The following is a 57671-nucleotide window of genomic DNA, read 5'->3' on the forward strand; positions in this document are numbered from 1 at the left end:
TTTCCTCGTCGCCGCGCACTGGGTGGGGGCTGAAAACGCGCGGCGCCGAGTGAAGCCATATGCAGCTACAAGACCAAATCTGACGGCAGATGCAGGCGTGAATAAGGCAGGCACAAGGCCATTCGGCGACGTTTGGTTTGGGCTTATTTAACGCCTTGCGGCGCGAGCGGACTTGCGGCGCGACTAGCGCGGCTTACCGGGGAACAGCGGTATCGCGAGTGTCAGATGGTTGCGCGTACCATCGTGGCAATAGCTGAGGTTCTCGCTGAGTGAGCGGATCAGGAACCATCCAAATCCGCCCTCCGGCAAGTTCTCGGTCGAGACGTCCAGATTGGCCGGCGCACCCGAAGGAGGTGTGCCGCTGGGCATCGGCAGGCCGAAATCGGTGAACTCAACCGTCAGGCGGTCGGGTCCGAACCTCAGTTTGAGGAGGATTTCGCCACCCGCGCGGTCCTGATAGGCATGCTCAACAATATTGTTCAGCACCTCCGCGACCACCAGTTCCCAGTTGCAGTCGGGTGGTGGCGCGATTTCTTCGCCCTGAAGCAGGCTGTTGATGTCAAGCAGGGTGGTCTGGACATCATCCGGGGTACTGTCCATCTGGCAGGAAATCAGAAAGGCGCCGTCTTCCAGCCGCTCCGCTTGCATGAACTGTCGCTCCGGTCCGGGGTCAGATACTTGCGGCGTCTTCGACGGATTGGTGGATAGCAAAGATCGAATCCATCCGGGTCATGCGAAACACCTTGTCGACGGCGGGGCGCAGGCCGGCCAACTCCAGTTTCCCACCCTTTGACAACAGCTTCATCCCGGCGACGATTGCGCCAAGACCGCTGGAATCGATGAATTCCACCTGCTGCAGGTCCAGCACGTATCGCGGTTTGTCTGTACCCAGAACCTCGCGCATGCGATCCTTGAACTGGATAGCGACGGCGGCGTCGATCCGGTTGGCGTCGACGGTGATGATGTCGACACCGTCCTGAAGATACGTGGTCAGTTGCATGCCGTCCTCTTTGTCTCTTGTCCGCTCAAGACTAGACGGCAATCCTTACCATTCTGTATGCAGATCAAGACAAAGGGAGACTTGCATATGCAGACTGTCGTGATCACCGGGGCAGCCCGGACACCGATGGGCGGATTTCAGGGCGTGTTTGCCGAACAGCCGGCCAGCGCGCTGGGCGGGGCGGCCATCCGGGCGGCGCTGGCGCAGGCGGGCCAACCCGCGGTGGATGAACTCCTGATGGGCTGCGTTCTGGCCGCGGGACAGGGGCAGGCCCCCGCGCGACAGGCCGGATTCGCCGCCGGTCTGGGCGAAGAGGTGCCCGCCACCACCCTCAACAAAATGTGCGGATCAGGCATGAAGGCGGCGATGCTGGCCTGGGACCGGCTGGCGCTGGGGCAGGCTGCAGCCATCGTGGCGGGCGGCATGGAATCGATGACCCAGGCCCCCTACCTGCTGCCCAAGATGCGCGGCGGCGCGCGAATCGGCCACGGGCAGGTGATCGACCACATGTTCCTCGACGGGCTGGAAGATGCCTATGACAAGGGTCGCCTGATGGGCACCTTTGCCGAAGATTGCGCCGAGGCGTTCCAGTTCACCCGTGAGGCGCAGGACCAATACGCGCTGGCCTCGCTGTCGAATGCGCTGGATGCTGAACGATCGGGGGCTTTCGACGACGAAATCACGCCCGTCACCCTGCACATGCGCCACGGCGAAGAGGTCATCACCCGGGACGAGCAGCCGGGCAAGGCGCGCCCCGAAAAAATCCCGATGCTGAAACCGGCCTTCCGCAAGGATGGCACGGTGACCCCGGCCAATTCCTCGTCGATCTCGGACGGCGCGGCGGCGCTTGTGCTGTCGACTCTGGATGCGGCAATTGCCGTCGGGGCCACGCCGCGCGCCAAGGTGCTCGGCCATGCCAGCCATGCGCAGGCCCCCTCGCTGTTCCCGACAGCCCCGGTGCCCGCCGCCCGCAAACTGCTGCAGCGGATCGGCTGGAAGACCGGCGATGTCGACCTCTGGGAGGTGAATGAGGCCTTCGCCGTGGTCCCCATGGCCTTCATGAAGGAAATGGGGCTGCCGCGCGACATCGTGAACGTGAACGGCGGCGCCTGCGCGCTGGGCCACCCCATCGGGGCGTCGGGCGCGCGGATCATCGTCACGCTGCTGAACGCCTTGGAAAAGCGCGGGCTCAAGCGTGGCGTGGCGGCGATCTGCATCGGCGGCGGCGAAGGAACGGCCATCGCCATTGAGCGGATCTGATCTTCGCCATTCTTCTGTCCTGAAATATCCCGGGGGTCCGGGGGCAGCGCCCCCGGTCCCGTCCTCGCAAAAAGGCGCACCATGTCTGTTGACTACTCCACACTCACAAAGACCATTGCCGCCCTGACCGCAGGCGAAACCGACGCTGTGGCGCTTATGGCGACAGTGACCTGTGAGGTGCATCACGCCGATGACCGCTTTGACTGGACCGGGTTCTACCGGGTCGTCGCGCCCGAACTGCTCAAGATCGGCCCGTATCAGGGCGGCCACGGCTGCCTTGTGATCCCGTTCTCGCGCGGCGTCTGCGGCGCGTGCGCCCGGACAGGTGAGGCGCAACTGGTCGCGGATGTGGATGCTTTTCCGGGCCATATCGCCTGCGCCACCTCGACCCGGTCCGAAATCGTGCTGCCGGTGCGCGATGGGGCGGGCAAGTTGATCGCGGTCTTCGACATCGACAGTAATCAGCCCAATGCCTTTACCCAAGAGGACGCCACCGCCCTACAAGGTATTCTGGACGAGGCATTTCGCGACGCCACCTGACCGCGTGAAAAAATGCTTTGAAATTTCACACCCCCGTGTCACCGTGAAATTCGAACGCAATTTTTCACGACTCGGTCCATGTCGCACCCGCAACCCTTGCCAAAGACTCTCGGCGCTGATCTGCGCGCGCTTCGGCGGACGCGCGGCCTGACGCTGCAGCACCTGGCGGATCGGCTGGGCCGCTCCGTCGGTTGGCTCAGCCAGGTTGAACGCGACCTGTCCGAACCCTCCATCACTGACTTGCGCCACATGGCAGAGGCTCTGGAGGTTTCCGTCTCCATGCTCGCCCGGCACGAAACCACCGCCGGGCCAGAGGCGGGGCGGATCGTCCGCAAAGGCACCCGCCGTCCCATCGGCTCGCATATCACCGGGCTGGTCGAGGAACTGCTCTCGCCCGATCTGACCGACGACTTCGAAATGGTGCATTCCACCTTTGAGCCGCAGTCCGAGATCGGCGAAACCGTCACCCGCCCGACGCAGGAGGTGGGCTATGTCGTCTCTGGCCGCCTAGACCTGACCATCGGCGAGGACCGCTTTACCATCCATCCCGGCGACAGTTTCCGCATCCGCGGAGAGCCGTTCCGCTGGGCCAACCCCTATGACGAACCGGCTGTCGCGATCTGGGTGATCGCGCCGCCGGTCTATTGAGGGAGTTTGCCATGACCAAGGGTCACTGCCTCTGCGGTGCGATCACCTTTCGGACCGAAGCGCTCCCGCAAGGGGCCAGCGTCTGCCACTGCGGCCAGTGCCGCCGCCAGGCGGGGCATCTCTGGGCCTCTGCCTATGTGCCCAAGGACGCGCTGACCATCACCGGCCCGGTGCGCTGGTACGACAGCAGCCCAGAGGCTCAGCGCGGTTTCTGCCCGACCTGCGGCAGTTTCCTGTTCTGGCAGGCCCATGCCGAGGACACGATCAGCTTTGCCCTTGGCGCGCTCGACACGCCCACCGGGATCACGCTCGAAAAGCACATCTTCACCGCCGACAAGGGCGACTATTACGACATCGCGGACACCATTCCGCAGAAACGCTGAGATAGGGGAGGCGACCATGTCCGATTTTCCAACACAGGCCCGCGTGGTCATCATCGGCGGCGGCGCGGTTGGCACGTCTTCGCTGTACCATCTGGCCAAGAAGGGCTGGACCGATTGCGTCCTGCTGGAAAAGAACGAACTCACCGCCGGGTCCACCTGGCACGCGGCGGGCAACGTCCCGACCTTTTCGACCTCTTGGTCGATCATGAACATGCAACGCTACTCGACCGAGCTTTATGCTCGTCTGGGTGAAGAGGTCGACTATCCGATGAACTACCACCAGTCCGGCTCGATCCGGCTGGCCCATACCAAGGAGCGGATGCAGGAATTTCAGCGCGCCTGTTCCATGGGCAAATATCAGGGCATCGAGATGGAGATCTGGACCCCGGAACAGGCCAAGGAACGCTATCCCTTCCTTGAAATCCACGACCTCGAAGGTGTTCTGTATGACCCCACCGACGGCGACATCGACCCGGCGCAGCTGACGCAGGCTCTGGCCAAGGGCGCGCGGGACATGGGAGCCAAGATCATCCGCTTTTGTCCCGCCACTGGTGTCACGCAAAACGACGATGGCACATGGATCGTGCACACCGAAAAGGGCGACATTGCCTGTGACTACGTGGTCAACGCTGCCGGCTACTACGCGCAACGCGTCGGCGAATGGTTCAAACCCTACGGCGGGCGCACCGTGCCGATGATGGTCATGTCTCACCAGTACTTGCTGACAGAGGAAATCCCAGAGATCGAGGCGTGGTCAAAGGAAAACGGAACCAAGCTGCCGCTGCTGCGTGACGTGGACGTGTCCTATTACCTGCGTCAGGAAAAACACGGCTATAACCTTGGCCCGTATGAGCCGAACTGCCGCGGCCATTGGATGACGCAGGATGACCCGATGCCTGACGACTTCTCGTTCCAGCTCTGGAACGACGATCTTGATCGGATCGAGGATATCGTCGCCGACGCGATGGAACGTGTTCCGCTGATGGCAACCTCTGGCGTGGGGCGCGTCATCAACGGCCCCATTCCCTACGCCCCCGACGGCCTGCCTCTGCTGGGTCCCATGCCGGGCGTCAGGAATGCGTTCGAGGCCTGCGTCTTTACCTTCGGCATCGCGCAGGGTGGTGGCGCGGGCAAGGTGCTGGCCGAATGGATCGTCGACGGGCAGACCGAATGGGACATGTGGGCCGTCGATCCCCGCCGCTACACCGATTACACAGATCAGGATTACTGCAATCAGAAGGGGATGGAGGTTTACGGCAACGAATACGCCATGCATTTCCCCCACCACGAATGGCCCGCCGCGCGGGACAAGAAACTGTCGCCGGTGCATGACCGCATCCGCAACGTCGGCGGCGTCATGGGCGTTTACAACGGCTGGGAGCGGGCAAACTGGTACGCGAAACCGGGCGACGATACATCGCTGGAGGCGACCCACACCTGGGGCCGCTCCGGCCCGTGGAAGGCGCGGGTGCGCGAGGAATGTGAGGCCGTGCGCGACGCCGCCGGTATCCTCGACCTGCCGGGCTTTTCCCGCTATCGCCTGCGGGGCGCGGGTGCTGCGGAATTCCTGCGCGGCCTCTGCACCGGCGGCATCCCCAAGGTGGGGCGCATCGGCCTGCTGTACTTTGCCGATACCCGCGGCCGCATCGTCACCGAAATGTCCGCCATGCGGCTGGATGAAGAGGATTTCTTCCTGATCACGGCGGCCACCGCCCAGTGGCATGATTTCGAATGGCTGCAACACCATGTCCCGGCGGACGCGCAGTTCACCCTTGTCGACATGACGCTGGATTTCTCCTGCCAGATTCTCACCGGGCCAAAATCCCGCAACATCCTTGCCGCCGTCACCGACGCCGACCTCAGCCTGCCCTGGCTGACTCATCAGTCCGCGCAGATCGCGGGCCATTGGGTGCAACTGGTCCGCGTCTCCTTTGCCGGGGAACTGGGCTGGGAGGTGCACTCCAAGATCGGCGAAACCGCCGACGTCTATGACGCCCTGATGGCCGCCGGTCAGCCGCATGGCCTGAAACCCTTTGGCATGTACGCGCTGAACAGCCTGCGCATCGAAAAAGGATACCGCGCGTGGAAGGGCGACCTCTCGACCGACTACACCCTGTTCGAGGGCGGTCTTGACCGTTTCGTCAAGCTCGACAAGCCGCAGGATTTCCCCGGCAAGGCGGCGCTGCTGTCCGAAAAACAGCAGGGCGCGAAGAAACGTTTTGTCACGCTGGTGGTCGACGCCGGTGAGGCCGACGCCCCCTACATGTCGACCCTGTCGCATGGCGGCGAAGTCGTGGGTGAAACCACATCCGGGGACTGGGGTTATCGCGTGAACGCCTCCATCGCGCTGGGCATGGTGCGCGCCGATCTGGCGGTGCCGGGCACGGAACTCGAAATCGACATTTACGGCCAGAAATGCCGTGCCGTGGTTCAAGAGGATCAGCCCCTCTGGGATCCGCAAAACGAAAGACTGCGGGCATGACCGTCGAGGCCTACCTGATCTATCTCGCGGCGCTGGCGGCCTTTTTTGCCACGCCGCCCGACACCAGCCAGTTGCTGATCATGTCCAACAGCCTGCAACACGGCCTGCGGCGCAGCCTGTGGACCGTGGCCGGAGACCTGAGCGCGAACGTCATGCAGATGACCGCCGCCGGGTTTGGTCTGGTCGCGGTGATCGCAGCCTCGGCCGGCTTTCTGGGCTGGGTAAAATGGGCCGGGGTGGCCTATTTGCTGTGGATCGGCATCAGCATGATCCTGCGTGCGCCTATGGCAGACCGACCCGCATCGGACCGGCCCACTGCGGCCCCGCTTGCACGCCGCCGGGTGCTGTTTCGGCAGGGGTTTCTCACCTCTACGGCCAATCCCTATGCGGTGGTGTTCTTCGGTGCGCTCTTTCCGCAATTCATCGACCCTGCAGAGGCCGTTCTGCCGCAGCTGATATTGCTGGGGGGAACCTATCTGCTGGTCGATGGGATAATCCTGATCCTCTGGGGCTTTGCCGCGGCCCGCGTCTTGTCAGGGTCGCTGCGTCTGTCGGGGCGGATGTTATCCCGCGTGTCCGGCGGGCTGATGATCGGCGCCGCTATCCTTTTGGGAAGTCGTGATTTGGCAAGGGAGGCCAACCTATGACGAAGATCACTCTACTCGACGGCGGCATGGGGCAGGAACTGATCCGCCGCCACGGTCAGCCCGCCTCGCCACTCTGGTCGACGCAGGTCATGATAGACCGTCCCGGCCTCGTAGCCGAGGTGCATCGCGACTACGCGGACGCGGGCGCCACGGTGGCAACCACCAACACCTACGCCATCCACCGCGACCGGCTGAAAGGCGGCGCCAGCAACCACTACGCCTCGGACGGGGTGGAACTGGCGAACATGGAAGATCAGCTGGAGGCGCTGCATATTGCTGCGCTGGACGAGGCAGAGGCCGTGCGCGGCCGCTGCCGCATCGCGGGCTCAATCGGACCGCTGGGGGCCAGCTACCGCGCGGACCTGCACCCCGAAGAGACCATCGCCGTCCCGCTCTACGCTGAAATCGCGGATATCCTCGCCCCCCGCGTGGATCTGCTGATCTTCGAAACCATCGCCTCGCTTGACGCTGCCCGGTCCTGCCTCATCGCGGGCCGCACCACCGACAAACCGGTCTGGCTGGCCTTCACCGTCGACGACGAAGACGGCAGCCTGCTGCGTTCTGGGGAGCCGCTGGCAGAGGCCGCGCGGATCGCGGCAGAGGCCGATGCCGTCCTCGCCAACTGTTCGGCACCCGAGGCCATGCCCGCCGCAATGGAGGCTCTCGCAAAGGCCGGCGTGCCATATGGCGCCTACGCCAATGCTTTTGCTCTCCTGACAAAGGCCTTCCTCCAGGGTGGCACCACGGCGGACGACCTCAAGGCGCGTGAGGATATGACCCCCGCCACCTATGCCGACCACGCGATGAAGTGGGTCGACATGGGGGCCACCATCATTGGCGGCTGCTGCGAGACAAATCCTGCCCACATCGCCGAAATCGCCCGCCGCCTGCGCGCTGCGGGGCATGAGATCACCTGACGCTTCTTCTCTGTGAAAATACCCAATCGCGCGCCCGCAAGGCGCTCTGACGCTGCTACCGGAGATACCGCCATGTCCCTTCCCACCAAAGCCCGCGCTGTCATCATCGGCGGCGGCGTCATCGGCTGTTCGCTTGCCTATCACCTGACGAAACTCGGCTGGACCGATGTTGTCCTGCTGGAGCGTAAACAGCTCACGTCCGGCACCACGTGGCACGCTGCGGGCCTGATCGCCCAGTTGCGCGCCACCGCGAACATGACGCGTCTGGCCAAGTACAGTCAGGAACTCTACGGCAACCTGGAGGCGGAAACCGGCGTCGCCACGGGGTTCAAGCGGGTCGGCTCGATCACCGTGGCGCTGACCGCCGAACGGCATGAGGAAATCCGCAGGCAGGCCGCCATGGCGCGCGCCTTTGGCGTCGAGATCGATGAAATCGACGTGGCCGAGATCAAATCCAAATACGCCCATCTCAACACCGATGGCGTCTTGGGTGGCGTCTACCTGCCCAAGGACGGGCAGGGCGACCCGGCCAATATCGCGCTGGCTATGGCCAAGGGCGCGCGTCAGGGCGGCGCTACCGTGGCCGAACGCACCAAGGCCACCGGCGTCACCACCGTCGGCGAGCGGATCACCCAGGTACACTGGCAGGTGGAGAACGGCACCTCTGGCACCATCGACGCTGATCACGTGGTCAACTGCGCGGGCATGTGGGGCCGAGAGGTGGGCCGGATGCTGGGCACCGATGTCCCCCTGCAGGCCTGCGAACACTTCTACATCGTCTCTGAGCCCATCGCCGGTCTGACCCAACTGCCGGTCCTGCGCGTGCCGGACGAATGCGCCTACTACAAGGAAGACGCCGGCAAGATGATGCTGGGCGCGTTTGAGCCGGGCGCAAAACCCTGGGCGCTGGACGGCATCCCCAAGGACTTCGAATTCGACCAACTGCCCGAGGATTTCGATCACTTCGAGCCGATCCTCGAAAACGCGGTCAACCGGATGCCGATGCTGGGCGAGGCGGGCATTCACACCTTCTTCAACGGGCCGGAATCCTTTACCCCCGACAACGCCTATTACATGGGCCTGTGTCCGGGGCGCGAAAACGTCTGGGTGGCGGCGGGCTTCAACTCCATCGGCATTCAGTCGGCGGGCGGCGCGGGCATGGCGTTGGCGCAATGGATGAACGACGGCGAGAAACCCTTTGATCTGGGCGATGTGGATATCGCCCGCGCGCAGGGCTTCCAGACCAACACCAGCTACCTCGCCGCGCGCGTCTCGGAAACGTTGGGCCTGCTGTATGCCGACCACTTCCCCTACCGGCAAAAGGACACCGCCCGCGGCCTGCGCCGCTCCCCATTCCATGACCGCTTGGCGGATCGTGGCGCGGTCTTTGGCGAATTGGCAGGCTGGGAACGTGCCAACTGGTTCGCGCGCGACGGTCAGGAACGCGAATACCGCTTTAGCTGGGGCCGCCAGAACTGGTTCGACAACTCGGCCGAGGAACACCGCGCCATCCGCGAAAACGTCGGCATGTACGACATGTCCTCCTTCGGCAAACTGCGGGTCGAAGGCCGCGATGCCGAGGCCTTTCTGAACCACGTCTGCGGCGCCGACATGAGCGTACCCGTGGGTAAGATCGTTTATTCACAGTTCCTTAACGGTCGCGGCGGCATCGAGGCGGACGTCACCGTCACCCGCCTGTCGGACACCGCCTATCTGGTTGTCACCCCCGCCGCCACGCGCCGCGCCGATGAGACATGGCTGCGCCGCCATCTGGGGGACCGCAACGTGGTCATCACCGATATCACGGCAGGCGAGGGCGTGCTGGCCGTGATGGGGCCGCGCGCGCGCGAGGTGCTGCAAGCCGTCTCGCCCAATGATTTCACCAACGACACCAACCCCTTCGGCACCGCGCAGGAGATCGAGATCGGCATGGGGCGTGCCCGCGTGCACCGCGTCACATATGTCGGTGAACTGGGCTGGGAGGTCTATGTCAGCGCCGACATGGGCCAACATGTCTTTGACAGGCTTCACGAGGCGGGACAGGACTTCGGCCTGAAGCTCTGCGGCATGCACGTCATGGACAGCTGCCGCGCCGAAAAAGCCTTTCGCCACTTTGGCCATGATATCACCTGCGAAGATCATGTGTTGGAGGCGGGGCTGGGTTTTGCCGTCAAGACTGCCAAGCCCGACTTCATAGGCCGCGACGCGGTGCTGGCGAAAAAGGAAACAGGACTGGAAAAACGCCTGCTACAGTTCCAGCTGCAAGACCCAGAACCGCTGGTCTATCACAATGAACCGATCCTGCGGGATGGTCAGATCGTGGGCTACCTGTCCTCGGGTGCCTACGGCCACACGCTGGGCGGGGCCATCGGCCTTGGCTACGTCCCCTGCAAAGGCGAAAGCGCGCAGGACGTCCTTGCCTCCAGCTATGAAATCGACGTCGCCGGCAGCCGCGTCCCAGCTACGGCCTCGCTGAAACCGCTTTATGACCCGAAATCGGAGCGCGTGAAGGTGTGAACAATGCGACGCGGCCAATTCCCTGCGGTATCGTCTGAGTCGACGACCCGTCACAGACCCAAAGGGAAAGGCCATCGCCATGATCACCACCAAGACCCTCATCGCCGGGGCGCTCGGGGCGGCCCTGCTTGCTGCCCCTGTCCGCGCGGATATCTGGTGGGAAACCGACATGGGCACCCTCTACTGGGAATCCACCGTCGACACCTACAGCGTGTTTCAGTTCTTTATCGCCTCCTCTTCGGATATCGACCCCACGTTCAAGATATTCGTCGACGGAACCAGCCAGTTGCACACGCTTGACGAATTGTCGGGCAAGACCTTTGGCGGCATCTGGTACGATTACGAAGACGGTGATTGCGGCCTCGCCGCGCGTGACCCCAACGGCCAGACCGCGCGCAACTGGGGGCTGGTCACGATCACCTTTGGTGCGGGCGGAGACAATTTTTCTGCTGTGTTGAAGGATTGCGCCACCCATGACGTGGCCCACAGGCTGACCGGCACACCGGGATTGTAGCGCTCCGGTTCGCGGCGGGTTGCGGTGGGGCGTGGCCTCTGGCACCAGAGGAAAATGTCCGAATACAATCCCCCCACCGGCGAAATCCCCGTCCTGTATGAGGATAGCGATCTGTTGCTTGTCGACAAACCCGCCGGGCTGCTGTCCGTGCCGGGCAAGACCGAAGACTTGCAGGATTGCCTGCTGCACCGTCTGGAAAAGGCCTTTCCCACGGCGCGACTGGTGCACCGGCTGGATCGTGACACATCGGGCGTGATGGTCTTTGCGCTGACGCCGCACGCGCAGCGGCACCTCAACCTTCAATTCGAAACCCGCAAGACGAAAAAGACCTATCTGGCCCGTCTGCAAGGCCGGTTACAGCCCTCGACCGGAGAGGTGGACCTGCCGCTGATCGTCGACTGGCCCAACCGGCCCCGACAGATGGTCTGCCATGAAACCGGGAAACCCTCCCTGACCCTTTGGAAGGTCCTGAAAGCCTCGGATGAGGAAACCCGGGTGCGGCTTTTCCCGCACACTGGGCGCAGCCACCAGTTGCGGGTGCATACGCTGGCGCTGGGTCATCCGATCCTTGGCGACACGCTTTATGCGCCGGAAACGGCGGATAAATACCCGCGCATGATGCTGCACGCCGAGGAACTGCGGGTGAACCATCCTGAAAGCGGTAAAGGCATGAAATTCCGCGCCCCGCCGCCGTTCTGAACGTGGTGAGAGGTCGACTGCGGCCCAAGTATTCCACGCGCAAGACATCAATAAGCCAACGTCTTTCTGTGCGTGGTGAAACCTAGGGACGTTGAACGGGCACGAGACCAGTTATGGCAGCAGCATCCCCCGGATCATGAAGAAGAACATCGCGGCAAGGATCGCGGCAATGGGAACCGTGATGATCCATGCGGCAGCGATGCGCAGCAGCAGGTTGCGTTTCACCAGTTCGATGCGATGCACGCGACCCAAACCGCGTCTTTCCCGTTTGCCCAGCACGCGATCCGCCGAAGCCTGGGCCTTCATGTCGCGCAGCATCTCCCCCTTGGTCGCCACGTCCGCAGCTTCGAACTCTACCAGAAACTGCTCGACAGATGCCGGGTCGGTGTCAGCGTGGTGATCGCGAATATCGTCGAGGATGCGCGCATAGCTTGATTTGATGTATTCGCGTAGAAATCCGACACCGAAGACCCCTCCGACAGCAATGTGGGTCGAACTGACGGGCAGACCGAGTTGCGACGCAATAATCACGGTAATCGCTGCCGCCATGGCGATGCAAAATGCCCGCATCTTGTCGAGTTCAGTGATCTCGGTGCCTACGGTTCTGATGAGTTTTGGCCCGTATAGCGCCAGCCCCAAGGATATTCCGATGGCACCCACGGCCATAACCCAAATGGGAATCCCGGCCTTGGTGGAAATCTCACCGCCGGTTATGGCCTCGTTTATCCCGGCAAGCGGGCCAACAGCATTCGCGACATCATTTGCCCCGTGGGCAAAACTGAGGAGCGACGCTGCAAAGATCAGCGGGACGGTGAAAAGCTCATTGACGCTCGCCTTTTGGTTTTCCAATTGGCCCGTTAGACGTTTGATGTAAGGCCGCATGATCACGTAGACGACAAGGGCCATTGCGACCCCGATCAAAAGCGCCGCGGGAAAAGAGACCGAGACGATTTTTTTGACGCCCTTCAGCATCAGATATGTTGCAAAGGCCCAAGCCATGATGGCGACCAAGATCGGCACGACTTGGTTGGCGGCCCCCAGCACATCACGCTTGTAGGTGATCGTGCGCTTGATGATGTAGAGGAACCCGGCAGCGATCAGCCCGCCCATCATCGGAGAGATCACCCAGCTTGCCGCGATCCGGCCCACCACGGACCAATCCGCGATGCCCCAGCCCGCTGCCGCGATACCCGCCCCGAGAACGCCGCCGACGATCGAATGGGTGGTAGACACTGGTGCCCCGATGACAGTCGCGAAATTCAGCCAGACCGCCGCCGCCAGCAAGGCCGCGATCATGAGCCAGATGAAAGTATCCCGGTCGGCCACAAGATCAGGATCGATAATCCCGCTCTTGATCGTGCCCACAACGTCCCCGCCTGCGACAAGCGCGCCACCGGCTTCGAAAAAGACCGCGATAACGATGGCTCCGGTCAGGGTAATGGCCTGCGATCCAACTGCTGGCCCGACATTGTTCGCCACGTCGTTCGCGCCGATGTTCATCGCCATGTACCCACCGATCATCGCGGCAGCGACCATGAGGATGCCGTCGATTCCGCCTTCGGTCCGGACGATGGTAAAAAGCATGATCCCGACAATGAAGATCAGCGCCGTCCCAAAGCGGAATAACTCATCACGATTTCGCTGAACTGCGTGTTCGATGTTTTCGGTTCGCACCACGGCAAGGCCCCCTAAATTGCTGCGTGAACGGAATTGCAATCATCACAGGTCGCGCAAATGCCGATATGACCCACATCAAGGACGGTTTTTCGCGTTTCGATATGTTCCCAGATTGCAACAGGCAGAAAAGAGGGCGGCCCGTGAGAGGTGAAATGCTTCAGACCAAACCAGCCAAATACGGCCTGCCCTTGCCGGCGCTTGCGCAATTTGCGGGTTTGACGGCGTGAAGCGCTATCTGCTTCCGGTCGCAATCGGTGCGCTTCTGCTGGCCTTCTGGTTCAGCCCGGACGCACAGGAAATTGCGGCAGGTGTCGCGATATTCCTGTTCGGCATGCTGATGCTTGAGGACGGGTTCAAGCTGCTCGGCGGGGGCACTTTGGAAAGGCTGCTGGAGCGGGCAACCCAATCGACGCCCCGAGCGCTCTCGTTCGGGATCGTCTCGACCACTCTGTTACAATCCAGTTCACTGGTCTCGATCGTCACCATATCGTTTCTAAGCGCCGGTCTGATCTCTTTGATCGGCGGTGTCGGGATCATTTTCGGAGCGAATATCGGGACGACAACAGGTGCCTGGCTGGTTGCAGGGCTTGGGCTCAAGGTCAATATTGCGGCCTACGCCATGCCGATGATCGCCATCAGTATTGTCCTCGTGTTCCAGAAATCCAAGCCGGTACGGGGCTTTGGCTATGCTCTGGCCGGATTGGGCTTTCTGTTTCTCGGCATCCACCACATGAAAGAAGGGTTCGACGCTTTCAAGGACCAGATCGACCTGACGCGATTTGCGTTGTCCGGTCTTCTGGGCCTGTTCGTCTATTCCCTGATCGGCACCGCAGCGACTGTCGTCATGCAGTCCAGCCACGCCACCATGGTTCTGATCCTCACGGCGCTTGCAGCCGGTCAGATCAGCTATGAGAACGCGCTTGCGCTGGCGATCGGGGCGAATATCGGCACGACGATCACCGCGATCATCGGTTCGCTTGGGGCAAACTTTCAGGGCAAGCGTCTGGCGCTGGCACATCTCATCTTCAACATGGCCACGGCAGTTGTTGCGCTGGTCCTCATTGTGCCGCTGCGCGAAGTGGTAGACTGGATCAGCGATCTGGTGGGAATCGCGCCGTCTGATTTTGCGATGAAACTGGCTGTGTTCCATACCATCTTCAACGTGTTGGGCGTTGCGCTAATGCTGCCGTTCCTGACCCGGCTTATCACCTTCCTCGAACACCGCATCGTCGAACCCGTCCCGGATGTCAGCCGCCCCCGCTACCTGAACGAAGCCGTCGATGAATTCCCGCAGACTCTGGAAGTCGCCCTTCGAAAAGAGGTGTTGCATCTCTATGAAAATGCGGCGGAACTGATCCTGCACGGGTTGAACCTGCATCGTGACCAGGTTTTTGGCACTGACGATATTGCAGAGTTGGTCCGGCAAAGCCGAACACCGCTCGAACTGGACCTTAAAGAGGGCTATGAGCGTCGTGTGAAAACGCTGTACTCGGGCATCGTGGAATTCAGTGCGCGTGCCGGTGACAAGCGGATCGCCCCCGACATTGCAGACCGCATTTATGATCTGCGCGACGTCGCAAGCAATATCGTGCAGGCGGTGAAATCGATCAAACACATCCGCAAGAATGTCCTGCGCTACACGGTTCGCCCCTATGGCGTGACAACCGATCTTTACGACGAATTGCGCACAGAGATTGCGCGGATCGCGGCGGAGATCCGCAAGCTCGGTCTTGCCGAACCGGAAGATCGCAGCGCGCTCTGGCTTGACCAAGAACGCGCCCGGATCGAAGAGGATGCCCGCTCCACCTCACAACGCGTCGACGCCCTCATTCGCAAACGAGAGCTGACGCCCGAGGCTGCCACGTCGTTCATGAACGACTCTGGTTACGCCTATGACGGCATGCGCGATCTGATCGAGGCCGCCCGCAGCTATTACATCGAGCGTGACAGCGCCATGGCTGAAGTAGAGCGCATTTTGACGCTCGACGACGAAGAGCTGGACGAGGCAATGGCCGGCCGTGACGGCGGACCGCACCGGCACGCGTCCGAGACGACAGTCACGGATCTGTCATGAAGTACGGTCATGATTTGTCCAATGGACAGGATTTGGAGTGCCGAAGATGGGACTGAAAAAGCTTGCCGCAAAGGTGGTGGACTACAATGAGCGCCTCGACAGCGGCATGGCGAGTGAGATCAAACCACTACATGTGAAGAAGGTTTTGCAAAAGCTGCGCTCAAAGTCGACCGAACTGGAAGGCGAGATCGCTTCGGCCAAAACCGCCGAAAAGAAGGCCCGCCTGGAGGGGAAGCTCCAAATCGCTCGCGCCCATATCACTCGCGCGGAATGGCTCTTGCAGGAACTGGGCTGAGGTGCCGCTGGTTTCCTGAATACCTGTCTTGTTCGGCTTCTGCTGACGTGTTTCGAAGTCGACTGGCGACAACAGGGGCTATGGTGTGCTCGTATTTGAGCTTCGCAGATCACCCGGTTTTTTGCCCAGTCGCGCCATCTGCGCCACTGGCAGCCAGTAAAGACCAGTCATGTCACCGTTCAGTTTTCGGACGGTGTGTCGCGCTGTAGGGACGGTCCGGTTTGCCTTTGTTCTCGGCGCACCTGCTTGCGCAGGTCAGAAGTCTCCCCATATTTTCTGGACTTCCCCAAGGTGATGTCCGGGAGACGATGATGGGTTATGTGAAAACAGCGATGCTTATGGCGGCGATGACCGCGCTCTTCATGGGCGTGGGCTATCTGATCGGCGGATCGGGTGGCGCGGTGATTGCGCTTGTCGTCGCGGCGGGCATGAACGTTTTCACATGGTGGAACTCGGACCGCATGGTCCTGCGGATGCACAACGCCCAGCCGGTGATCCCCGGTGACCGGATGGGGCTGCACGCGCTGACCGCCGATCTTGCGCGGAACGCGGGCCTGCCCGCGCCAGCGGTCTACCTGATCGACACGCCACAGCCCAATGCCTTTGCAACCGGGCGTAACCCCGCGAACGCTGCCGTTGCCGTGACCTCGGGCCTGATACGCAGTCTAAGCCGTGAGGAACTGGCCGGGGTGATCGCCCACGAACTGGCGCATATCCGCAACCATGACACCGCGATCATGACGGTGACGGCAACCTTTGCCGGTGCCATCTCGATGCTGGCGAACTTTGCGCTGTTCTTCGGCGGCTCGCGAGAGCGGATGGGGATGGTTGGCACACTGGCGATGATGTTCCTTGCCCCTATGGCGGCGGCATTGGTGCAGATGGCGATCAGCCGGACGCGGGAGTATGCCGCCGACAAGGCCGGGGCCGAGATTTGCGGTCAGCCGCTGTGGCTGGCCTCGGCCTTGGAAAAGATCGCTATGGGCGCGGCCCGGATCGACAACGACGCCGCCGAGCGCAACCCGGCGACGGCGCATATGTTCATCATCAACCCGCTGCACGCGCATAAGCGCGATCAGCTTTTTGCGACCCACCCCGCGACAGAGAACCGTGTGGCCGCGCTGCGCGCGATGGCTGGGCGCGGCGGACAGACCGCGCGTCCTGTCGCTCAGCCGATCTCGTCCAGCCGCATTCCCAAGACCCGGAAAAGCAGACGGGCAGGGCCCTGGACCTGACCGGTCTTGCCGAACTCAGGAGGCGGCGCAGAGGGCATCCGACATGCTCAGGTGCGGCGCTGGAACAGGATCACCAACAAGGCCAGCAGCGATGACCCCAGCATCAAGAGCAGCGAGACGGCGTTCAGCAGCGGCGTTGAACCTTCTTTCAGCCTGTCGAACATGGCGATGGTCAGCGGCGCGTCCGAGCCCACCAGCATCAGCGTAGTGTTGAAATTCTCGAAGCTCATGAGGAAGGCCACCACCACCGCGCCGATCATCGCAGGCGCGAGGAAGGGCAGGGTGATCGTGCGCACCGCCGTCAACCGGCCCGCGCCGAGGTTCAGCGCCGCCTCTTCCAGCGTGCGGTCAAACTTTTGCAGCCGGGCCGAGATCACCAATGTCGCGATCGTCGTAATGAAACTGAACTGCCCGAGGATCACTAGCAGCAGACCGGGGCGCAGGGCCTGAATGTCCATCTGCGCGACATCCCAGATGCCGTTCGCCAGCGTTGACGAGAACACCAGGATCGAGATGCCCAGCACGATGCCGGGGATCACCAGCGGCAAGAGCATCAGAACGTAGAGCAGCCCCTTGCCGCGAAACTCATACCGGTTGAACAGAAAGGCGTTTGTGGTGCCGACGCCGACCGACAGCACCGCGACACAGGCGGCGACAAAGGCAGAGGTGCCGACCGCGCGAAGGATGCCGCGTTCGTGGAACACGCCGATCTGCGGGCGTTCATCGCCAAAGAACCAGTTCCATGTGAACCCCTCCCACGGCAGCGAGGGGAATTGGCTGTCGTTGAAGGCAAAGATCGCGACCACGGTCAGCGGCAGGGCGAGGTACAGGAAGAACAACGCCACGTAGCCGCCATAGACAAGGCGAAAGGCGCGCGATGAGGGAATGGTCGGGATCATCCCATTGTCTCCTTCAGCGTCCGGCCGGTCAGCCGCAGCATCCCCCAGACGATCACCGAGGACAGCACCAGCAGCATAAAGCCAAAGGCGGCCCCCAGCTCCCAGTTGGAGCGCACGATGAACTGGTTGTAGATCATCTCGGTGAACCACAGGCTGTCTTTACCCCCCAGCATGGTCGGCGTCAGGTAGTTCCCGAGCGACAGCATAAAGACCACGATGCAGCCCGAAACGATGCCGGGCATGGCGTGGGGGATGATGATCTCTCGCAGGACGGACAGACCGCTGCCGCCAAGGTCATAACCCGCTTCGATTACGCTGTCGTCCAGGCTTTCCAGCGTGGTCACCAGCGGCACCACCATGAACAGCATCGAGGTATAGACAAGGCCGACCATCATGGTGGCGTCGGTATAGAGCAGCTCTACCGGCTGATCCGCCAGACCCACCCATTGCAGCAGGTTCGACATGATGCCGGTCTCGCGCAGCAGGATCATCCAGCCAAAGGTGCGCACCAGTTCCGAGACGTAGAAGGGGATGAGACACAGCATGAACAGCACTTGCTGCAACCGCCCCTTCGCCATCTTGGCGATGTAATAGGCCACCGGAAAGGCGATCAGCAGCGTGATCGCCGTGGCCAGCACCGACATGACCGCCGTGCGCCAGAAGGTGCGCAGATACAACGGCTCGGTCAGTGCCTTTTCGTAATGCGTGAGGCTGGTCTCATAGACGCCAAAGCTGATGCGTTCGCGCAGCGAAATTAGCAGCATATCGATATGCGGTATGATAATCAGCAAGCCAAGCCACAGCACCAGCGGCGTCAGCAGCAGAATGAACGTGATACGGGACTGGTGACGCATCACGCGCCCCCGAAACAGGTGGCCTGACCGGCGGCCCAGCCGATATGCACCGTGTCGCCGCGTTTCAGGGTATCGAATTCACCCGATTGTGGCAGCGTGACCTCCAGCGTCTCGCCCACGTCGTCCTGCACCAACACGCGGCTGGCTGCGCCGTTGAACAGGATACTGGTGACGGTGCCTTTCAACTGGTTGTCGAAACGCGACAGCGCCTCGGCGCTGGCGGCAAGACGGATCGATTCCGGGCGGACAAAGATCTCGGCCTTGTCGCCCTCGGACAGGCCCGCGCCACTGGCGCGCATGGCCAGACCGCTATCGGTGCGCAGTTGCAGCGTGCCGCCCTCGGCCCGTTCGATACGGCCCTTCCAACGGTTCGATTCACCGATGAATCCGGCCACGAAAGGCGTGTCGGGCCGATAATACAGGTCTTGTCCGCTGCCCACTTGTTCGAACCGTCCGGCGTTCATGACGGCGATCTGGTCGGACATGACCAGCGCCTCGGACTGGTCATGGGTGATGTAGACGAATGTGGTGTCGAAGGCCGCCTGCAGCGCCTTCAGCTCGACCTTCATGTGCTCGCGCAGCTTCAGGTCCAGCGCGCCCAGCGGTTCGTCCAACAACAGAACGTCCGGTTCCAGCACCATGCAGCGGGCGATAGCCACGCGCTGCTTTTGCCCGCCGGACAGTTCGTCCACCTTGCGGGTGCCGATCCCCGGCAGGCCGATGCGGTCCAACGCCTCATCCACCTTGCGGGCAATGTCGCCTTTGGCCATGCCGCGACGGCGCAGCCCGTAACCGATGTTGTCGGCGATGGTCATCATCGGGAACAGCGCCAGATGCTGGAAAACCATGTTCACAGGACGCTTGTTCGGTGGCGTGTCCAGCACGGACCCACCTTTGATCCGGATGTCCCCTGACGTGGGATCAAGAAAGCCCGCGATCATGCGCATGATCGTGGTCTTGCCACAGCCCGAGGGTCCGAGGATGGAAAAAAAGCTGCCCGGCGGCACTGCAAAGGACACGTTGTCGACAGCCGTTGTATCGCCGAACCGCTTCACGAGGTCGACGCATTCCAGATCAGGGGTCATGTGAATTCCGTAAAAAGGGGCGGCACCCCGCAAAGGGTGCCGCCCGGATGGTCAGTTGGCGGCCTGAACGCGGTCCAGTACTTCGCCTTCGATGGCTTCCAGTCCGGCGGGGACCGGCGGATACCATTTGATGTTGTCGATGGCCTCCTGCGAGAAGCTGGCCTGGTACTTGGCCTTCAGCGCATCTTCGGCAAACTCGTCCGCCCCGGCGGAGGCGGTAAAGTTGCCGGCCGCTGCGGTGATCATCGCCGCGATTTCCGGCTGCATGACAAAGTTGATCCACTCATAGGCGACATCATCGGCCTGACCCTTGGCAGGCAGGACAAAGGTGTCGATCCACCCCAGCGCACCGGATGCGGGCGCGACAAAGGTGATGTCGGCGTTGTCGTCGTTCAGCTTCCAGCCGCCGGTGTCCCATGCCATCGACGCGGTGACTTCACCGGAACGCACGAGGTTCATCAGCTCGTCGCCGCCACCCCAATAGGTTTTGACGTTGGCCTTGCACTCGACCAGCTTGGCCTCGACCTTGCCCATGATTTCTTTGTATTTCTCTTCGTCGCCGTAGGCGGCAAAGGGATCTTCGCCCATGGCAAAGGCAAAGCCGATCAGGGTCGGACGCTTGAGGCGGTAGGACACTTTTCCGGCAACCGCGGGGTCACACAGGTCGGTGTAGTCCTTGACCACGTCACCCGCCTCTGCGGTGTTCAGCACGAGGCCGGAGGTGCCCCAGACATGCGGTACACCGTAAACTTCGTCGCCCACGGTGGTGTTGGCCATTGTCGCCAGCAGCATCGAGGGGATAAACAGGTCTTGGTTCAGCTTCGAGATGTCCATCGGTTTGTAGATACCGAATTCCATCTGCGGGCCCATGATGCGGTCCTGCGACGGCTGAGCAAGGTCAAAGCCACCGCCGCCGGTGGCGCGCAGCTTGGCGATCATTTCCTCGTTATTGGATTTCGTCACTTCGACGGTGTGGCCGGTCTGTTTCTCAAACATCTCCACCACGTCATCGGGGGCGTAACCGCCCCAGGTCAAAAGACGCAGCGTGTCGGCCTGCGAGGCGGAAGCGAGCCCCGCCAGCAGGGTGCTGGCCAGCAGGATGGTTCTGGTCATGGGATGTCCTCTCTGTTGTGTTTTCTTATTCCGGTCAGAATGCGTGCGTCGGACCAAATGGTCAAATTATAGTTCAACGCGAAACGCGTCATTGTCACCCGATTTTGTGAAACCGCCGTGACAGCCCAGTGAATAGACATACAAATTTGGCTCTGACGCAGATTTGGTGCAGTTGCAGCATGCCCAACGCTATCGCAGCATTGGCTCCGCCAATGTAGTCCTGTCGCGCCAGATAACCGTCGCCCTGCTTGAACAGCGTCTCGACCATCCCCGCTTGCGCCAACCCCGCGCGATAGAGCCAGACGGTCTTGGCGTCGGGCTCCCGGTCCTTTAGGCCGAGGAACTGCCCTACCGCAGACGGCTGCACAGTCAGCTGTCCGGTCCGACATAAAGGACAGCAGGTCGCGGACCTGATACTCGATCTGGTCGTCGGACAGGTTGTAGAGCGCGGCCAGTACCAGCGTCTTGAACATCACCACCGCGTCCATCGGCTTGCGCCCGGCCCGGGACTTGCGCTCCGTCTCGGGCTTGCGCCAGACGCGCTCCAGCGCAGGGCGGAACGCCTCCCGGGGCACGTTGGCGTCGATCTCGATCAAGGGGGCTCGCTTGGCATTCAGGCGCACTTAGCGGTCTGAAAGATCAAAGAAACCCATCTGCGCCATCGTCACGCTCCAACAGCCGAATACCCCCCAGCTTATTATCCTAGCGGCCCGGTCAGGGCAAATTTTCGAGGTGCCCTTCTGTCAACTCCACCCACATCACTGCGAGGTGTTTCGCGGGGGCAGGTCAGGTTGACCGAGGTACCTTGGCAATTCCTGCTTTTCATATGTTTGAATGCCAATTACTGTGTCTTCTGATGATATTAGCACGGACATCATTCTCGACCTTCGGGGCTTTTGTACTCGCTTTCAGCGCGCTTTTCCCGACCGTTTCGCTTGGCCAAGAACGCAGCCTCGGAGCAGTGCTTGACCCGCAGGTTTACGCCTCGGTCGCTGCCGCCCCACCACTGACCCGCGGGTCCTACGAGGATATGCCATCAGTTCTTTCGATGCGGGCCTACGTTCCGATTCCGGGCAATCAAGGTGTGCAGGGCAGTTGTGTTGGTTGGGCCACCGCCTATGCGGCCCGGACCTTGATCGCGGCCCGCGCCGCCGAGGTCACGAACCCGCAGGCGAAACGGCAAATGACGCTGTCGCCGGCGTTCATCTTCAACCAGATCCAACGGACGGGCTGTGAAAACGGCATCCTGATATCGGATGCGCTGGCACTCATGACCGAGCAGGGCGTCGCGTCCTTGGCCAGTTTTCCATACCGTGAAAACAGCTGTGTTGCCCTGCCAGATGCGCGAGTGCTGAATGAGGCGTCGGAGTTCCGCATCAAATCCTTTACCCGGCTGTGGGGCAGCAAGTCCCGCAACCGCCATGTGTCGGCCCGACGGGCGCTGGCGGCGGGGCATCCGGTGGTGATCGGCATGTTCCTTCCCGAGAGTTTCGTCGATTTCGACGGCAGCGACTATTTTGCCACGGACGAAGAACGCGCCGGTATGCAGGCGCTCTACGAAGGGCGGCAGTCCACTCTGATCCTTGGCGGTCATGCCATGACGGTGGTCGGCTATGACGACGCGCGCGAAGGCGGCTCGTTCGAGATCGTCAATTCATGGGGCCCGGACTGGGGAGATGCCGGCTTCTTCTGGATCAACTACCGGGATTTCAATCATTTCGTGACGCAAGGCTACGAGATGATCCCGCAAGCGCCCCCCGAGGCTCGGGCTGCGCCCCTGTCGGCCAGCATCACCCTGCGTCATATCACTGGCGACATTCTGCAAGCCCGTCCCGAAAGCGAGGGGTATCGGATCACGCGCGCGCTGCCCTCCGGCACCCGGTTCCGGGTCGAGGCGCAAAGCGATACAGCCGCGAATGTCTATGTGATCGGTGGCGACGCAACAGGCGACTACGTGGCGCTTTTCCCGCGCGGTGGGCGGGTGTCACCGCATCTGGCGGCTGGCGAGACCCTGTTGTTGCCCGGGCCGACCGAGCAGCACTATACCCGACTGAACGACTCCACAGGCACCGATTTCTACATCCTGCTGATCGCCCGCGACCCGCTGAGCGTCGCCGGCGTGGCCGGACGCATGGCGGGGGCCGGAGGCGATGTGCAAGCGCGGCTTGCGGCAGCCCTGGGCGATCGGCTGATCCCGGCAAACTATGTCACCCACATGGCCGACGCCATTGGCGCGCAGTCGGACAGCGCGCAGGGAGACGTGATCGCGCTGGTGCTGAGCATCGACCATGTCGCGCCCGATCCGGCCCTGGTCGACCGGACGGCGCCTTTGATCACCCTGACCGCCCCCGCGCCCGAAGCGTTTGACGACGCGGATGGGCCGATCCTCGTGCCTTCGTCCCTGGTCCAGCTGGACGGCATTGCGCAGGACGAAAGCGCCATCGCCGCGCTGACCGTCACCGGCGCGGTCTCAACCCGGTTCAGCTCGCGCGGGCCGTTTCGCGCTGAACTGGCCTTGCCCGACGGGCCAGGCCCGCACGGCGTGACCATCACCGCGACAGACGCGCTGGGGCAGACTGCCACGCGCCACCTGACCTTCACGATCCAAAACTAGGAGCCTGCCATGTTCCACCGCCTCAAGCCCTTGATGACTGCTGCCCTTCTGGCATTGCCCGGAAGCGCCATGGCGCTGGACTGTGCATTTTGCGCGCGCAAGTCCCCGGATGACCTGATCAAGCTGTCCGTCACGCTGGAAAGCGGCGCCATGCGCGCGCAGATCCGGGCGTGGTTGGCGCAGAACTATCCCGACACCGCGCCGGGCCTGATCGGGCGCGCCTGGGTTGCCGGTCGCAATGGCGCATCGACTGACGAGGTCGTCGCCCTCTACCGGCAGGCCATCGCCAAGGACCCGACGAACCTGACACCTTATATCAATGGCGGCTTCGAGTTTTATAATGCCAAGCGCTATGACGAAGCGTCCGCGCTCTACCGTGCCGGACTGTCCCATTCGAACGGCGATACGCTGCTGACGCGCAACATCTATTTCAACATGCGCAGCGCAGGACGCGCGGCAGAGGCGGACCGCTTTCTGAACGACGCGGTGAAAAAGGGCTACATCCGGCAATGGGGCAAGGCCTTCATCCTTGGGATTGCCGCCGAAACCAACGGCAAGCGCCGCGAGGCGGACCGCTATTTCAAACAGGCGGTCGACGGCGGCGGCGATTTCGACGTGCTCGACCGCTATGCGGGAAACCGCCTGAAATTGCTGGCCGCCCAACGGGCTGATCGCGACACACGGTTGAAGGTCTTTCACGAGGTGGTGCGATGGGCCGAGGACAACGACTCGGCCCCGGCGATGGAGCGGGCGGCGGAAATCCTCAACAAGGATTTCCGCTATTACACCGACGCCGCGAAATACTATGAACGCGCCTTCGAAATGAACCCGACGCCGGAACCGGCGCTGGACGGATACATTGCCGTGGTCAATTATGACTACGGTCTGGCCGAGCGCCTTCTGACCAAGGCCGCCCGCGCCTTTCCCGACAATTTCGAAGTGCAGCGCAACCTGACGTATCACAACTCGAACATCGTGATGGATGCGGCCGCCATCCGCCGCCATGGCCAGGCGGCGGTTGAGAATGCGCCGACCATGGCAGACCTGCGCACCGCGTTGAACACCTATGCCGACGGGCTGGAGGAAATCGGCGATGCCGACACCCCGGTGCGCCTGTTCGAGCAATACCTGCCGCAGATCAGCGGGTCTGCCCGACAGAATATGATGGGTGACTACATCAACAACCGGATCCGCGTGGGGGACTACGCCCGCGCGAGCGCCCTGCTCGAACGGATGGAGCGCGAACATGACCGGATTTCCTCGGCCTGGCTGGGCGTGCGCAAGGCGCGGGTCCGCAACGGGCTGCGCCTGACCGGCGCGCGAGATCGGTTCTATGCCGACAACCCCTTTCTGCTGGACTGGGAGCGCCGCTTTGGCGAAAGCCTGAACGTCTCGGTTGAATTCGCCACTGGCAAGGCGGACCTGCGGTCCTCGGGATTTTCGCTGCTGGATGAGGCGGCAGAAGCGTTGACCGCGCCGGGCGCGGAGAAATACGTGTTCATGATCGAGGGGCATACCGACATCACGGGCACGGATGCGGTGAACTTGCCGCTGTCGCGCGACCGCGCAGCCTCGGTCGAGCGCTATTTCATTGAACAAGCGGGAATCGACCCGTCGCGGCTGCAGACCCAGGGCTTTGGCCCGCGCAACCCGCGCGCCAGCAACGAAAGCGATTCCGGGCGTCAGACCAACCGCCGGGTGGAAATCCGCCCCTACGGTAATCTCAACGCACCGCAGGTTGCCTCGGTCGGGTGGATGAACCTGACGCAGGTGAGCCTGTCCGGCGACGGACGTCTGATGATCACCGGCCAGTCGCCCATCCAGGTCTGGGACCTGGAACGCAATGTGCGCCTGCATGAATTGCCGCTGGGGGTCAGCCACACGTCGGATCTTTCACCCAACGGGCGTTACCTTGCGACGCGGTCGTCCTTCGAGGACGTGACCGGCGCGACCACCTACCAAATGCTGGTCTACGACCTGCGCACCGGCCTGCTGAAATCGCAATTCCGTACCAATCACGCCGTCAACAATGTGCAGTTCAGCCCATTCAGCGACAAGGTCGCCTTTACCGATGCCACCGGCTATCTGCGCGTTTTGACCCTGCGAGACAACAAGGTCAGAACCACCAAGATCGACACCCGGCGCGGCTCTGCCCGGATGCTGTTCCTCAATGACGGCAAGCGCATCCTCGCCACCGCCTCGGGTCAGCATCCCGTGGCCGTTTTCGATGCCGACACGCTGGAAAAGATCGGTCAGTTCCGGCAGGAGGACTGGATTCACAGCTGGGTGCAGTCGGCGGATGGCAACTATATCGCCGCCGTCACCAATGGCCGCGAGCTGCATACATATGACGCGCGCACATACCGCCTGCTGAACCGCCAGCGTCTGCCGGTCAGCAGTTTCAAGATGCGTGCTCACCCGACCAAGCCGCTGGTCATGATCTCGGACCAGTTCGACAGCGACATCAAGCTGGCGCTGGTCGACATGGCCTCGGGTCGGGTGTTGTCCAGCCGCAAACATGACGAGCAGATCATCGGCGACTGGACCCCGGATGGTGCGTTCTACGTGGCGCCCTTCGAGGGCAAACTGACCTGGTTCGATCCGGACACGCTGGAACCCGTCCGTGCGCAGGACAACCTGGCCCGTCAAGGCAAGGGGTTGACCCTGATCGAGGGCACCGACATGGCGATTTCGCGCGACGAGGCGGGCAGTTCCGTCTGGAACCTGCGTACCGGTCGCCGGGTACATCGCTTCGACGTGCCGGTGGCGCAAGGCTGGGCCAAGTTGAACGACAGCGGCTCCGTGCTGGTGTCGGTCACCGAGGACGGGCAGGTCGTGACATTCGACAGCGCCACCTTCCAACACGACATCGCGCTCAGGACCGGGTTGCAGATCGCCGACATGTCGAGCAACGGCGATGACTACCTCGTTCTCGCCAGCAAGCCCGACGACAAGCAGCGCAAGAGCAGCGCCCGCTCGACGATCCTCGTGCTCGAACGGTCGACCCTGCGCGAGGTGCGCCGCTTTGACTATGACATCGTCACCGATGCCACTGGCGGCGATGCGATCTTCCGCACCCGCGTTGATGTCAGCTTGTCCGAGGACGGACTGCTCGCCGTGACCTCGGACTTCGAGATCGGCTACAAGAAGGGTCTCGACGGGTCGACCGTCGTCACGACCTATGACCTTACCAGCGGGCGCGAATTGCAGCGCTTGACGCTCAAGAGTCGCCAGCAGGCGCTGGACTGGACCGACGCAGGCGAACTGCGCGTCAAACGCGACAACACTTGGGAAGTCTTCGATCCGCGGACGGCAAAATCCCTGCGCACAGAGGTGCCGGAGTTTGAATTTACGCGCGACCTGGAGGACGGGCGCAGCCTGCGCTGGTTCTGGGACTACATCGAACTCGACGGCCAATCCATCGCCTTTCCCTACAGCCTGCGGGATGTCGAAATCCGCGATGACCTGAACCTCGCCATCGGTGTGACCAATGGCAACGAGGTGGTCTTTGTCGATCTGCGCACGATGGAAAAGGCGTTGACCATTTCCACCCGAGCCGATGGCGAATGGATCGCCTACGCGCCGGATGGGGGCTTTACCGCGTCGCTCGGCGGGACCAAGGGGGTCTATTGGTCGCTCGGCGACAATTTCCTGCCCTTCGAGGCGCTCAAGAACCGCTATGAACGCCCCGGCCTGATCCGCAACAAGCTGCAGGCCATCGCCAGTGACGCCGCGCCCAAAGCCGAGGACAAGGCACCCGACGTGGCTGCCGACATCTTCGAGGCCCCCTATACCGTCAGCCTGAATTCGTCGGCGGTGGTGCGCACCGAGGAGGACAGCTTTACCCTTGAACTGTCGGTGGAAAAGGCGAGCGCCGACCTGCCCGAGCCCGAGATCGAATATGTGCTCAACGGGCGCCGCGTGCTGAAATCGCGCGGCTTCGAGGAGGACTCCTTTTTTGACGGCAACGAGACCATCGGCCTGTCGCGCAAGTTCGACCTGAACCCGGGCCGAAACGTGATCGAGGCCAGCCTCGTCTGGAAGGATGCCCGCCTGATGACGCAACGCGTCGAGGTCGAGCGCACCTCGAAAAGCGATATCGAACTGCAGGCGGGGGGCCGGACGCTGTGGTTCTTCGGTGTCGGCGTCTCGGATTACGAGATCAGCAGCCAGAACCTGAATTTTGCTCATCGGGACGCCGAGGAACTGGCCAAGCTGGCCGCCGCGCAACAGGGCAAGCTGTTCGATCAGGTCCGCACCAAAATCCTGACCAATGCAGACGCCACCGAACGCAATGTGCGCATCGAGATGAACGAATTCCTCAAGGATTCGGCAGCCGATGACGTGGTGGTGCTGTTCCTCGCGGGCCACGGCGTCACGGACGAGGAACAACAGCTGTATTTCATGACACATGATGCGGACATGTCCCGCCCCTATACGGGTATGAGTGTGGATCGTTTCCGGCAGTTCCTCGAAAACCGGCCGATCAACCAGAGCGCCCTGATGTTGCTGGACATCTGTCATTCTGGCGCCGCTCAGAACAAAGGCCGGGTCGTCGCCGACGACGCGGTACAAAGCCTGACAGATGGGACCGGGGCCGTAGTCTTTGCGTCTTCTTCCGGTTCGCAGAAATCGCTGGAGGATGAAAGTTTTGGTGGCGGGCACGGAGCCTTCACCGCGGCTTTGCTGGCCGGTTTGCGGGGGATGGCCGACCAGACGGTGGGCAACCGCGACGGCTTCAACACGTTGCAGGAGTTGATCGTCTTCGCAACCTCGGAGGTGCCTAAACTGACCGAAGGCCGCCAGCGCCCATCCTATCCACGTTTCGAGGAATCAGTGGACTACGCATTGACCGAAGTGGAGTAATAAAAGTACCCTTTGGACTGCTCTCTGAGTGGTCCAAAGCTGAAATCAGCAAAGCGAACTGACACATCGATGCCGTCGGGGCGCGGTTACATCATCGGAGCCCTTGGGCACACTCGAAAATCTGCGGTGCCGTACCGCAGTTCATATCCGTAGCATTCAAATGAATGGTCCGTTCCTACGGGCAGCCACACGGGTCCGTCGCCGGAACATAGGGTTTCTGCCGGTTTCATGGCTCTCAATAGAATTTGACCGCAGCCGAGGTGATTGCGCGGAACAGGGCCTGATCCGATGCCCGTCATTCGAATACCGGAAGGGGCGTCCCACCGCCTCGATGACACTAGCGATACATCCGTGACAGGTGGGGTGACGAACAGGCCGAAGAATACATCACCGGCCTGTTCGTCGCCTTCGAAAATATTGTTCGGCGTCGAAGGGTTCATCTTTCGATACGAGCGCCATTTCGTCTACTGGCGACATCTCTCGAACGGCGACATCGGGATTGTGACAATCCTGTACGAGCGCATGCATCAGATCGACCGGATTGGGGAAGATTTCGGGCTCGCATGATCGGATGCCTTTTCAAGGCGCATCAGATTTGTGCAGGGTGGTATCGTGGATGTTCGCACGGTCTAGCGGTGGCCGTAGATATCAACGTGCTTGAAATGAGGAGGATGCCGCTCTCGCCAGACGGCATCGCCATGTGAGACGATTGCAGTATTGAAAGCGCACGTAGCGTACATCCAGAGAAAGCTATCAATTTAAAATCAATGACTTCCGACCCAGAGAAGGATTGACGCCAGTCCCATCCGTTCCGCCACTTGCCCTTGAGAAACTTTCCCCTCCGTCCGGCTACGGCCGGAATTTCTTGCGTTTTCAGAGGGGTTTGAGGATCGGGCTAAACACCGCCGTGCCGGCCGTTAGCCCAATATCCGTTCTCTCAGCGGGTTTTTCCCTGGACGTCATGACTACGTAGTTTTGGTGAATCGCCTGAGCCACGTTGAAATTACGTGGCTTTCTGGAAGCCCTACCTGAATACTCCGACCGGAGTCGCGTGCGGTCAGATGGATCAGGAATCGAACCTTCGCCAGCCTATGTTTCAGCAAGCACTTTGACTTCTGCGGTGCAGCATTCCGTGACGCTGTTCACGAAGGGCGGGTTCCCGACCTCCGTTGCGTCGGTCGCGAACGGCATCAGTGCTTACAAAGCGTAAGGCCGCCCCGTGTTTTAGCTAGACCTTGTTTCTTGGCAACCCAGACACGTTTCGGACCAACGAGCTGTTTCGCCGGGGTTCGGGCGATCGCGGCGACCCGTAGAAGCGGCCCGACGGGCTCACCCCGTTCGGTGCGACACAAGCAGCATTTCGAACGTGACCAGAACCGGCCCCTTGGTTGGCACAAGGTTGCCCTGATAGATTTGACCGGACGGGTCCACGCATACCAGCGGCAAGTCAAGGCAGCGACCGTCACGAACCAGACAACCCGCAAGCAGAAGCACTTCGGACAACGTCGATGACATTGGCGGCGCGCCTGTAAAGCGTGCACCGATCAGACTACCCAGACCATGGACTTGCACATCGGGGAGGCCCGCCTCGGCGCAGGCGGACTCAAGCGCGGTATGCAGGTCTTCGTGCGGGCGGACTGTCAGCAGGGCGGCGTTCGGCAGCGCCTGCACCGTGCAAGGGTGCGGTTGAAACAGCGGAAATTTGGTTTCCGGATCCAGTGTCACCTCTAATCTGGCTCCGGTCAGCAGCCAGACTTCGACGGTACAATCCCGGGCGAGAACGCATAGATCGTTCAGAAGATGCCCCATTGCCGGGGTGTCGCCGCCCCAGATGGCATGGGTGTGCAGGAACCAGGCGCCGTCACGTAATCCGACCGAGGCGGTTGCCCGATCCAGAGTGATGTCTTTCGCGATGTGTGTTTCGCTGTACCACGCGGCGTGGGCGTCGTCGGCGGGACCATCGGGCATGACATAGTGCATGTCCGAGAAGCCCACCCCGTCGAGAATTGCGCAGGCGCCATCGGCGCCCGCGGCCCCAACTTCGGCGCCGATGGCATTAAGCAGGGTCATCCCGGCTTTCAGGTGCAGCAACGCACGGCGGGCGTGGCACGGGATCAGCGCATAGCGCTCGGGCTGTTCGGGGCCTGGATGGGTCACCCAATCGCGGCTGTTGCCGTCAGGCATCGGCGTCGCGTCGGGTCTGCGCGGGGCGGGAATGGGGCGCATGGCTCAGGCCCCCTCGGGGCTGGGCTGCGGGATCAGGCCGCGCGCGGTCAGTTCTTCGCGCACCAGTTTCTTGGTGATTTTGCCATAGGCAGTCTTGGGCATCTCATCGAGGAAGACGTAGAAACGCGGCATCTTGTATTTTGCGACACGCCCGTCGAGCCACGTTCGCAGCGTGCCTTCCTCTACTTGCGCCCCGCTTTCCGGCACGCAGACGCATAGCCCGACTTCGCCCCAGCGGGGATCAGGCACACCGAGGATCGCCACCTCGCTGACACCGTTGACGGCCAGCAGGATTTCCTCGATCTCGCGCGGATAGACGTTGGACCCGCCCGAGATATACATGTCCGAGGAGCGTCCGGTGATGAACAGGTAGCCCTGTTCGTCAAGGTGGCCCAGATCGCCGGTGCGGAACCAGCCATTGCGGAACGCCTTGGCATTCGCCCCCTCGTCGTCGAAATAACCGGGGAAGACGGCGGGGCCGATGACGCAGATCTCGCCGGTCTGGCCGGGGGTGCACAGCGTGCCACTCTCATCCTGGATGGTGACCTGAAGGCCGGTGCGTTCCACGCCGCAGGTGCCGGGGCGGGCCTCTGGCGTATCCTCGAGGTGGTGATCCTCGGGACGCATGACCGTAATGGCACCGGTGACTTCGCCAAGGCCGTAATACTGAACCAGCACCGGCCCAAGTGCTTGAAGCGCGCGCTTTTGATCCGCGCGATACATCGGCGCACCGGCATAGATCACATGGCGCAGCGAAGAATGGTCGAACTGGTCTACAGAAGGGTCCTCGACCAGAATCTTCACGATGGTCGGCACGGTGAACATGTTGCTCACCTTCCACTCCTGTACCATCCGCCAGGCCTGTGCAGGGTCGAACCGCCCCTGCGGCAGGATCACGCTTTTGGCTCCGGCGGCGATCTGCGCCATCGCATGCGCCGCAGCCCCGTGGCTCAGCGGCGCCACCACCAGCGACGCATCGCGCGAGGACAGGCCCGGCATCAGGTCGTTCATGTGGTTGAGGATGGTAAAGGTCATTTGGCCGTGGGTCAGCACAACCGCCTTGGGCCGCCCGGTCGAGCCTGAAGTGAAGAACAGCCAGCAGGGATCGTCACGGGTGACGTCCTCGTTGTTGAAATCTGTTCCAAGGTGGCGGTCCACCAGCGCCTCATAGCTGTGGGCGTCGGGCAGCTGGCCAAGGGCGATGATGTGATCGACCAGACCGGCGCAGGCATTGGCATGATCGGGAAAGGTCTCTTCGACGAAGATCGCCCGTGCGCGGGATTTCTGGCACTGGAAGGCGACCTCGTCAGTGCCTTGCCGGAAATTCGCCGGCGCCCAGATGAGTCCCGCCCGGAACACTGCCATCATGATTTCAAGCATCTGGTTGTTGTTGGCCGATTGCACCAGAACGGTGTCGCCCTTTGCCAACCCCAGATCGCGCCGCAAGGCATGGGCCAAGGCGCTGACACGGGCGTCGAACTGCCCCCAAGTCCACGTCTGGTCGTTGTAAACCGTCGCCACCGCGTCGGGCTGCCGCTTTGCCTGTTTTGTCAGGAAATAAGCGATGTTCGGGACGCGGGTGCTGCTTGGCCAGATTGCCTCGCTCATTTGACGCGCTCCAAGATCGAGGTGTAGTTGGCCACCGCGGCGCCGCCCATGTTGAAAACACCGGCCAAAGCCGCGCCGTCCTTTTGCATCTCGCCCGCCTCACCGGTCAGCTGCATCGCCGCCATGACGTGCATCGACACGCCGGTCGCGCCCAAGGGGTGCCCGCGTGCCTTCAGCCCGCCGGACAGGTTGACGGGCAGCCTGCCATCGGCCTGCGTAACGCCCTCGCGGATGACGCGGTGACCCTGACCCGGTTCGGCCAGCCCCATCGCCTCGTATTCCAGCATCTCGGCGATGGTGAAACAGTCATGGGTTTCGACCAAATCCAGATCATCGAGCGTGATCGACGCCTCGTCCAATGCGCCTTTCCAGGCGCGCGCCGCCCCGCCAAACGAGTAGGGCGCAGGCCGTCGGGACAGCGCCATGAAGTCATTGGCGTGATGATGCGCGCGGAATTGCACGGCCTTTCCCATGCCTTCTGCGGTCTCGGCGTCACAGACCACCATCACCGCCGCCCCGTCGGAAATCAGTGAACAGTCGGACCGGCGCAGAGGCCCGGCCACCACAGGGTTCTTGTCGCTGACGGTGTTGCAAAAGGCGTACCCGAGGTCCTTGTGCATATGGGCGACAGGGTTCTTCATCGCGTTGTGATGGTTCTTGGCCGAGATCATCGCAAGCGCGTCAGATTGGTCGCCAAAAGCCTGGAAATAGCTCTGCGCGATATGGCCGAAGACCCCGGCAAATCCGGGGCTGAAATGCCCTTCTTCGGCGTAGTAACTGCCTCGCAACATCAGGGCGGCGGCTTCGGCGGGCGGAATGGTCGTCATCTTCTCGACGCCGACGACCAGGGCGATCTTGCCGCGTCCGGACTGGACGAAATCCAGCGCCGAATACAGTGCCGCGGATCCGGTGGCGCAGGCGTTTTCCAGTCGGGACGCCGGTACATGCGCCAGTTCGGGCACCGCCATGCCGACCAGCCCGGCCTCGAAGCTTTGGGTGACGAAGCCGCTGTTGAAGGTGCCAAGGAAGATGCCATCGACATCCGCCGCCGTGATCCCGGCATCGTCCAGCGCAGCAGGGACGGTGGCCTTGATCAGGCTTTCAGTATCGGGCGAGTCGGCGAGGTTGCCGAATTTGGAATGCGCCCAGCCGATCACACAGGGTTGGTTGCTCATGGTCGTCTCCTTCAGATGGGCCGATTGGGTGGCTGCCGCGCCTCTATACGGGCGGCTTCGGATTTCAGCATCTCGGCCAGTTGCGGCTGGCGGTCCGGGGTCATGCGGCTGTCGATTGCGGCGATGGACAGCGCGCCAAGCGCTGTGCCAGACGGCCCGCGCACCGGTACGCCGATGGCCCAGGAATTGGCGACATACATGCCAGGGTTTAGGCTCCAGCCGCGGTCGCGGGCAATGGCCAACTCGTTCAGCAAAAAGGCATCGTCAAAGCCGGGGAATTGTGCTGCGCGCTCGTCGCGTGTGGCGTCGATCACTTCTTGCGCCTCCTCCTCTGACAGGGCGGACAGAATCGCCATCGCCCCCGCGCCGACCCCCAAGGGGTGGCGCGCGCCCGGTTGCAAGACATGGGTCCGGATTGGAAAGCCGCCCTCTTCGCGGTGCAGGCAGACGGAATGCGCGCCCCGTCGGATCGAGACGAAACTGCTGTCGCCGCTGGCATCCGCCAGCCGCAACAGACTTTCCATCGACACGTCGAGCAGAGTGTGTCGCCGCGCCGCGCTGGTGCCCGCGATCAGGCATTCGGGGCCGGGGTAATAGGCTCCCTCGGGGCTTTGTTCGACATAGCCGGACCGGATCAGCGCCAGCAGGATGCGGCGCACGGTGGGGCGACTGAGGCCAGTTTCACGGGTCAGGACAGGCATCGGCACCTCTTTCCCGCCATGAGTCGAGATCAGCGACAGCAGCATCAAGGCGCGGTCGATGCTTTGGCTTCCGGCGACTGACTTACCATTAGTATCCATAATGTGGATGTCCTCCCAAGTACATTTATGCCAGTAGGAATGTCCAGACTCAAGAAAGAATGCTTATTCTATTGTGGTGAAAATAGAGGGTTTACAGCCGGGACTTTCGAAATCTATTCTGATGCCGAAATCATGTCCACAATATGGATAATGAATCGTCCTCAAGCGGGGGAGGCTGTCTGGACATGGCACGTGGCACAGCCATTGTGACTGGCGGGTCGGGGACTTTGGGCCTGGCCATCGGGCGGGCGCTGCGGGCAGACGGCTGGCCGGTGCTGTTGGTCGACCTGTCCGAGGGCGTGACAAAGGCCGCCGCCGGCATTGGCGCACAAGGAGTTCAGGCCGACCTGACCGACCCTGCCGCCCGCGCTGACCTGGTCGACAAGGCGGGTTGCATCGGCGCGCTGGTCAACTGCGCAGGGATCGGACGGGTCGTGCCCTTCTTCGACACGGACGAGGCGCTGTGGGATGCGATGCTGCATGTCAATCTGACCGTGCCGATGCGCCTGTCGCAGGCCGTCGCGCGTGTCATGGCCGACCAAAGTGGCGGTGTAATCGTCAACATTGCCTCGGTGTCGGGCCAGCAGGCCAGCCGCGGGCGCGTGGCCTATGGTACGTCCAAGGCCGGGCTGATCCATCTGACCAAACAAATGGCGGTCGAACTGGCAGAGCACGGCATCCGCTGCAATGCCGTCGCGCCGGGCCCGGTCGAAGGGCCGCTTGCCAAACACCACCCGCCGGAACAGCGTCAACGTTATCTCGAAACGATCCCTCAGGGACGTTATGCCGAGGCGCCCGAGATCGCCGAGGCCGTGCGCTTTCTGGTGTCGGATGGCGCATCGAACATAACGGGCCATTGCCTGAACGTGGATGGAGGATGGCAGGTCGCGGGAGTCTGACCCCGTCTGCCGAAGAACTGCCGGACCCCCGGCGCACCGTGGAGGAGAAACCATGAAACGTACCCTGATGGCAGCCACCGCTGCCGCAACGCTCGCGCTGCCAGCTTTTGCGCGCGACATCGAGATGCAGTCGATCTATCCCGGCTCGCTGCCTCTGCTCGGCTCGTCCGGCGCGGAACTGGGCGGGCGCGTGTCCGCAATTACCGGGGGCGAGCTGAACTTCGTCTTCCGCAATCCGGGCGAAATCGTCGCGGGTAATGAAATCTGGGACGCCTTGTCCACCGGCGCCATCGAAGCGGCATGGTATAGCCCCGGTTTCGCCGAAGGCGTGGTGCCGTCAGCCTCGCTGTTCACGGCCTTTCCCTTTGGCCCGGACGTGCGCGAATACACCGCTTGGTGGTACAATGGCGGTGGCTACGAACTGTGGAACGAGATTTCCGCGCCCTACAACATCCATTCCGAATTGTGCTCGATCCTCGCCCCCGAGGCGTCTGGCTGGTTCAAAGAGCCGATCAACTCGCCCGAGGATCTGAAGGGCAAGAAGATGCGGATCTTCGGCCTTGGTGCCGCAGTAATGGAAAAGCTGGGCGTTGCCGCGCAATCCATGCCCCCTGCGGATACCATGAGCGCGCTGAACCTTGGCACGATCGATGCGGCGGAAATGTCGTTCCCGGCGATCGACTATGCGCTGGGCATGTATGAACACGCCAAACACCTGTATTTTCCCGGTTGGCACCAGCAGACATCGCTGATCGTGTTCATGATGAACACCGACAGCTGGAACGCGCTGTCCGACCGTGACCGCGCCGCAATCCAGGAAGTCTGCGCCGCCAACGTCGCCCGCACCACCGCGCAGGGCGAGGCCATCGAACTGGAGCCGTTGGCCAAGATGCAGAACGATCATGGTGTGACCGTGCATCGCTGGTCGGACGAGATGCTGCAGACCTTCAGCGACACCTGGGATGAAGTTGTGGCGGAAAAGACCGCCGAAAACGCAGAGTTCAAGCGCGTCTGGGACCACATTCAGGCTTTCCGCGCCGACTATGCCCAGTGGAAAGAACTCGGCTACGTCGACTGACCTGACCCGCGCGGGTCCTCGTGGCCCGCGCAAACCCGGAGGCCCAGATGCAAACCTGCCTGACCCTGTCCCGCTGGCTGGCGATGCCATGCCGGTGGTTCGCCGCCCTGTGTGGCGCGCTGCTGCTCATCCTCGCAGCGGTGATCCTGTATGACGTGATCGGACGGCGCTTTTTTGCGACGGGCTCGTTCAAACTGCAGGAACTGGAATGGCATCTGCATGGCGCGATTGCGGTGCTGGGCTTTGGCTATGCCTACCTGAAGGACGCGCATGTGCGCATCGACATCTTTGTGGACAAGATCGGCGAGCGCCGCCGTGTCTGGTGGGAGCTGGCCGCGATTGTCCTGTTTCTGCTGCCCTTTATGGCGCTGCTCTTATGGTACGGTTATGACTTTGCAGAGCGATCGTTCCAGCGCGGAGAAACCTCCAACGGCGGCGTCGGCCTGTCCAATCGCTGGATCATCAAGTCGACAATCCCGATGGCGGCCCTATTGACGATCCTTGGCGGGATGTCGGTGGCCCTGCGCTGCATCGTGACTCTGGCGAGGCCCGACCTGCTCCCAACCCCGTTCGAGGCCGACTGATGGAAACCCTGATCGATTTCCTGCCGGGCTTCATGTTCCTGGCGCTGATCCTTGGCCTGTTCTCCAGCTTGCCAGTGGGCATCATGCTGATGGGGGTGACGCTGATCTTTGGCGTAATCGCTCTGAACCTTGGCGAAATGCGCGCCGCTCAGGTTACCCTTCTGCCCAACCGCATCTTTGGCGGGATCATCGAAAACCCGGTGCTGGTTGCGGCCCCCATGTTCGTCTTCATGGGGCTGGTGCTGGAGAAGACCCGCGTCGCCGACGATCTGCTGATCGCCCTGCAAAAGCTGCTGCGCGTGGTGCCGGGTGGGCTGGCGCTGGCCGTGACTTTGGTCGGCACGATCCTGGCCGCCGCGACGGGCATCATCGGCGCGTCGGTCGTGATGCTGACCGCGCTGGCGCTGCCGACGATGATCGCACGGGGGTATTCACCCTCGCTGGCCGCCGGCACAATTGCCAGCGCCGGGACGCTGGGCATCCTGATCCCGCCCTCGGTCATGCTGGTCTTCATGGGGGATCTGCTGACGCTGAACCTTGCCAAGCTTTTTGTCGCCGCCCTGCTGCCTGGACTGGTGCTGGCGGGTCTGTACCTTGTTTACATTGTTACGATCGCCGTGCTGCGCCCCGAACTGGCCCCCAAGGCGCCTCGTGATGGCACCGAGAAGTTCGACGGCTGGTCGGAAATGATCCTGTCCCTTGGCCTGCCCTTCTTGTTGATCGTGGCTGTGCTGGGGTCCATCCTTGGCGGTATTGCCACGCCGACCGAGGCGTCGGGCGTCGGGGCTGTTGCGGCGCTGGTCCTTGGCCTCGTGCGGGGGCGGCTGAACTGGACCGCGCTGTCCACCGCGCTGGACGGGTCGGTGCGCACCATCTCGATGCTGTTCTTCATCTTCGTCGGGGCGACAGCATTTTCCTATGTCTTCCGCCTGATCGGGGGCGAGCATTTCATCGTCGAGACCGCGCGCAGCCTGTCGTTCGGTGACTGGGGGCTGCTCTTTATGATGATGGTCATGATCTTTGTCATGGGGTTCTTCTTTGACTGGATCGAGATCACGCTGATCATGCTGCCGATCTTTGCACCGATCGTGAAGACCATGCACTTTGGCGACCACGTCGCCGGGCCGGACATGATCTATTGGTTCGCGATCCTCGTGGCGGTGAACCTGCAGACCTCGTTCCTGACGCCACCGTTTGGGTTTGCGCTGTTCTATCTCAAGGGGGCAGGTGGCGCACATGTCAACATGGCGCAGATCTATCGCGGCATCATCCCCTTTGTCCTAGTGCAACTGGGCGCGCTGATGTTGTTCATATGGCAACCCCAGATCGTGATGTGGCTGCCAGGCGTCTTGCTGGGTAACTGAGAGGGTGACGATGTTCAATCTGACCGATCAAGTGGCTCTGGTCTTTGGCGCGGGATCCTCCGGCCCGGGCTGGGGCAATGGCAAGGCCGCCGCCGTGGCCTATGCCCGTGCCGGGGCTTGTGTCGCCTGTTTCGACCTGAACGCGGCAGCGGCGGACGAGACCGCGCATATCATCGAGAGCGAGGGCAACCGGGCCATCGCCCTGACCGGCAACGCCACCGTCGAGGACGACGTGGCCAGGGCCGTCACCCAAACGCTGGCAGAGTTCGGCAAGATCGAAATCCTGCACAACAACATCGGCATCACCCCCTTTGGCGGGCCGGTCACCATGGTGCTGGAGGACTGGGACCGCGCCATGGACGTCAACGTCAAGAGCGTGTTGCTGTCCGCGCGGCATGTCCTGCCGCACATGGAAGAGCGCGGGTATGGCGTGGTGACCAATATCTCGTCGGTCGCAGGCATCCGCATCTCGGGTTATGACATGGCGGCTTATGCCACCAGCAAGGCGGCGATGAACCAGCTGACCCGCGCCATCGCCCTGCAATACGCGCCAAAGGGCATTCGCGCGAACGCCATCCTGCCGGGGCTGATCGACACGCCGTTGGTACGCCATGCCGAAGGGTTCAAGGGCCACCATGGCGATGCCGATAAACAGATGGCCGAACGCGACGCGATGAGCCCCACCGGCAAGATGGGCGATGCATGGGACGTGGCCCACGCCGCCGTCTTTCTGGCCTCGCGCGAGGCGAAATACATCAACGGGGTTCTGCTACCCGTGGATGGCGGATTGTCCTGCCGCGCCCGATAGGGACTGATCAGGTCCGGAAAACGCGCATACGTAACGACGCGACTTTGTTTGCGGCCCATTGGACGGCTCTTCAGCATGGAACCAAAGAGCCAAGAACGGGCATTTGGTGTGTGCGACACTAATGACGGCTAAGGGTGAGCCGCCCCGGGTCTGTCGGAGACCATCAACTTGAGTAAGGATGATGGTTCTGACGAAAAGCGAAATGGCAAATCGCTACTCGCCTGATATCCGCGCACGTGCGGCCCGGTTGGTCTTTGAGCATCAAGGCTCATACGAAACACAGGCGGGCGCGATCGCGGCCATTGCCCCAAAAATTGGCTGTATTCCTCAGACTCTGCGCGAATGGTTTAAGAGGGCGGAGAAAGACAGCGGCATGCGCGACGGTGTGACCACTGAAGAGCGCGACCGGATCAAGACTCTCGAACGCGAGAACCGTGAGCTGCGCCAGGCGCGCCTCGCGGATCCGTCCAAAGCTTCGGCACGCCATCAGCGGGATACCGAGCTACGCCCTGAAATTAAACGGGTCTGGGATGAGAATTACTAGGTCTACGGAGTCCGCAAGGCATGGCATCAGCTGAAGCGGGAGGGCTTTGAGCTGGCGCGCTGCACCGTGGAGCGCCTAGCGAAACAGCACGGCATCCGTGGGGCCGTGCGCGGAAAGGTGGTCAAAACAACGTTCCTTGATACGGCAGTCCCCCTGTCCGCGCGACAAGGTGAACCGCGTGTTCCTGGCCGCTGTACCAAACCTGCTCTGGGTCAGCGATTTTACCTTTGTGCCCACGTGGCAGGGCTTTGTTTATGTTGCCTCCGTCATAGGCACATTCGCTGACCGCATTGTCAGATGGCGGGTCTCGCGGTCTGCCAAAACGGACTTTGTGTCCCCTCTCGGCGGATTTATTTCACAAATCACCCGTCGGGCAATGGATGCGCCGGAACAGGTCCTGCATGATCTACGCCCTGTTCAGGAAGGCGGATTGGTCCATCATTCGCTTCGCGGTGGGCAATATTCGTCCATTCGCTACACCGAGCGTCTGCCCGAAACCGGGATCGAACCACCTGTCGGCAGCGTCGGGGACTAATACGACAATGCTCTCGCTGAATCCATAAACGGTCTCTGCAAAAACGAACTTGTCCGTCGCCAAGGCCCGTGGCGTAACATGCAGGATCTGGAAATAGCCACCCTCGGATGGGTCGATTGGTTCAACCACGGGCGCCTGCTCGGGCCTATCGGAAACATCCCAATTTTTTGATGGGGGATTACCACACCACCAAATGTCATCTAAATTTTCTTAGACAGAAAACGTTCGAGTGTCTGGAGTGTTTTCGTTACTCACGGCTTATGAACCAAATGGGATTCGGAATTGTTTGATACTCTGATATTGGGCGCTGAAGTGCTTCTTCCCGAAGGGCTTTTTCGTGTGAACGTGGGCTTGCGCGATGGCGTAGTTGCGGTGGTTCTTCCGGCGGGAGAGGACGCCGATGCACGGGAGCGGATCGAGGCTGTCGGGCTAACGCTGTTACCCGGCGCGATCGACACGCATGTCCACGTTCGTGCGCCCGGGTTTGCGGAGCGAGGCACGGTCGAAACCGAAACGCGCGCTGCGGCAGCGGGGGGCGTGACAACCATACTCGAAATGCCGGTCACAATTCCGACGACCATCTCGGTCGAGCAATTGAGGTTGCGTCGTGAACACTTTGCGGCGCGGTCGCTTGTGAATTTTGGACTCTACGCTGGTTTGGGTGGTTTGGACGGCGCTGCGGCTTGCGCGCTAAAAGAGGCAGGTGCCCTTGCGTTCAAAATCTTCACGACAGGTGTGCCGCCGGGGCGTGAGGCGGAATTTGAAGGGCTGGCTTGTCCTTCGGAGGGCGGACAATACCGGGCCTTGGAGGCGGCGAAGGCTGCGGGGCTCCCGCTCGTAGTGCATTGCGAGAACGCTGGGTTATTAAGCCTTTTTGGTGAGCGCTCTGTCGAAGCGGACAAATCAAGCGCGGCGTTTATGGAACTCTCCCGACCGGCGATATGTGAAGCGGTCGCGGTGGCGAAATTGGCGGTCATGAACGCTGAAATCGGCGCCAAACTGCACATTGCCCATGTCACGAGTGCGCGAACAGTTGACGTTTTGCGGCGCTTTGCGGGGCTGTGTGACTTGACGGCGGAGGTGTGCCCGCAGTCACTTTATGCGAACGATGCAGACGTGGACCGCGTGGGCGTTTATGGAAAGACCATCCCGCCGATCCGGGGTGCGGCTGATCAAGTAGCTCTCTGGAATGCTTTGGCAGAGGGGATCATCACGCAAGTCGCGACAGACCATGCGCCGTTTGATGCCATCGAAAAGGCGGCCAGCGCAGAAAATTTTGCGGCCGCTCCTGCCGGTGTTCCCGGACTTGAGGTTCTTGTGCCGGCGATGCTTGATGCCGTTGCTCAGGGTCGCCTGACTTTGGCTGAGGCGTGGCGCTTGGTTTCAGCCAGCCCGGCGCAGCGCTTTGGTTTGACTGACCGTAAGGGCAAGATCGCAGTCGGGTGTGACGCCGATCTGATTTTGGTGGATAGAGCGGCGGTAACGGAGATCCGGGGCGACAAGTTAGAAACACAAGCACGGGGTGCAGCGCGGCTCTATGAAGGGATGCGTTTTCAGGGACAGGTCAAGCGCACGATTGTAGGTGGCAAAACGGTTTACCTGAACGGCGCCATCACTGGGGAGGCTGGTGACGGCGCCTTCGTGGGGCCTGAGTAAACCGCGTAAGACTAGGCGCCGACCACCAGAGGTGCGGTCAGGCGCTTCAGAGTGGATATCACACTGAGCGGAGTGATCCTGCCAGTCTTCGGGTTATCATCCGAAGGGATGTTTTCGATTTTCAGGGTCAGGTTCGCGCTGTCGGACACAACAGTGATCGTGTGTGTGTTTCGTTTGACCGTTGGATCTGCCCAGACTTCGAGCTGGGTCAGTTTGGTTCCAATACCCGCGAGACCAAGCGCCACGGCAACGTTCAGGTTAGCCGGAAACCCCTCGATCGCGTCATGTGCGGTTCCCTGGTAGCACTTCACCGGTTCTGTAACCGTATCGAGGTCCAATCCCATCTTTTCGATGGCGGGTGCTCCCTTAAGGCCTAAGGGGGGCTTGCGGGTGACCATTTTGACGCTTTCGATAGTGCCTTGCGCCGCTGCCTGAACGGCGTCGAGGCCAAGTATGGCGCCAGAGGGCACGAGAATGCGCCCATCATTCTCCGTAGCTATGCCTACGAGGTGTTCATTGGAGAGCAGAGCGCCGACGCTGATAACGATCAACGTCTTGCCTGCTTCAAGCGTTGGCCGGGCGATTATGTCGAGGAGGTGAGCCGGGCAGCATTCCACCACGACATCGGCGCGCTCGGCAAGATTTTCGAGCGGCAAGATCTCATACGCGCGGCTGAAACTCTGTGCCATGTAGGCTTGTGCTTTGGTGGTGTCCCTTGCTGAGACGGCAACAAGCTCCATCCCGGGGATGCCGGCGTCGAGGGCTGCGGCTACCGCTTTGCCAATGGCGCCGAAGCCGCCGACCGCTATCTTTAATGTAGGAGTTGTCATGTCATCGCACCGCCTTGGAAACGTCTTGGGCCAACCAGGATCGCGCGCGGCGTTGCCGCGGGCCCCATTACCCTAGAGACCATTCCAACGGGTCGAGGACAAAATACTTCTGCTCTTTGATGGCGATAGAAATTGTTATGTGCTCGTGGTGGGCCAAAGAGGCATTCCAGAGCCCGCCATCAACCACGATAAAATTGATGCTCTCATTTTGAGCGAATGCGACAGTTTATTGTTCTTTTTAAAGCGTAGGGCTCAGGTGTCGTGCGGTTGTGATTTCATTCTCTTGACAGCCTGCAAGGGCCGGACTTGGGCGGCGTGGTTGGTGGGCGTGGCATGATTTATTATTATGGGTTCGACATTTTTTATTGTTGGCCTGTGCGACCATCGCGCCCTTACAGTCCCTACATCGCAAATGTATCAAACAGACTTGCCTCATCGGAGATCAACGTCATGAAACTTTCTTCCAGATCCTTCCTAAAGGGCGCCTGTGCGACGATTTTGGCGTCGTTCATCGGAACGGCGGTTACGGCGCAGGAGTTCCAAGCGCTGTTTTCGCACGGTTTCAAGCCGGATTCGCCGCATCATGCAGCAGCCCTGCAAATGGTAGACGAAGTGGCCGAAGCGTCGGGCGGGCGCATTGAGATCAAGGTCTTCCATTCGGGGCAGGCGGGAACAGCTCGGGAGAATTTCGAGGCACTGCAACTTGGAAGCCTTCAGATCACAACCTCGCCCACGGCGCGGATTGCTGGTTTCGTTCCTGAACTTCAGGTCTTCGACTTGCCGTTCCTTTTCCCTTCCTATGACAAGATGGTCGAAGTGCTTGACGGTCCTGTTGGTCAGGAAATGCTCGGCCTTCTAGCGCCTCAAAACGTTCTCGGCGTTGCCTTTTACATTGATGGCCTCAAGAATATGACGGCAAACAAACCGTTGCGCACGCTTGCTGACTTTGAGGGCTTCAAGATGCGGACAATGGAAAGCCCGATCATCATGGAGCAATATCGCGCCCTTGGTGCGAACCCGGTTCCGCTCGACTTTCTCGAAGTCTACAATGCCCTGCAAATGGGCACCGTGGATGGACAGGAAAATCCAACCAACCTGATCCACGACATGAAATTCTACGAAGTGCAGGACTACCTTACCCTGACCGAACACGCGATGCTGGGCGGGATCCTGATGTTTAGCCAGGACTGGTATAACTCGCTGCCCGACGATCTTCAGGCGATCATGATGGATGCCGGCGTAACCTATGTCCAACGGCAGCGAGTGGGTGTGCAACAGATCGTTGCGCGGGATCTTGAAGCGATCGAGGCCTCCGGGACGAAAATCATCGAGCTTACCGCCGAAGAGCGCGACGTATTCCGGGAGGCGACGTTGCCGGTTCATAAGATCTACACCGAGCAATATGGTGACGCGATGCTCTCCCTCATCTACGACGCCGCCAAATAATATTGGATGCAGTGAACAAACTTGGGGCTACACCCCCGTGCTTGTTCGTTTAACAAAGTGAAAATGATAGGCTCGATGATGCGAACGTTCAGTGCGATCTCAAAGATGGAAGGTTGGCTCATCGGCTTATTACTGATCGCTGTGACGGGTGTCTTGTTTCTCAATGTCGTCATGCGGTTTGTGTTCAATAATTCGCTTGGTTGGGCCGAGGAGTTTTCGCGCTACAGTATCGTTTGGGTTACGATGATTGGTGCGAGCCTTTGCGTCAGTCGCGGTTCCCATATCGCAATTGATCCGCTGTCGCGTTTCCTCCCCGAGCGGGGGAAACGCTTATTGAACCTCGCGGTAATGCTTTTCTGCCTCGGCGCGTGCCTTGTCTTTTGCTACTACGCATGGGGAATTACTGAAAAAATTGGCCGCCTCGGACAGCGAAGTGCCACGCTCAATATTCCGATGGCATATGTTTATGCCGCAATGCCTGTGGGCTTTGCGCTGATGTCCCTTCATTTCTTATTCGCCGCAGTCGCGGTGTTGCGGAAGGGTGACGCGTGAGCTGGGTACTGCTGCTCATCCTCATGGCACTGTTGCTGACCGGAACGCCGATCTTCATTGCCATGCTCAGCGCGACGCTCGCAGTCACATGGTACTTTGTTGGCCTGCCACTTGAGGGCATCATGCAACGGGTGCTGTCGGGGATCGACAAGTTCTCTTTGCTGGCTATTCCGCTCTTCATCTTTTCGGCGAATATCATGCGCATTGGTGGGCTGTCGGCACGTATCATTTCATTGTCTCAGGCTCTGGTTGGGCATCTTCCCGGAGGCATGGCTCTGACGACTATCGTAGCCTGCATGATGTTCGGCGCGGTTTCCGGCTCTAGCCCCGCGACTGTCGTCGCTATCGGTGGCATCGTGCTGCCTGCGCTGAAAGAGGCACGCTACAGCGAGCAATTCTCCGTAGGATTGATCACCTCAAGCGCCTCAGTTGCGCTGATCATCCCCCCAAGCATTGGCATGATCGTTTATGGCGTGGTTACGGGTACATCTGTCGGAGATCTGTTTCTGGCTGGGATCATTCCGGGCCTGCTACTTGGCGCGACCTTTATGGCTTATTCATTCGCATATGCGGTCCGTCACCGGCTGCCGCTCGCGCCTGCGCCAAGTCTGAGTGATGTCTGGTCTGCCTTTTGCAAAGCCGGTTGGGCGCTGGGAGTTCCGGTCGTCATCATTGGGGGTATATACGGCGGTATCTTCACGCCCACCGAGGCCGCAGCAGTTGCTTGTATCTATGCCATCGCCGTCACGGCGCTGGTTTACCGCGAAATGAGCCCGCGTCGGCTCATTGATTGCGCCATTGAGTCCGCTGTCGGGACCGCGCAGATTATGATCCTTGTTGGAGCTGCCTCTGGGCTCGCTTGGCTGCTCACTATTGAGCAGGTCCCGCAGCAATTGTCCGGTGCTCTGCTGGGGATCAGTGAGTCTACGGTAATCATCCTGTTGATGATGAACCTTATTCTGATCGTAGCGGGGATGTTCATTGACCCGACCTCAATCACGATGATCTTTGCTCCGATTTTCCTGCCGATCAGTCTGTCCATGGGTATCAGCCCGATCCATCTCGGGTTGATCCTTGTCGTCAACAGCGCGATCGGGATGTACACCCCTCCATTTGGCTTCAATCTGTTCGTGGCATCCGGAATATCGAAGCTCTCGATTGATCGCATGGTGCCCGGGGTGATGCCCTTTATCCTGTGCGGGATCTTGGCGGTTATTGTCATAACCTTCGTCCCGCAGTTGTCGCTTTGGCTTCCGGAGTTGTTCCGGTGACGGTTGGGGCGCCCCTTTGGACGGCGGCGCAGCAACTAGGGCAGGGGCGGGCGGCCTTACTGGTTGTTGATCTTCAGAACGATTTTACCCATCCGGATGGGTTCCTTGCACGGCGGCGCGGTGTCGAGGTTGAACCTGTGCGCCGCAGCTTTCCGGCGGTGGAAAAGCTGATCTATGGTGCACGTCGCGCGGGAGTTCCGGTGATTTGGCTTTCGGTTGTGCATGAGGTTGGCGTTGAGCCGGGCAACTATCTCGCGGCCCAACTGCGAGAGCCTCCCACCTCTGGGGAGATTTCAGCGAGCGATCTCCTGACCCACCGTGGCAGTTGGGGCGCTCGATGGGACTCTGCGTTGCCGCGCCGGCTGGACGGCGAAGTATGTTTGGAGAAACCCGGTTACAACGGCTTTTACTGCACCGATCTGCCAGATACCTTAGAACGGCTCGGCGTGCAGACCCTCGTTCTGTGCGGGTGCAACACGAACGTCTGCATACAGGCCACGGCCGCTGAAGCGTTCTTTCGCGGGCATTATGTTGTTCTTGCCGCCGATGCCTGTACCTCACTCGACGGGATTGCCGCACATGACGCGGCGCTCGCGACGCATCGAAAATACTACGGGCAAGTTCTCACGGCTGATGAAATTCTGACCCACTGGTAACGGGGTCTATGGTGGGCAAATAGCCTTGCAGCCATTCTCTGAAAATGCGTACTCGTTTCTGTTCCCAACCGCTTTTGCGGCCGAATAAGTAATACTGTCCGGCGCTTGGGACGCTTGTCGAAATGGCCTGGACGAGAAGACCGGATCGTATGTCATCTTTGACGAGGATGTCTGGCACAAGGGCAATGCCGCGCCCCTCCATCGCCGCCTGAATCGCCATGAAGAAATGTCCATAGGCCGGACCTTCGTTTTGCAGTTCAACGTCCCAACCGATAACCTTTAGAAAGTCGGCCCAAGCGTGCTGTCTCGTGGCCATGTTGATTAGGGTTGCCGAGCGGAGGTCTTGTTCAGAACTGACTCCACCACGCTCCGCAATGTAGCGCGGTGACGCGACGGCTACCATGCGATCTGGCATGAGTCGGAGAAAGGTCAACTGCTCGTCAATTTTCGCCATCTCAAGATCAATTCGCACATGGCCTTTTGACTGTGTTTCCAATGTGGGTGATCCAACCCTGATCGCGAGGTCGACATCTTCGCGGTCAAAGTCCACCGGCTTGATTGAGTTCACCAGATGGATCTCGATGTCAGGGTGCTTTTCTGAGAAGTCTACAATGCGCGGCATGAGCCACTTTACCGAAAAGGTAGGTAGCACGGAGATTGTTAGGATGCCGCTTCCGCGATTGTCCCATACCCGATGCGCGGCGAATTCGATCTGGTCGAGCGCGTCCTTCAAGGGTGGGAAGAGGCGCTGGCCAGCCTCGGTCAGTTCGACGGATCGGGTCAGGCGATGAAAAAGCGCTGTACCAAAGTCTTCTTCGAGAAGTTTTATCTGGCGTGAAACCGCGGCTTGGGTGACGTTCAACTCTTCCGAAGCATTTGAAAAACTTAAGTGCCTTGCTGCGGCTTCAAATGTTTTAAGCGCATTTAGCGAGGGAAAACGGCGCTGCATGGGCTGGCGTACTCCTTACGGATGAGTATTTCTAACAAGACCTACCGTCTTCTGCGGGCGCGGCAAGGGATTACGTGTCCGTTTTGCTGGCATGGGTTTGGCAAATCTCGGTGATCAACTCGATTACTTTCGGCAGTTTGGCTGGAAGGTTGTGGATTACACAGATTTCCCGGCTACCCGCTTCTTGAGCCATCTGTACTTTATTCAGACGAAACTTGTGCAGATCGATGCCGCTCCATTCAGGCACGACCGATACGCCCATGCCATTTCCAACCATCACCGCGATGGTTTCGAGACTGTCGATGTCGCAAAGAATGTTGCGATCTATCCTGAGGGTCCGAAGGTAACTCTCGAGCTTCTCCCCACCCCAAGAGCGGGCGTCATAGCGAATAAAAGGGTGCTTTTCCAGAATCTCTTCAAGGCTGCCCTTCATTCCCCTAGGTGTGAGGAGCATATGTTTTTGTTTTTTTAAAACAGTTACGTTGCGCGACTTTGGTAGGGCAAAGTCTGGCCGGACTGTAACGGCCAGATCCAAGGTGCCTAGATTTAACCCCTCATAAAGCTGCTGAGACGTTCCTGGGACAACCTGCAGATGTAGTTTGGGGCAGGCGCTCCGGAGTGTAGCTAGGACGTAAGGGATGGTCTCGCCGAGTTCGGTCGAAATTGCGCCCATGCGCAGGTGGCCAGACATGCCGGTGGCGTCCAGACGCTCTTTGAGCGAGTCCGCATCTTCAATCAATGTACGAATGTGGGGCAGCAAGACCTCACAATCCCGCGTGGGCTTGGCAGTGACGCCTACCAGCAGGCTGGGTCCTCGGCGGCGATAGACAAAGCGTAAGCGCAGACCGCGCCGCCGTTCCCATTCGCCCGGAGTAATCCGGCGACCACGCAAACCTAGACCTGCGGCGGGCAGCGGGATCGCCAGCCAGAACCCATCCTTCGAGCGGATCAGCGGTCCCGTGTCATGTGCGCCGACGATCACCGGTGCTTTGGACCAAACCAACGCCGCCGCATCCAGGCTTTCACCCGATCTCGGGAAGTTCTGGTTGCGGATCGAGTTGGCAAGCCGTCGCCCAAGCCCCGCGCCCGTGATCTGCGTGCGCCATGCAGACTTCAGCCCGGTCCCGGCCTCACGCATGGCGGCCGTCACCGCGCGCTCGCCCGCCGCCATCTCCGCCGCCATCATGGCGACGATGTCGGGATCGATGTCGAGCTTCAGTCTCACGCAGGCCTCAGATCCACGGTCCAGACCAGCCGCTCACGGTCGCGGACGGGCTCGCCCTGAATGAGAAAGGCATCTCCGTCGATTTCCAATCGGTCACCGGGACGCGGGGTCGGAACTTCCGCGACGCGAAGATCGATCCGGGTCGTTTCCGACCAAAGCCGCGCGTCGCCAAAGTCGGTGAGCGCATCGGCCTGCCGGGAGACGACGCGCACCAGCACCGGCGCGCCGCCGTCGGAGGTGTAGACCGCCTCGCGCCCGATATTGGGATCCGCGAACAGCGCATCCAGAATGGCGGCAAACGCCGTCATCAGAAGCTCGCGTTCAGGCGCACCCGGCCGATCACGTCACCCGCGCCGCCTGCGACGGCTTCGATTGCCACGCCGATCAGCGTGTTCGCCGTGGCGGTCTTGGTAGCTTCCTTGTTGGTGTCGTCCCAATAGACCTTGTCACCTGCGGACCGGGCCTGGGACGCCACCTTCTTCAGATCGAAGATGCCGATGAGGGCGGCTTCGACCGTCTCGGCATTGGCAGCATCCCCAGCGGCCACGCCGAAGATGGATCCGACGAGCAGGCCATCGCCGGAGGCGACGGCATAAGGCGCGGTCAGGGTGATGGTGTTGCCGGGCTGGACGTAGTTTTTCATGTGCACGTTCCTTTGCAAAAGGGAACGGGCGGCCCGATTGGACCGCCCGTCAGAGGTGGGATGTCAGAGATGGCCCGGTTTATGCGCCCGGATTCTTGTAAAGACCGCGCCAGTCGATGGCCTTGGCACCGAAGTCGAGGCGGCACTTGATCTCGACGCCGTCGACGTCAAAGCCGTTGCGGGTCTCAATGTAGGCGCCCTGCTGACCCTCGAGATAGGCGTACTCGATGGTGTCGATCTGGTTTGGGCTGGCCGCAAGATACCAGGCGGTTTCACTGGCGGCATCGAGCCGGGGCTCGCTGATCGGCGCGAGGGTCCGGATCGATTGCGGCACGACGTTGGAGGTTGCGGCGGGCACGAGGTTCTGGGCGACCATCTGCTCGGCCTTCAGTTCCAGCGATGCGGGCACGATCAGGAAGGCAGGACGGACATTCAGCACCGTCTTCTTGTCGAGCCCCGTCTGCTTGGCCATCGCGGCGCGGGCCGCGCCGACACTGCCGACATCGAGCGCCGCGCCGGTGCCCGCGAGGTTCTTGTGGGTGGTGTGGAACAGCGCATTGCCGTCGGCCATGGCCGGGTTGGCGGTGATGATCCCCCAGACCACGTCCGATTCCAGCTGCGCGATGGAGTTGCCGTACATCGCCGGGATCCGGGTGAAGGCGTCGAGGTCGTCATTGATCAGGGTCTGGCGGGTAATGGCGACCACCCGGCCATAGGTCTTGACCTTGTAGCTCTCCTTGCTCTCGCCCAGTGTCCCGCGCTTGAACTCGCCACTCTCGCCGACCTCGAGCAGCTGCGGGGCCTCGCCGAGCTGGACCCGGTGCATGGCCTTGAAGTCGGTCGCGAGCACCTGACGGCAGAACAGCATGAATGTGCGGGGATAGGCCTCGTAGGCCTGCCGCAGGGTCTTGTTGGTGACCGCCGACAGGATCTCGGGGAAGTCCGAGGTCGAATGCAGCGCGCGCGTCGCCACCTCGTCGCGCGACAGGCCGCGCGTGTTGACCCCGGCATTGCCGAGGCTTTCGCGGGCCAGTTCCATCAGCGTCATGCCACGATACTGGCGGGCGGCATCTTCCACAGTGAACAGCGTCGGGCTGTAACGGTGCAGAAGCGCGTTCGCGACGGCGTCGCGGCGGGTGATGGCCTCATCGCGGCCACCCAGCGGGACCGACACCTGGCTGAAGGTGCGGGTTTCCTCGGATTTCGCTGCAACCTGATCGAGGATCAGGCGGCGCGCTTCGCCGATGTCCGTGCCGCGTTTGACCAGATCCTCGGCAAAGCTGCGCTCGAGGTTCAGGCGACCGGCCAGATCATAGATCGTGGACACGCGGTCACGCTCGGTTTCTCGCGCGCGGGTCGCGACAGCTTCGGTATCGGGTGCTGCGGCAGTGTCGGGCTTCTGCGGCTTCGACTGCGCGCGGGTCTCAACGGCAGCGTCCTTCGGCTCGGTCAAAGCCGCAGTCGGTATGGTCATCGTAGTATCCTCGGTTTTGACCGGCTCGGTCAGCTGGGTGGCTTGGATTTCGGCGTCGCTCGCCGGGGCGTTGGGTTTGTCCGTCATCGGGATGGCTCCTGTGGTTGTGGGTGGGACGTCCCGGCGATGAAGGACGCAATCGTGAAGGGGGGATTGAGCACGGAAGCCCGCGGCGGGGTCCGCGCCAACGGGCACGGCAGACACCTCGAAGGGCGTCCAGTCGACCGCGCGCCAAAGCTCCCGGGCGGCTTCGGGTTTTGAGACCTCAAAGCGGTGGACCTGGTAGCCAATGGACACCGCGCGGATGTGCCCGGCCTGAATGTCGCGCCAGATCGGCTCAACGTCGGCGCGCTCAGAGATCCGGACCTGCGCAACGCCACGGCCGTTTTCGATCCGGGCGGACCCCGGCACGACCGAGCCGATCACGGCATCCAACGTGTCGACCTCGTGCACCTTCAGAAACGGCGCGCCCGCATTCAGCCGATCCAGCCGCACATGGGTCGGGTCGAGGCTCAGTTCCTCGTCATAGGTCTCGCCGAACAGGGTCGACCGACGAACCCGAGCGCCTGCCGACCAGATCACCTCGACGGTTCGGGCGTCGGTATCGGCCGAGTTTGGCGCAAGCTCCGCCGACCGGCGCAGGGCCGGTAATTCGATCATCGTGTCCATGGGGTCAGTCCTGTTGGTCGGGGTCGGCCTGTGCAGCGTCGGCTTCCGGGTCAGCGGCCGGATCGCTCGCCGGATCGCTGGTCTGCGCGCTCCCAATCTTGGTGACGCGGCGCGGGTCGCTGTCGAGTACGAGGCCGAGGGCGTCGAGCTTGGCGTTGGTCGCGGCGATCTCGGCAAGCACCGCATCGGGATTGCGGCCCTGCCGCGCGATCACCTCTGCCAGCGTCATGGTGCCAGATCGGATCGACAGCAGGTTGGCCATCGCGTCCTTTTGAGGATCGACCGCCTCGAACTTCGGCGGCGACCATTCGACCGGCACGTCAGGTGTCGGGATCTGGCCCGCCGCCCATGCGGCCTCGGTGAACCAGCGCCAGACTGGGGCGCAGAACATCGGGATGAACAGCTGCCACTGCACGGCATCGATCTGGCGGCGAAACTCCACCAGCCCCGCCCGGATCGAGGAATAGTTGACCTAGCTGAGGTCGCCGGTCAGCAACTCATAGGGCACCCGGAACCCGGCCGAGATCGTGTGCAGGCTGGCCCGCTTGTATTCGCCGTAGCCGCCGGTGGCCGAGGGCTGGTTGAACCGGATGTCCTTGCCGCCCCGTGCATAGGCGATAAGCCCCGGCTCGAACTGCTCGACACGGTTGCCGTCCGCATCGACCACAGACGGTGCGATGCCCTGCTGTGCCTCGTCGTCACCAAAGACGATGGCGGTGACGCAGGCCTCGGTCTTCTTGCGGACCAGTTCGGCGACCTCGTAATCATCGAGATCGCGCAGGCTGCGGATCACCGGAGCGCCCCAGGGAACGCCGCGCGCCTGTGTGCGCTGCTTCTCGTAGACATGGGCGATCTCGGTCGCGGGGACCGGACGGCTCTGCAAGCCATTCTGCAATGCGCCATAGGCGTCGCCGGGATGTTCGGCGTGCAGCCAGTATGCGCGGCGCTTGCCGACCGGGTTAAACTCGATCCCTTGGACCAGCCGCCCCGCGCCGATGGCGCCGGATTTCGTGGCGTCGAGGAAGTCGGCCTCCAGCACCTGCAACTGCAGCGGCACCGGCAGGCCATCTGACGCCCGCCGCAGACGTCGGCGCACCAGAACCTCGCCCGCTTCGACCATTTCCCGGCAGATCAGCGTCTGCAGCCCATAGAAGTCGAGCTGGCCGTCGGCGTCAGCGGCGTCCGACCACCTTGCGAAGAGCGCATCGACCTTCCGGTCCAGCTTGTCATTGCCGCTCGCCGCCCGAGGCATGATGCCCGCACCGACAATGTTGTTGACCAGCACCGCCACGGCCTTCGCCGCATGCGGGTTGTTGCGCACCAGATCGCGCATCCGGTCGCGCAGCAGCGCCCCGGCCACGCCAACCTCGGTATCGGCCGAAGTGCCCGGCGCGCGCCAACCCTCGGTCCGCCGCCCCTTGGCAGCGCCATCATAGCCACGCGTCAGGGTTTCAAACGCTTGGCGCGCGAGAACACGGCGCGCCGCCGTGCGCGGTGCCACTGAGGCAATCGCATGATCAAACCAATTGGCTGACATCACCGGTCCCCGCGCGAGAAGCCCGCGAGCCCTGCGATCGGCAGTGGCCGTGTCGTGCCCGCGATGGCGCGCTCGATGGTGCGGATGCGCGCCAGCAAATCCTCGGCTGAACCATAATCGACGGATTTGCCGTCATAGCTGACCCGGGTCGTGCCGCTGGCATAGGCCCGGCGCAACGCCGAGAGCTCGGTTTCGGTCCAGTCCGCCATGTTTAAAACCACCCTCCACGCCGTCCGAGCCAGTCAGATTGACGTTTCCTCTGCGCGGTCTGCGCTTGCCTGTTGATCTGCCCTGCGGAGTTCGCACAGGTGTCGGCGACCCCAAGCTGATCCTCGAGGTCGCGCCATTTCTCGTCGGTCCAGCGATCCGCGCCCGCAATCCAGGCGGCAGCACGGGCATAGACCCGGCAATCCAGCGCCTCGTTGCGTTCGCGCAGCTTCTGCCATTCCAGCCGCGCAAAGCCGCGCTTTGTGCGCACGGTGACCAACTGCTCCGCCACGAACTGCTTCAGCCATTCGTTCTCGACCCAATGCGGCAGATGAACGGTGCCGGGTGAGAATACCGCGCCGTCAGCGCGTTCCTCATCCGTGGGCCGTTCCAGTCGCAGGAAGCGATAAGTCTCTGCCTTGAAGGTCGAGACCGCCACGGTCCAGAGCCTTGCGCCACGACGAAGCCGCTTGCCGCCTTCGGTCGCGTCCACGTAAGTGGGCCCCGACACTGGGCTCGCGCGGTTGAAGCCTTCGACGCCTTTTACCGGCGCGACCTGCGCGAACCCTTGCGCCCGCGACCAGCCGTAGACGGCCGGGGCCTCGTAGCCGGTGTCGATGGCAAGACGCGCGATTTTGAGATGCGCGCCTCGTTCATGCGGCCAGGTCCGACCAAGCAACTCCGTCAGATCGCCCCAAGCCTCATGACGGTCCGGTCCGCCCTCGATCACGATGTGGTCGACGAGCCAGCTTTCCAACCCACGGCCCCAGCCCCAGACATCGACCTCGATCCGGTCTTTCTGAACGTCGGCCCCAGCGGTCAGGAACAGCCCGCCCGCAGGTACGATGCCCGGTTTCCAGCTTTCCCGCTGGTCGTAAAGCCGCTGCCAGTCAGGCGCTTCGCCGGTCTCGACCCAAGTCTCTCCGAGGATCGTGTTGCGGAACGCCTTGATCGCCTCGTCTGACCCTTGCGCTGCGTCCCACGCCCGCACGATCCGCTCCCAGCTCAGCCACCCGATGGGTGAATAGAGCGCGGAGAGGTGGTAGCCGACCGCGTTGGGATCGGCCGTCGTGGCCGTCGCCCGCCATTCGCCAGCCTCCAGCATCGCTGTCTTGTGGTGTTCCGCGATGGGCTGGTCGCAGCGCTCGCAATGATATTCCGCGGTCTCCGGGCGGCCTTTCTCCCAACGCAGACGCTCGAACTTGAGCCATTGCTCTTGGCCGCAATGCGGACATGGCACGAAAAACCGACGCTGATCGCTCGCCTCGAACTCCCGCTCAATCCGGCTCAGCCCCCGGATGGTGGGCGTCGAGACCAGAAATACCTTTCGCCTATGGGCAAAGGTCAGCGAGCGGGCCTCGGCCAACGTGACCGGGTCGCCTTCCTCGTCGGCCGAGGCTGGATAGGCATCGACCTCGTCGAGAAAGATGTAGCGCGCGGGTGTCGAGCGCAGCCCGACCGCCGAGTTCGCTCCCGTCATGATCAGAATGCCACCCGCGAACTCCTTCGACAGCATGGTGTTGCCCGCGTCGCGCGAGCGCGCCGGTTTGACCCGCTCCCGCAGTTCCGGGCTCTCGTCGATCAGCGGGTCGATCCGCTGGCGCGAGTTGCGTTTCGCCAGTTCCACCGTCGGCTGGACCGCCAGCATCGGCCCCGGCGCCTGGTGGATCGCGAACCCGATCCAGTTATTCCTCGCTTCGGTCGCGCCGACCTGTGCGGCCTTCATGAACACGATCCGCTGTGTCGGATCGCCGGGTGAGAGCCGATCCATGATTTCACCCATGTAGGGCGTGCGCGCCGTGCGATACCGCCCTGGCTCGGCCGAGGCGCGGTCGGCGCTGATGATGGGCAGGCTCATTGATCGCCCCCCTGCGGGACGATCTCGATCTTCAGCGTGCCGGGCCGGACGGTGCGTGCGGGCGCGAAGCCCTGCCGGATGGCTTCGGGCCAGGCCGCGTATTTGCGCTCGGGCACCTTGTAGGCCAGATCGACATATTCGGCGGGATCGTCGCCTGCATCGCGGATCCGCGCGACCATGTCGGCCAGCCGGTCCTGATCCCAATCCACCCGCTTCGGCAGATCGGCGACCACGGTGAAATCGCCATCGTCGAACCGGACGGTGCCGGTGTCCTTGGCTTGAATCTGGCGTTCCTCAGCTGCCCGGTTGGCATAGCGAACGGCCAGTCCAGCATCGAAGCGGGCCTTGGCCGCCTTGTCGCGCTTCAGGCGCTCGTCGATCTCGCGCTGCAGGATTGCCAGCAGCTCGACCGGCAAGGCTGCGATTTCGGCTGCGCTGAGGGACGGCAGATCGTCGGGCGTGGGGGTGTTCTCAGGAAATGGCATGAAAGGGTCTCCGTGATCGGTCAAAAGGGAATGGAAGGCGGGCATCACGCGGCCTCGAGCAGGCGGACTGACAGGGCGGCGCCGCTGGATCGAGGTCTTGTCCGGGCGACAGCGATGTAGGCGAAGTGATCGGGACCGATCCGCGCCTGGACGAGATGGACGAGGTTCTGCTCGGCCGCGCGAAGGGCGGCGGCCGCAACCTGGCGCAATGCGCGCTGACGGTCGGCGGGGAGTTTCGACAGGACGGCGGTGGCATCCACCGCCAGAAACCCGCGGTGATAGACAAGCGTTTCGCCGGGTTCGGCCTGCGCGATCCATGCGCAGAACCCGACCTCGTCCAGACCGGCAGCGGCGCAGAACGGCACCACCCGCTCGGCCGCAAAATCATCGAGACGTACCATCATGCGGCACCCGCATGGGCATCAGCGCCGGTGCTGTGGCGCAACTGGTCCTGCTCGAAGGCGGTGATGTCCTCCATGCGGTAAACCACACGGCCGCCCAGCTTCATGAATTGCGGGCCTTCACCGGCCCACCGCCACCGCTCCAGCGTGCGGTGCGAGATGTTCCAGCGCCGGGCCAGTTCTTTCTGATTGAGGTGTTTGAGCTGCATCTTCGTCTCCTGTCGCTCGCTGCGTTGGGAGGAAGATGCGAAATCCCGCTGTGGGATGTCGTCAGGATCGAAGTGGGATGCGGAGGGGGATCAGTTTGAGCCATGCAACTCAACGGCGAACGCTCTGGCGGGGGATTGCCATCCCACTCTCATCCCCCAGCGCATCCCACTGTGGAGCCGGAGGGACACGCGCGCCGGAACAGGATGAGTCGAAATCAGTCGCAGTTCAGACGGTAGTTGCCGCGACCATTCGATTCGATCAGCGACCGCCACTGCTTCTGGGATTTGAACACGTCGGACATCTTCAGGCTCTTCGAGCCCGCGGCCGACAGAATCGCCTTGCCGCTCTGCCAGGCCTCGCCACGTCGCGCCGCCTCATGCAGCGCACGGACAACCTGCGCCTGGATCGGGCCCAGACGAAACTGGTGCCCGCCGCAACGCACTTCATGAAAGCCAGCGGTCGCACTGAAGACAGGCAGCTGCGGTCCGGTCTCTGCGCCGGAGAACCCTGTCTCCGCTTCGAAACGATCACGTTCCTCGCGCCTTAGCAGTAAATCCTCAACGCTCAGAGGCACGCCATCGCGATCACCCCAGATCGACGCATAGTCCGACGCGGGCGTACGGAAGTCGCTCACTGTCAACTCGGCGGCACGAAACAGCTGAAAGACGTCCCGCGCATGCAACTCAAGCAGTCCACTGTAGTAGCTCTGCTCGGTGGGCACCCGAAAGTGCTCACCCTCATGGGTCTCCTCGTAATCCCCCAGCTCCAACGGAACACCGAAGACGCGCAGCGACAGTCGCAGCTTGTCGTTCTCCGCCAGATAGATCAGGTCGGCCTCTGAGATGGACCAGCGATCGAGGATCTCCGGCAGAGTAAAATACGCCTTCTCGATCTCCATCTGACCCCCGATTCCTGCCATTGAGTGTTTAGGGTTTGTTCTAAATCCTTGACGCCCTCCGATCAATCCTGTTTTATCCTATTTGATCCACAGCCCTCTGGGGAAAACATGACCGAGCATCACACGCTCTCTGACCGCCTTCGCGCCCGAGCTCAACAACTCGGGCTGAGCCCCGCCCATGTCGCAGAGATGGCCGGGGTCAATCGCTCCTTCGTCTACGACATCCTGCGCGGCCGCTCAGCCCGGCCCGGGATCGACAAGCTGGCAGAGGTCGCCCGTGTGCTGAAGGTCGAGCGGGAATGGCTGATCCACGGCATTGGCGACGTCGAGGGCGAGCTGCCCTTCATCGAGAACCCCGACGAGACCTTCGTGGCGATCGCACATGCCAGCCCGCGCCCGTCGATGGGCGGCGGCGCGGTGGTGACCGAGGATCACGACACACCGGGCCGCGCCTATCACTTCCGCCGGTCCTGGATAAAGAGCAGCCTGAAGGCCAGCCCGTCGCAGCTGCGCATCATGCATGTAGAGGGAGACAGCATGGCGCCGACCCTGCTGGACGGCGACACCGTGCTGGTCGACATGACCCGTCGCGCGCCGAACCCGCCTGGGATCTTCGTTCTGGACGATGGCATGGGTCTGGTCGCCAAGCGGCTTGAGCACGTCCCCAACAGCGAACCGCCCGCCGTGCGGGTCATCTCGGACAACAGCTTCTACAGTCCCTACGAGCGCAGTGCCGAGGAAATCCACATCATCGGCCGCATTCG

The 57671-nt window shown here is 61.7% G+C and carries 51 protein-coding genes and 4 pseudogenes (1 of these 55 running past the window's edge); 28 read left to right on the forward strand and 27 right to left on the reverse strand.

Annotation, left to right across the window (positions count from 1 at the left end):
- Positions 1–183: 183 nt before the first annotated feature.
- Together VOI21_RS07975 and VOI21_RS07980 are read right to left on the reverse strand one after the other, a co-directional pair.
- On the reverse strand, positions 184–648 hold the full coding sequence (locus VOI21_RS07975) for an ATP-binding protein (RefSeq protein ID WP_323769276.1): 465 nt from the start codon (positions 646–648) through the stop codon (positions 184–186).
- Positions 649–670: 22 nt separating this feature from the next.
- A complete protein-coding gene (locus VOI21_RS07980; RefSeq protein WP_323769277.1) occupies positions 671–1000 on the reverse strand; it encodes an STAS domain-containing protein in 330 nt (109 codons plus the stop codon).
- A gap of 87 nt (positions 1001–1087) precedes the next feature.
- Between VOI21_RS07980 and VOI21_RS07985 the strand changes: the two genes are divergently transcribed.
- From VOI21_RS07985 to VOI21_RS08030, 10 genes are all read left to right on the forward strand, one after another.
- A complete protein-coding gene (locus tag VOI21_RS07985; RefSeq protein ID WP_323769278.1) occupies positions 1088–2260 on the forward strand; it encodes an acetyl-CoA C-acyltransferase in 1173 nt (390 codons plus the stop codon).
- A gap of 81 nt (positions 2261–2341) precedes the next feature.
- The gene (locus VOI21_RS07990; protein ID WP_323769279.1) at positions 2342–2800 is read left to right on the forward strand and encodes a GAF domain-containing protein; all 459 of its coding nucleotides are present in this window, start codon (positions 2342–2344) and stop codon (positions 2798–2800) included.
- 78 nt (positions 2801–2878) lie between these two features.
- On the forward strand, positions 2879–3448 hold the full coding sequence (locus VOI21_RS07995; protein WP_323769280.1) for an XRE family transcriptional regulator: 570 nt from the start codon (positions 2879–2881) through the stop codon (positions 3446–3448).
- An 11-nt stretch (positions 3449–3459) separates the two neighbouring features.
- Entirely contained in the window at positions 3460–3831 is a 372-nt protein-coding gene (locus VOI21_RS08000; protein ID WP_323769281.1) for a GFA family protein, read from the forward strand.
- A 16-nt stretch (positions 3832–3847) separates the two neighbouring features.
- Entirely contained in the window at positions 3848–6313 is a 2466-nt protein-coding gene (locus tag VOI21_RS08005; RefSeq protein ID WP_323769282.1) for an FAD-dependent oxidoreductase, read from the forward strand.
- The gene (locus VOI21_RS08010) at positions 6310–6960 is read left to right on the forward strand and encodes a LysE family translocator (protein WP_323769283.1); all 651 of its coding nucleotides are present in this window, start codon (positions 6310–6312) and stop codon (positions 6958–6960) included. The genes VOI21_RS08005 and VOI21_RS08010 overlap by 4 nt, the downstream gene beginning before the upstream one ends.
- A complete protein-coding gene (locus VOI21_RS08015) occupies positions 6957–7877 on the forward strand; it encodes a homocysteine S-methyltransferase family protein (RefSeq protein WP_323769284.1) in 921 nt (306 codons plus the stop codon). Before VOI21_RS08010 ends, VOI21_RS08015 begins: the two co-directional genes overlap by 4 nt.
- A 72-nt stretch (positions 7878–7949) precedes the next feature.
- Positions 7950–10394, forward strand: a complete 2445-nt coding sequence (locus tag VOI21_RS08020; RefSeq protein ID WP_323769285.1) for an FAD-dependent oxidoreductase — start codon at positions 7950–7952, stop codon at positions 10392–10394.
- A gap of 79 nt (positions 10395–10473) precedes the next feature.
- On the forward strand, positions 10474–10908 hold the full coding sequence (locus tag VOI21_RS08025) for a hypothetical protein (protein WP_323769286.1): 435 nt from the start codon (positions 10474–10476) through the stop codon (positions 10906–10908).
- Positions 10909–10962: 54 nt separating this feature from the next.
- On the forward strand, positions 10963–11607 hold the full coding sequence (locus VOI21_RS08030; RefSeq protein ID WP_323769287.1) for an RluA family pseudouridine synthase: 645 nt from the start codon (positions 10963–10965) through the stop codon (positions 11605–11607).
- A 111-nt stretch (positions 11608–11718) separates the two neighbouring features.
- On the opposite strand, the gene VOI21_RS08035 is transcribed toward VOI21_RS08030, so the two are convergent.
- Positions 11719–13284 carry an anion permease gene (locus VOI21_RS08035; protein ID WP_323769288.1) on the reverse strand — a complete coding sequence of 522 codons (1566 nt, stop codon included), beginning with the start codon at positions 13282–13284 and terminating at the stop codon, positions 11719–11721.
- A 223-nt stretch (positions 13285–13507) separates the two neighbouring features.
- Between VOI21_RS08035 and VOI21_RS08040 the strand changes: the two genes are divergently transcribed.
- From VOI21_RS08040 to htpX, 3 genes are all read left to right on the forward strand, one after another.
- Positions 13508–15358, forward strand: a complete 1851-nt coding sequence (locus VOI21_RS08040) for a Na/Pi symporter (RefSeq protein ID WP_323769289.1) — start codon at positions 13508–13510, stop codon at positions 15356–15358.
- Between the two features lie 46 nt (positions 15359–15404).
- Positions 15405–15653 carry a hypothetical protein gene (locus VOI21_RS08045; protein WP_323769290.1) on the forward strand — a complete coding sequence of 83 codons (249 nt, stop codon included), beginning with the start codon at positions 15405–15407 and terminating at the stop codon, positions 15651–15653.
- 311 nt (positions 15654–15964) lie between these two features.
- Entirely contained in the window at positions 15965–16888 is a 924-nt protein-coding gene (gene htpX, locus VOI21_RS08050) for a zinc metalloprotease HtpX (protein WP_323769291.1), read from the forward strand.
- Between the two features lie 47 nt (positions 16889–16935).
- Here the strand turns inward: htpX and VOI21_RS08055 are convergent, their stop codons facing one another.
- From VOI21_RS08055 to VOI21_RS08075, 5 genes and pseudogenes are all read right to left on the reverse strand, one after another.
- Positions 16936–17787 carry an ABC transporter permease gene (locus tag VOI21_RS08055; RefSeq protein ID WP_323769292.1) on the reverse strand — a complete coding sequence of 284 codons (852 nt, stop codon included), beginning with the start codon at positions 17785–17787 and terminating at the stop codon, positions 16936–16938.
- Positions 17784–18641, reverse strand: a complete 858-nt coding sequence (locus tag VOI21_RS08060) for an ABC transporter permease (protein WP_323769293.1) — start codon at positions 18639–18641, stop codon at positions 17784–17786. The genes VOI21_RS08055 and VOI21_RS08060 overlap by 4 nt, the downstream gene beginning before the upstream one ends.
- On the reverse strand, positions 18641–19726 hold the full coding sequence (locus VOI21_RS08065; RefSeq protein WP_323769294.1) for an ABC transporter ATP-binding protein: 1086 nt from the start codon (positions 19724–19726) through the stop codon (positions 18641–18643). The genes VOI21_RS08060 and VOI21_RS08065 overlap by 1 nt, the downstream gene beginning before the upstream one ends.
- Before the next feature lie 51 nt (positions 19727–19777).
- Entirely contained in the window at positions 19778–20839 is a 1062-nt protein-coding gene (locus VOI21_RS08070) for an extracellular solute-binding protein (RefSeq protein ID WP_323769295.1), read from the reverse strand.
- Between the two features lie 211 nt (positions 20840–21050).
- Positions 21051–21462, reverse strand: a pseudogene (locus tag VOI21_RS08075) (transposase); the annotation flags it as partial.
- A 407-nt stretch (positions 21463–21869) separates the two neighbouring features.
- On the opposite strand from VOI21_RS08075, the gene VOI21_RS08080 reads away from it, so the two are divergent.
- The 3 genes and pseudogenes from VOI21_RS08080 (at position 21870) to VOI21_RS08090 (ending at position 28886) form a co-directional block, all read left to right on the forward strand.
- Positions 21870–23453, forward strand: coding sequence for a C1 family peptidase (locus tag VOI21_RS08080; RefSeq protein ID WP_323769296.1), 1584 nt, complete (start codon positions 21870–21872; stop codon positions 23451–23453).
- Positions 23454–23462: 9 nt separating this feature from the next.
- Positions 23463–28319: an OmpA family protein gene (locus tag VOI21_RS08085; RefSeq protein WP_323769297.1), complete on the forward strand. Its 4857-nt coding sequence runs from the start codon at positions 23463–23465 to the stop codon at positions 28317–28319.
- 288 nt (positions 28320–28607) lie between these two features.
- Positions 28608–28886: pseudogene (locus tag VOI21_RS08090) on the forward strand (type II toxin-antitoxin system RelE/ParE family toxin).
- Between the two features lie 762 nt (positions 28887–29648).
- On the opposite strand, the gene VOI21_RS08095 reads toward VOI21_RS08090, so the two are convergent.
- From VOI21_RS08095 to VOI21_RS08110, 4 genes are read right to left on the reverse strand one after another with little or no spacing between them, the layout of a single operon-like run.
- Positions 29649–30503 (reverse strand): hypothetical protein, encoded by an 855-nt coding sequence (locus VOI21_RS08095; protein WP_323769298.1) that lies wholly within the window; start codon positions 30501–30503, stop codon positions 29649–29651.
- A 45-nt stretch (positions 30504–30548) separates the two neighbouring features.
- Positions 30549–32153 (reverse strand): acyl-CoA synthetase, encoded by a 1605-nt coding sequence (locus tag VOI21_RS08100; RefSeq protein WP_323769299.1) that lies wholly within the window; start codon positions 32151–32153, stop codon positions 30549–30551.
- Entirely contained in the window at positions 32150–33328 is a 1179-nt protein-coding gene (locus VOI21_RS08105; RefSeq protein WP_323769300.1) for an acetyl-CoA acetyltransferase, read from the reverse strand. Before VOI21_RS08105 ends, VOI21_RS08100 begins: the two co-directional genes overlap by 4 nt.
- A gap of 11 nt (positions 33329–33339) precedes the next feature.
- Entirely contained in the window at positions 33340–34128 is a 789-nt protein-coding gene (locus VOI21_RS08110) for an IclR family transcriptional regulator (protein WP_323769301.1), read from the reverse strand.
- 185 nt (positions 34129–34313) lie between these two features.
- Between VOI21_RS08110 and VOI21_RS08115 the strand changes: the two genes are divergently transcribed.
- The 7 genes and pseudogenes from VOI21_RS08115 to VOI21_RS08145 all read left to right on the forward strand — a co-directional run bounded on the left by VOI21_RS08115 (position 34314) and on the right by VOI21_RS08145 (position 41596).
- Positions 34314–35027, forward strand: coding sequence for an SDR family oxidoreductase (locus VOI21_RS08115; protein WP_323769302.1), 714 nt, complete (start codon positions 34314–34316; stop codon positions 35025–35027).
- A gap of 52 nt (positions 35028–35079) precedes the next feature.
- Positions 35080–36105, forward strand: a complete 1026-nt coding sequence (locus tag VOI21_RS08120; RefSeq protein ID WP_323769303.1) for a TRAP transporter substrate-binding protein — start codon at positions 35080–35082, stop codon at positions 36103–36105.
- A 47-nt stretch (positions 36106–36152) separates the two neighbouring features.
- The gene (locus VOI21_RS08125) at positions 36153–36689 is read left to right on the forward strand and encodes a TRAP transporter small permease subunit (RefSeq protein WP_323769304.1); all 537 of its coding nucleotides are present in this window, start codon (positions 36153–36155) and stop codon (positions 36687–36689) included.
- Positions 36689–38053, forward strand: a complete 1365-nt coding sequence (locus tag VOI21_RS08130) for a TRAP transporter large permease subunit (RefSeq protein WP_323769305.1) — start codon at positions 36689–36691, stop codon at positions 38051–38053. The genes VOI21_RS08125 and VOI21_RS08130 overlap by 1 nt, the downstream gene beginning before the upstream one ends.
- 10 nt (positions 38054–38063) lie before the next feature.
- A complete protein-coding gene (locus tag VOI21_RS08135; RefSeq protein WP_323769306.1) occupies positions 38064–38861 on the forward strand; it encodes an SDR family NAD(P)-dependent oxidoreductase in 798 nt (265 codons plus the stop codon).
- A gap of 181 nt (positions 38862–39042) precedes the next feature.
- A pseudogene (locus VOI21_RS08140) lies at positions 39043–40111 on the forward strand (IS3 family transposase).
- 111 nt (positions 40112–40222) lie between these two features.
- Positions 40223–41596, forward strand: a complete 1374-nt coding sequence (locus tag VOI21_RS08145) for a dihydroorotase family protein (RefSeq protein WP_323769307.1) — start codon at positions 40223–40225, stop codon at positions 41594–41596.
- 11 nt (positions 41597–41607) lie between these two features.
- Here VOI21_RS08145 and VOI21_RS08150 read toward each other — a convergent pair whose 3' ends face one another.
- On the reverse strand, positions 41608–42426 hold the full coding sequence (locus VOI21_RS08150) for an aspartate dehydrogenase (RefSeq protein ID WP_323769308.1): 819 nt from the start codon (positions 42424–42426) through the stop codon (positions 41608–41610).
- A gap of 450 nt (positions 42427–42876) precedes the next feature.
- Between VOI21_RS08150 and VOI21_RS08155 the strand changes: the two genes are divergently transcribed.
- The 4 genes from VOI21_RS08155 to VOI21_RS08170 all read left to right on the forward strand — a co-directional run bounded on the left by VOI21_RS08155 (position 42877) and on the right by VOI21_RS08170 (position 46351).
- On the forward strand, positions 42877–43872 hold the full coding sequence (locus VOI21_RS08155; protein ID WP_323769309.1) for a TRAP transporter substrate-binding protein: 996 nt from the start codon (positions 42877–42879) through the stop codon (positions 43870–43872).
- A gap of 75 nt (positions 43873–43947) precedes the next feature.
- Positions 43948–44424: a TRAP transporter small permease gene (locus VOI21_RS08160; RefSeq protein ID WP_323769310.1), complete on the forward strand. Its 477-nt coding sequence runs from the start codon at positions 43948–43950 to the stop codon at positions 44422–44424.
- A complete protein-coding gene (locus VOI21_RS08165; RefSeq protein WP_323769312.1) occupies positions 44421–45695 on the forward strand; it encodes a TRAP transporter large permease in 1275 nt (424 codons plus the stop codon). Before VOI21_RS08160 ends, VOI21_RS08165 begins: the two co-directional genes overlap by 4 nt.
- Positions 45692–46351: a cysteine hydrolase gene (locus tag VOI21_RS08170; RefSeq protein WP_323769313.1), complete on the forward strand. Its 660-nt coding sequence runs from the start codon at positions 45692–45694 to the stop codon at positions 46349–46351. Before VOI21_RS08165 ends, VOI21_RS08170 begins: the two co-directional genes overlap by 4 nt.
- On the opposite strand, the gene VOI21_RS08175 is transcribed toward VOI21_RS08170, so the two are convergent.
- From VOI21_RS08175 to VOI21_RS08240, 14 genes and pseudogenes are all read right to left on the reverse strand, one after another.
- A complete protein-coding gene (locus VOI21_RS08175) occupies positions 46320–47300 on the reverse strand; it encodes a LysR substrate-binding domain-containing protein (protein WP_323769314.1) in 981 nt (326 codons plus the stop codon). The genes VOI21_RS08170 and VOI21_RS08175 overlap by 32 nt on opposite strands.
- A gap of 70 nt (positions 47301–47370) precedes the next feature.
- On the reverse strand, positions 47371–47991 hold the full coding sequence (locus tag VOI21_RS08180) for a LysR substrate-binding domain-containing protein (protein ID WP_323769820.1): 621 nt from the start codon (positions 47989–47991) through the stop codon (positions 47371–47373).
- A 105-nt stretch (positions 47992–48096) separates the two neighbouring features.
- Positions 48097–48525, reverse strand: a pseudogene (locus VOI21_RS08185) (DUF6441 family protein); the annotation flags it as partial.
- Entirely contained in the window at positions 48522–48833 is a 312-nt protein-coding gene (locus VOI21_RS08190; protein ID WP_323769315.1) for a head-tail joining protein, read from the reverse strand. The gene VOI21_RS08190 and the pseudogene VOI21_RS08185, both read right to left, overlap by 4 nt.
- Positions 48833–49168, reverse strand: coding sequence for a DUF2190 family protein (locus VOI21_RS08195; RefSeq protein ID WP_323769316.1), 336 nt, complete (start codon positions 49166–49168; stop codon positions 48833–48835). The genes VOI21_RS08190 and VOI21_RS08195 overlap by 1 nt, the downstream gene beginning before the upstream one ends.
- A gap of 79 nt (positions 49169–49247) precedes the next feature.
- Positions 49248–51311 carry a prohead protease/major capsid protein fusion protein gene (locus VOI21_RS08200; RefSeq protein WP_323769317.1) on the reverse strand — a complete coding sequence of 688 codons (2064 nt, stop codon included), beginning with the start codon at positions 51309–51311 and terminating at the stop codon, positions 49248–49250.
- Positions 51312–51315: 4 nt separating this feature from the next.
- Positions 51316–51753 carry a hypothetical protein gene (locus VOI21_RS08205; RefSeq protein WP_323769318.1) on the reverse strand — a complete coding sequence of 146 codons (438 nt, stop codon included), beginning with the start codon at positions 51751–51753 and terminating at the stop codon, positions 51316–51318.
- Between the two features lie 30 nt (positions 51754–51783).
- On the reverse strand, positions 51784–52848 hold the full coding sequence (locus tag VOI21_RS08210; RefSeq protein ID WP_323769319.1) for a phage portal protein: 1065 nt from the start codon (positions 52846–52848) through the stop codon (positions 51784–51786).
- Complete coding sequence (locus tag VOI21_RS08215) at positions 52848–53057, reverse strand: phage head-tail joining protein (protein ID WP_323769320.1); 210 nt, start codon at positions 53055–53057, stop codon at positions 52848–52850. The genes VOI21_RS08210 and VOI21_RS08215 overlap by 1 nt, the downstream gene beginning before the upstream one ends.
- 2 nt (positions 53058–53059) lie before the next feature.
- A complete protein-coding gene (locus VOI21_RS08220; RefSeq protein WP_323769321.1) occupies positions 53060–54913 on the reverse strand; it encodes a phage terminase large subunit family protein in 1854 nt (617 codons plus the stop codon).
- The gene (locus VOI21_RS08225; protein ID WP_323769322.1) at positions 54910–55398 is read right to left on the reverse strand and encodes a hypothetical protein; all 489 of its coding nucleotides are present in this window, start codon (positions 55396–55398) and stop codon (positions 54910–54912) included. The genes VOI21_RS08220 and VOI21_RS08225 overlap by 4 nt, the downstream gene beginning before the upstream one ends.
- A 44-nt stretch (positions 55399–55442) precedes the next feature.
- Entirely contained in the window at positions 55443–55799 is a 357-nt protein-coding gene (locus VOI21_RS08230) for a hypothetical protein (RefSeq protein ID WP_323769323.1), read from the reverse strand.
- Complete coding sequence (locus VOI21_RS08235) at positions 55799–56008, reverse strand: helix-turn-helix transcriptional regulator (RefSeq protein ID WP_029058679.1); 210 nt, start codon at positions 56006–56008, stop codon at positions 55799–55801. Before VOI21_RS08235 ends, VOI21_RS08230 begins: the two co-directional genes overlap by 1 nt.
- A gap of 215 nt (positions 56009–56223) precedes the next feature.
- Positions 56224–56907: a hypothetical protein gene (locus VOI21_RS08240; protein WP_323769324.1), complete on the reverse strand. Its 684-nt coding sequence runs from the start codon at positions 56905–56907 to the stop codon at positions 56224–56226.
- 108 nt (positions 56908–57015) lie between these two features.
- On the opposite strand from VOI21_RS08240, the gene VOI21_RS08245 reads away from it, so the two are divergent.
- Positions 57016–57671: the 5' portion of a LexA family transcriptional regulator gene (locus VOI21_RS08245; RefSeq protein ID WP_323769325.1), read on the forward strand. It continues 22 nt past the right edge of the window; only the first 656 of its 678 coding nucleotides appear in the window; it begins with the start codon at positions 57016–57018; the stop codon falls past the right edge of the window.

This window comes from Antarctobacter sp. (assembly GCF_034670325.1).
Lineage (GTDB): Bacteria > Pseudomonadota > Alphaproteobacteria > Rhodobacterales > Rhodobacteraceae > Antarctobacter.

What these genes read in the sequence shown, in the direction of transcription:
- VOI21_RS07975 (WP_323769276.1), bottom strand. Translation starts at nt 648, where the DNA reads ATGCAAGCGGAGCGGCTGGAAGACGGCGCCTTTCTGATTTCCTGCCAG.
- VOI21_RS07980 (WP_323769277.1), bottom strand. Translation starts at nt 1,000, where the DNA reads ATGCAACTGACCACGTATCTTCAGGACGGTGTCGACATCATCACCGTC.
- VOI21_RS07985 (WP_323769278.1), top strand. Translation starts at nt 1,088, where the DNA reads ATGCAGACTGTCGTGATCACCGGGGCAGCCCGGACACCGATGGGCGGA.
- VOI21_RS07990 (WP_323769279.1), top strand. Translation starts at nt 2,342, where the DNA reads ATGTCTGTTGACTACTCCACACTCACAAAGACCATTGCCGCCCTGACC.
- VOI21_RS07995 (WP_323769280.1), top strand. Translation starts at nt 2,879, where the DNA reads ATGTCGCACCCGCAACCCTTGCCAAAGACTCTCGGCGCTGATCTGCGC.
- VOI21_RS08000 (WP_323769281.1), top strand. Translation starts at nt 3,460, where the DNA reads ATGACCAAGGGTCACTGCCTCTGCGGTGCGATCACCTTTCGGACCGAA.
- VOI21_RS08005 (WP_323769282.1), top strand. Translation starts at nt 3,848, where the DNA reads ATGTCCGATTTTCCAACACAGGCCCGCGTGGTCATCATCGGCGGCGGC.
- VOI21_RS08010 (WP_323769283.1), top strand. Translation starts at nt 6,310, where the DNA reads ATGACCGTCGAGGCCTACCTGATCTATCTCGCGGCGCTGGCGGCCTTT.
- VOI21_RS08015 (WP_323769284.1), top strand. Translation starts at nt 6,957, where the DNA reads ATGACGAAGATCACTCTACTCGACGGCGGCATGGGGCAGGAACTGATC.
- VOI21_RS08020 (WP_323769285.1), top strand. Translation starts at nt 7,950, where the DNA reads ATGTCCCTTCCCACCAAAGCCCGCGCTGTCATCATCGGCGGCGGCGTC.
- VOI21_RS08025 (WP_323769286.1), top strand. Translation starts at nt 10,474, where the DNA reads ATGATCACCACCAAGACCCTCATCGCCGGGGCGCTCGGGGCGGCCCTG.
- VOI21_RS08030 (WP_323769287.1), top strand. Translation starts at nt 10,963, where the DNA reads ATGTCCGAATACAATCCCCCCACCGGCGAAATCCCCGTCCTGTATGAG.
- VOI21_RS08045 (WP_323769290.1), top strand. Translation starts at nt 15,405, where the DNA reads ATGGGACTGAAAAAGCTTGCCGCAAAGGTGGTGGACTACAATGAGCGC.
- htpX (WP_323769291.1), top strand. Translation starts at nt 15,965, where the DNA reads ATGGGTTATGTGAAAACAGCGATGCTTATGGCGGCGATGACCGCGCTC.
- VOI21_RS08055 (WP_323769292.1), bottom strand. Translation starts at nt 17,787, where the DNA reads ATGATCCCGACCATTCCCTCATCGCGCGCCTTTCGCCTTGTCTATGGC.
- VOI21_RS08060 (WP_323769293.1), bottom strand. Translation starts at nt 18,641, where the DNA reads ATGCGTCACCAGTCCCGTATCACGTTCATTCTGCTGCTGACGCCGCTG.
- VOI21_RS08065 (WP_323769294.1), bottom strand. Translation starts at nt 19,726, where the DNA reads ATGACCCCTGATCTGGAATGCGTCGACCTCGTGAAGCGGTTCGGCGAT.
- VOI21_RS08070 (WP_323769295.1), bottom strand. Translation starts at nt 20,839, where the DNA reads ATGACCAGAACCATCCTGCTGGCCAGCACCCTGCTGGCGGGGCTCGCT.
- VOI21_RS08080 (WP_323769296.1), top strand. Translation starts at nt 21,870, where the DNA reads ATGCCATCAGTTCTTTCGATGCGGGCCTACGTTCCGATTCCGGGCAAT.
- VOI21_RS08085 (WP_323769297.1), top strand. Translation starts at nt 23,463, where the DNA reads ATGTTCCACCGCCTCAAGCCCTTGATGACTGCTGCCCTTCTGGCATTG.
- VOI21_RS08095 (WP_323769298.1), bottom strand. Translation starts at nt 30,503, where the DNA reads ATGCCTGACGGCAACAGCCGCGATTGGGTGACCCATCCAGGCCCCGAA.
- VOI21_RS08100 (WP_323769299.1), bottom strand. Translation starts at nt 32,153, where the DNA reads ATGAGCGAGGCAATCTGGCCAAGCAGCACCCGCGTCCCGAACATCGCT.
- VOI21_RS08105 (WP_323769300.1), bottom strand. Translation starts at nt 33,328, where the DNA reads ATGAGCAACCAACCCTGTGTGATCGGCTGGGCGCATTCCAAATTCGGC.
- VOI21_RS08110 (WP_323769301.1), bottom strand. Translation starts at nt 34,128, where the DNA reads ATGGATACTAATGGTAAGTCAGTCGCCGGAAGCCAAAGCATCGACCGC.
- VOI21_RS08115 (WP_323769302.1), top strand. Translation starts at nt 34,314, where the DNA reads ATGGCACGTGGCACAGCCATTGTGACTGGCGGGTCGGGGACTTTGGGC.
- VOI21_RS08120 (WP_323769303.1), top strand. Translation starts at nt 35,080, where the DNA reads ATGAAACGTACCCTGATGGCAGCCACCGCTGCCGCAACGCTCGCGCTG.
- VOI21_RS08125 (WP_323769304.1), top strand. Translation starts at nt 36,153, where the DNA reads ATGCAAACCTGCCTGACCCTGTCCCGCTGGCTGGCGATGCCATGCCGG.
- VOI21_RS08130 (WP_323769305.1), top strand. Translation starts at nt 36,689, where the DNA reads ATGGAAACCCTGATCGATTTCCTGCCGGGCTTCATGTTCCTGGCGCTG.
- VOI21_RS08135 (WP_323769306.1), top strand. Translation starts at nt 38,064, where the DNA reads ATGTTCAATCTGACCGATCAAGTGGCTCTGGTCTTTGGCGCGGGATCC.
- VOI21_RS08150 (WP_323769308.1), bottom strand. Translation starts at nt 42,426, where the DNA reads ATGACAACTCCTACATTAAAGATAGCGGTCGGCGGCTTCGGCGCCATT.
- VOI21_RS08155 (WP_323769309.1), top strand. Translation starts at nt 42,877, where the DNA reads ATGAAACTTTCTTCCAGATCCTTCCTAAAGGGCGCCTGTGCGACGATT.
- VOI21_RS08160 (WP_323769310.1), top strand. Translation starts at nt 43,948, where the DNA reads ATGATGCGAACGTTCAGTGCGATCTCAAAGATGGAAGGTTGGCTCATC.
- VOI21_RS08175 (WP_323769314.1), bottom strand. Translation starts at nt 47,300, where the DNA reads ATGCAGCGCCGTTTTCCCTCGCTAAATGCGCTTAAAACATTTGAAGCC.
- VOI21_RS08180 (WP_323769820.1), bottom strand. Translation starts at nt 47,991, where the DNA reads ATGTCTGGCCACCTGCGCATGGGCGCAATTTCGACCGAACTCGGCGAG.
- VOI21_RS08190 (WP_323769315.1), bottom strand. Translation starts at nt 48,833, where the DNA reads ATGACGGCGTTTGCCGCCATTCTGGATGCGCTGTTCGCGGATCCCAAT.
- VOI21_RS08195 (WP_323769316.1), bottom strand. Translation starts at nt 49,168, where the DNA reads ATGAAAAACTACGTCCAGCCCGGCAACACCATCACCCTGACCGCGCCT.
- VOI21_RS08200 (WP_323769317.1), bottom strand. Translation starts at nt 51,311, where the DNA reads ATGGACACGATGATCGAATTACCGGCCCTGCGCCGGTCGGCGGAGCTT.
- VOI21_RS08210 (WP_323769319.1), bottom strand. Translation starts at nt 52,848, where the DNA reads ATGTCAGCCAATTGGTTTGATCATGCGATTGCCTCAGTGGCACCGCGC.
- VOI21_RS08215 (WP_323769320.1), bottom strand. Translation starts at nt 53,057, where the DNA reads ATGGCGGACTGGACCGAAACCGAGCTCTCGGCGTTGCGCCGGGCCTAT.
- VOI21_RS08220 (WP_323769321.1), bottom strand. Translation starts at nt 54,913, where the DNA reads ATGAGCCTGCCCATCATCAGCGCCGACCGCGCCTCGGCCGAGCCAGGG.
- VOI21_RS08225 (WP_323769322.1), bottom strand. Translation starts at nt 55,398, where the DNA reads ATGCCATTTCCTGAGAACACCCCCACGCCCGACGATCTGCCGTCCCTC.
- VOI21_RS08230 (WP_323769323.1), bottom strand. Translation starts at nt 55,799, where the DNA reads ATGGTACGTCTCGATGATTTTGCGGCCGAGCGGGTGGTGCCGTTCTGC.
- VOI21_RS08235 (WP_029058679.1), bottom strand. Translation starts at nt 56,008, where the DNA reads ATGCAGCTCAAACACCTCAATCAGAAAGAACTGGCCCGGCGCTGGAAC.
- VOI21_RS08240 (WP_323769324.1), bottom strand. Translation starts at nt 56,907, where the DNA reads ATGGAGATCGAGAAGGCGTATTTTACTCTGCCGGAGATCCTCGATCGC.